The sequence below is a fragment of the Stenotrophomonas geniculata ATCC 19374 = JCM 13324 genome (genome assembly GCF_001431625.1).
GTDB lineage: Bacteria > Pseudomonadota > Gammaproteobacteria > Xanthomonadales > Xanthomonadaceae > Stenotrophomonas > Stenotrophomonas geniculata.
This window is the reverse complement of the sequence record NZ_LLXT01000117.1, coordinates 1-55140: the sequence shown is the minus strand read 5'-3', so window position 1 is coordinate 55140 and position 55140 is coordinate 1. Positions and strand designations below refer to the sequence as shown.

Genomic DNA, 55140 nt, shown 5'->3' with positions numbered 1-55140 from the left:
CCGCTTCCACAGTGCTTCCCGCCCCGGCTGCGTCAGCCGCAGTTCGCGTCGGCCCTCACTCCGCCGAAGCCAATCGTTCTTCACGAAGCTGTCCAGCATCGCCTCGCCGACCAGCCCGGCCAGATGCGGGCGCCGCTCGGTGCAATCCAGGCATCCTCGGCAATAGCGTGCAGGCTTGACCGTCACGGGAAGCCGCAACAGTTCAGTCAGCGGCTGGCCGAGCTCCCGCAGGAACGCTACGCCCTCCACACTCACCTGCCAATGCCCCTCGTGCGGGACCAGGTGTCCTGCCCCCAGCAAGCGGTCGGTGATCGCCACTGCGTGCACGCCAGCCAGATGCCGATAGCAGCTCCGCGCCTGACGCAACGCCGGCATGCTGCGTGATGCGGAAACCGTGCAGGACGGCGTGCGGTCGGCAACGCGCAGGATGCCCTCCAGCATGTCGGCAACCTCGTGCGAGGCCAGCCGGTGGTAGCGGTGTCGCCCCTGCGCGACGGCGACCAGCAGATCGCCCTCAATCAGCCTGCGCAGATGCGTGCTCGCCGTCTGCGGTGTCACTCCGGCCACACGAGCCAGCTCCGTCGCGGTATACGCACGCCCATCCATCAGCTGCAGCAGCATGGCCGCGCGCGCCTGGTCACCGACCAGGGCACCGACGCTGACAAGGGAACCGGAGGTGTGGACCATGCCCGCATTGTGGCACGCCGTTGCGCGCCGACAGTTCGATGCAGGCCGAAGCATCGGCACCCGCTGCCACGGCACAGTGGACACCCCGATAGCGCAAGGCCTGCCGTGAAAGCCGCTCCGATCCCCCGCCGCCGCATCACCCCTTCGGTCCTGTATCCCGGCACACCGGTGCTGCTGATGACCACGCTGAACGACGATGGCAGCAGCAACATCAGTCCGTTGTCTTCATTCTGGGCCTTGGGCAACCGGGTGGTGCTGGGCCTCGGCGTGCAGGGTCAGGGCTATCGCAACCTGCAGTTGCGCAACGAGTGCGTACTGAACTTCCCCTCATCCGCGCAGGCCGCACAGGTCGAGGCCATCGCGCGGGCGACAGGCTGCGATCCGGTGCCCGCTGCCAAACAGGCGATGGGCTACATGCACGTGCGCGACAAGTTCGCGCTGGGTGGATTCAGTGCAGTCGCCTCCACCCACGTCGCGCCAGAGGCGATTGCCGAGTGCCCGCTGCAGGTGGAAGTCAGCGTGATGGCGATGCACCCGCCCGGCGAGGATGACGGCCAGGGCTTCGTGATCGTTGAGGGACGGATCCGTTGCGTGCATGCGCACGAAGCGATCACCGTGGCGGGCACCCAGCACATCGACGTTGCGCACTGGAAACCGCTGATCTACCTGTTCCGCCACTACCTGGGCGTAAGCGAACCGGTCGGGCGCAACTTCCGCGCGGAGACGCCCGTGGGGGCTTCTGTCTAGCTCTCTAGACCGTTTCGCCCTGCAGATCGAGCAAGGCCGTGGTCCAGCGGCGCTCCCCCAGCGCGGCCACCATGCCGCCTCGATAGACGAAACGGCGCGCGTGACCGTCTTCGATGAAGCAGGTCTCGTTCTGCATTGGCACATAGCCCGCAGAGGCGTAGTGCCGATGATCCAGGGCGAACAGCACGGCGAAATCGATACCGCGTTGGCGCAACTCGGCGTGCGCAGCTTCGATCAAGCGTGACGCGATGCCCTTCCTGCGAACGTCAACGCGCACCACCACGCCGCCGATCAAGCCTATGCGTTCCGGCTCGCCGTCCAGCAATACGTTGCGTTCGTACAGTGCGAGGTGGGCGACCACCTGATCACCTTCCATCGCCAGGACCAGAGCGACCGGCCCTGGGATGGTATAGCCGTCGCCCTGCATGTCCGGGAACGCCTCGCGGAGCAGATCCTCCGCTTGGTGACGGTGATCCGTCGTCACGCGCTCCCTGCTGGATACCTGAACGTGCATTGCCCTGTCTTCCTGGAACATGTGCGCAGCCTCATCGTGCCACGGAAACATGACCGTACCCGCGGCAACATTTCACCGTCAGTGCAGCGAGATCCAGTACGAGACGATATCCGCGTAGCTGCCCGCGCGTTTGACTGCCCGCGGCTCTGTGCCAATTACGCTGAAGCCCAGCGATTCATACAGCGCGCGCGCGGCAGTATTGTCCGCCAGCACCGTGAGGGAGAGCGATTCAATGCCTTCCGCGCGCGCAGCCGCGAACGCTGCAAGAAGAAGCTGGCGGGCGACACGCTGGCCACGATGGTCGGTGCCCACGTGGACACTGTGCACTTCCGCCGTATGCCGTCGCGCCATTCGCATCGGGCGTACATAACGCAGGAAGCCCGCAAGCATGCCGTCGATGAAAGCGCCGAAGTAGCGCGTACCGGGATCAGCAAGCTGGGCGCGCATCACCTCCGCCGAGTCATTCTGCGCCTCGGCCAGCGTGGACAGGAACGCCGCAGGCGACTCGCAAAGCGCCTGCAACCGCGCTTGCCAGAGAATCTCGGCGTCTTCAGCGCTGAGTTGCCGGATGAGCATGCGACACCCTCGTGAAGCTGTTGATGCACAGGTGCCCAGCGTAGCGCGGGTCCACTGATGCGGCGTGCATGCAAGAATGTGGAACGTCCTTTTTCATTCTCCTTCTCCGCCATGACTGAACTGCAGATTCCCCGCGTTGGATGCGGCGCCGTCGTCCGTGATGCCGACGGCCGCATCCTGCTGATCCAGCGCGGACGCGATCCGGAGCGCGGGCATTGGGGCCTGCCCGGCGGCAAAGTCGACTGGATGGAAACGGTGGAGGCCGCTGTGGTCCGCGAAATCCGCGAGGAAACGGCGCTGGAAGTGACGCTGCTGCGCCTGCTGTGCGTGGCCGATCATTTCGAGCCTGCGCTCGCGCAGCACTGGGTCGCGCCGATCTTCGAGGCTCGGGCAGCTGCGGGTGCCGAGGCCTCCATCCAGGAGCCGGGGGTTCAGACCGGGCTGGGCTGGTTCGCGCTGGATGCTCTGCCCCAGCCGCTCACGCAGGCCACGGTGCAGGCGCTGGCCCGGCTGTAGCGGGTATCGATCCGGGCGCGTGCCGGTATCCAGGCAAACAAAAAGCCCTGACCGAGGTCAGGGCTTTTCAATTGGAGGCCTCAAGCGGAATCGAACCGCTGTAAACGGATTTGCAATCCGGTGCATAGCCACTCTGCCATGAGGCCAACGTACTGCGCGCCAGGAACGTAGCCCTGACAAGACAAAACCCCAAGATGGGGCCTGTCGGAACATGGAGCGGGAAACGAGACTCGAACTCGCGACCTCAACCTTGGCAAGGTTGCGCTCTACCAACTGAGCTATTCCCGCGTAAGCCGATATGTTACCGGAAATCCGGAAAACACACCAGCAATTTCACTTTTCTGACTGCGCGTAAAGCCTTGTGGCTCAACGTGCCCCGCCTTGCCGTGGCGAGAGAAAAACAAGGCCCCTACCGGGGCCCTGTAGAATCTGGAGCGGGAAACGAGACTCGAACTCGCGACCTCAACCTTGGCAAGGTTGCGCTCTACCAACTGAGCTATTCCCGCAGATTCCGTTCGACCTGCGTCGAAGGAGCGCTATTGTGTCCAAATTCCTTCACGCCGTCAACAGTCTTCACACCATGCGGTCACAGGCGTCCGCACTGAGGTACGCTGCCCCGCCCAGCCCCTTGCGCCCATGCTCCTTCGCGGCTCGCCCCTGTTGATCGCCCTGCTGCTGCATCTGCTGGTGGCCCTGCTGTACTGGGCACTGATACCACTGGGAATGAACGGGTATCGCGACCATTTCGGCTTCACTTCCCATCGGGACATCGGCCTGGGCATCGCCCAGTTTTATCTGTTCTGGATGTTCATTGGCGCGCAGCCGCTGATCGCAGTGCTGCGGCCGCTCTTCGCCAAGCTGCTGGTGCTGGCCATTTCCTTGGCATTCGCAACCTGGACACTGATGCACAACCACCCGCTGCGTCTGCTGTACTTCACGGTCGGGCCCGGCCTGCTGGCACTGGCCGCGATCGCCATATCCGTGCGCCATGCATCACGTAGCCACTTGCCCACCACCACGGGCACCGCCGATGCCTAGACGCTACGTCCGCCTGTTCTGGCTGCTGGTCGCGCTCACATGGCTGGCGCTGATCGCCGCGCTGGTCAATGCCGGCTTCACCCCGGACTACTGGCTGCTGCATCACCTGGAAGGCGCCGAGCTGCCCTACCCGACCAGCACCGTCATCGTGTTCGCGTTGCTGGGTACGGTTGAACTGGTGGTGGCCGCCTTGATCGTGCGGCCGTGGAGACTGAAACGACTGTGGCTGCGCCTGTTGATCGCCTTCGTTCTGCTGCTGGCGTGGTCGGTACCGTGGATGCTGTCGGCCATGCACCAGCCGCCGGTGCATGGCATGCACCTGCTGTGGTTGCTGCTGCTGGACGTGGGCCTGCTACTGGCGCTGTGCGCGGTGTCGGCGGTGAGCGCGTGGCGGGCACTCAGGCATCGAAAGGGCCCATAGACGGCCCCACCCAACGCCCGGCCTACTTCAGGAACTCCACCCGCACGTGCTGGCCGAAGCGCGCCTTGGCTTGCCCGTCGAACTCCAGCACGCACTCCACCACCTTGGCCGCGCCACGCCCTGCGTCTTCAGGCAGGCGCGCCTGCGCGAACACCGGGCTGATGCGCACCACGCGTGCCGGCGGCAGCGTGCCGGTGTTCTCGGCGCCATCACTGTCCGGCACGACGGTAGCCTTCATGCCCACCTGCACGGCATCGGCATAGGCGGCGCTCAGTTCGGCACGCACCTGCAGCGGACGCGCCGGCAACAGCGAGATCGCCGGCTTGCCGGCCTGCACGAATGCGCCAAGGCCCGGTACCTGGCCGACCACGGTGCCGGCTTCCGGTGCACTCAACGACATCTGCTGCAGTTTCAGCCTGGCGTGTTCCAGCTTGTGTTGGGCCATGTCGACCTGCGCACCGGCCACGTCGACGTCGGCGCGCACACCGGCCAACTGCTGCTTGGCCGCATCGGCCTGCTGGTTCGAGGACACACCTTCGCTGGCGCCCGTGGACAGGCGGGTGGCGTTGCGCTCCAGTTCGCGCAGCTGCGCTTGGCTGCCTTTCAGGCGGTCATTGGCCAACGCCAGATCGGCGCTGGCCATTGCCACTTCCTGCTGCAGCAGGGCGCCATCCAGCGACAGCAGCAGCTGCCCCTTCTTCACCGTGGCACCTTCCTTCACCGGTGCGGCAGTGATCGAGCCATCCACCGGCGGCGCCAGTGCGATCAGCCCGCCATCGACGTCAATGATGCCCCGCGCTACGGCGACCTTGCTGGCGACGGCAGTGTCCGCCTTGCCTGAGGGTGCAGATGCCGGGGTGGGCGCCTCCCTGGAGCAGGCACCGAGCAGCAGTGCCGCCGACAGGGCCAGGCTGAGGGGAAGCAGGTGCGACGTCTTGGTCATGGGGCGGACTCTACAGTTTCGTTCTGGCGGCGGTCGTCACGGACCATGCCGTCTTCCATGGCGATCACCCGATCGGCATGCCGGATCAGGCGCGGATCGTGGCTCACGCACAGCACGGTGGCGCCATGCGCACGTGCGTAGCGATGCAGGATGTCGATCACGCGCTGGCCGTTCTCGGCGTCCAGCGCGCTGGTGGGTTCGTCGGCGAAGATCAGCGTCGGCGACTTGGCGAAGGCGCGGGCAACGGCTACACGCTGCTTCTCACCGCCGGACAACTGCGCCGGTCGCATGTGGCTGCGATGGCTGAGGCCCACTTCTTCCAGCGCCTTGCGGGCCAGCGGCTCGCTTTCGCGATTGCTCATCCCGCGGTAGCCCAGCGGCAGCTGCACCTGCTCCAGCGCAGTCAGTGCCGGGAACAGATTGAAGCCCTGGAACACGAAGCCGACATGATGCAGGCGGAAGCGCTCCACCTCGCTGCGGGTCATGTGGCCCACATCCTGGCCGAGTGCGTGCACGCGGCCACCATCGGGCGCGGACAGGCCGGACAGCAACGACAACAGCGTGCTCTTGCCGCAACCCGACGGGCCCGATACCAGGGTCAGCTCGCCGGGGTAGATGTCCAGCGACAGCCCGCGCAGCACCGGCACCTGCACGTCGCCGGACATGAAGCCCTTTTCCAGTGCATCGGCCCGCAGAGTCGGGGCGACGGCGCGTATGGAAGTCATCGGCCGGTCCTCAACGCAGCAGCAACGATGGATCGGAGCGGACGACACTGCGTACCGCCATGATGCTGGAGAGCATGGCCATCACCGCAACCAGCGCCACGCAGCCGAGGATCACCATTGGTGTCAGCTGCACCGGAACGCGCTGGGTCTGCGCAATCAACAGCACCACGGTGCTGAAGGCCGCCGCCAGCAACATACCCACGCCGCCGATCAGCAATGCCTGCTCGAACACCACCCGCGCCAGCGCATAGCGGCCTGCACCGAGTGCATTGAGCGTGGCGTACTCACGCACCGAGCCAGCCACCACAGAGGCGAACGACTGGTTGGTGATCACCGCACCGACGAAGCAGACGATGACGGCCATGAACAACACCGCGATGCCGGCGCCGGTATCGAACAGCCAGTACTGCTGCGAGCGGCTGGCGAACTCCGGCGCGGTCCAGAACTCGACCGGCGTGGCCCGGCCCATCGACGCGGACAAGCGGTCACGCACGCGATCGGCCAGGTCCGGCGAGCGCAGGCCCGCCACGAAATAGGTGCTGCCCTCATGTGGGTCGGTACCGGCGATGGCGCGCGCGGTGTCGAGCGAGGCCAGCACGTTTACGCCACCCAGGCCACGCAGGCCCGGTTGCGCGGCAACCACGCGCACGGCCTTGCCATTGATCCAGGCACGGTTGTTCTGCAGGTCCACGCCGAGCGTATCCAGATCGGCGCTGTCGACGATCACCGCACCCGGCTCGCGCAGCTGCGCGCGCAGATCGGCCGGCAGGATGCGCGCGAACATCATCGCGTCGTCGCGGGTGGAAATGCCGGACAGGTACACCGACACATTGCCGGTGCCCTGCGCACTGGAACGCCACTCGCCATCCACCCACTCGTAGGGTTCGACGCGGGCGACATCCGGATCCATGCGCAGGTGGCTTTCCACATCCGCGCTGATCGCATGACCGTAGTTGACACTCTGGGTGCCGGGGAAACCGGCCCAGATGTCGGCCGACGATGCCTTCACATAGATCGCGGCGGTACCGAAGATGCCCAGCACCAGTGCGGCCTGCACGATCAGCAGCACACCGGCAAAGCACATCGCCAGCACCACCGGCAGGAACCGGCGCCACTCATAGGCCAGGGTCTTGCGGGCCAGCGCGATCATTGCAACTCGCCCTCAGCCTCGACCGGCAGCGGTGCGCCGCCAAGGGCACGGTACAGCGACGCAAAGGCCAGCACGCGTGCGCCCTGCGCGCCGATCAGGTCGGCCTGCGAGGCGAGTGCCGCACGCTGCGTGTCCAGCCCATCGAACTCGCTGGACAAACCCAGCTGCACCTGCCGCGCATGGCGCTTGACCTGCTGGTCGGCGGCATCATTGGCCACACGCAGCGACTGGATGCTGCTGCCCTGGCGCGCCAGGCTGCCGAGCGCACCTTCCACTTCGCTCACGCCTTCCAGCACGGCCTTGCGGTAGCCGAGCAGTGCGGCATCCAGCTGCTTTTCATCGGCATGGAAGCGCGCACGACGCTGCCCCCAGTCCCACAGCGGAATATCGACGTACGGGCCGATCGACGGACTGGAATCGGAATTGGAGCGGGCGTTCTGGGTAAGGTTGTAGGCATACAGGATGGAGCCGCCAAGGCTGACCCGCGGATACATCGCGGCGCGTGCCGAACCCTTGCTGGCCGCAGCCTGCATCACCTCCGACTCGGCCAACAGGATCTGCGGACGATGGCGCAACAGATCCGCAGGAACCTGCTGCAGCGAGAACGTGCCCAGCTTCGGCGGCGTGCGATACGCGCGCCAGGCCGGATCCGGGCCGTCACGGCCCAGCAGCAATGCCAGCGCGCGAGCCGCGTTGTCGGCGTTTTCCCGAGCCTGTGCGATGGCGGCACGGGTGGCGGCCTGGCGTGCGCGCAGGCGGTCCAGCTCGCCGGGCTCATCCAGGCGCAGGCGCTGGCGGACCAGGGCCAGTTGTTCACCGCGGTCGTCCACGGTCTGCTGCCGGGCCAGCAGGTCCTGCTGGGCCTGTGCCACGGTCAGGTCCAGATAGCTGCGCACCACGTCGGCAATCACCGCCACCTGTGCGGCATTGCGCAGCGCCTCGGCGTTGCCGGCCGAGGCCTGCGCGCTCAGCTGCGCGCTTTCGGCGGCGCCGAACAGGCCCAGGTCCCAGATCGCTTCGATGCCGGCATGGAAGTAGGTATCGACGGCGGCGGCGTCCTGCACCTGCTTGGCGCTGGCCGAGATTTCCGGCAGGAAACGCGAGTCGGAGGTGCCGGCGACGATCCGCACGGCCTGCAGCCGCAGCGTGGCCTGCTGCAGGTCGAGGTTGCCGGCGATGGCCTGGTCCACCAGGCCGTCCAGCGCCGGGTCGGCCAGCACCTTCCACCACTGCCTGGCGTCCACCGCCACACCCTGCCCCTGCGGCACCTGGGTCCAGGCGCTGGGTGTGCGATCCGGCAGGTCCGGGACGGACACCGACATGCAACCCGCCAGGGCCAGGGTTGCCAACAACGCGCCGGGGCGCAGCACTGCCTGCAGGGAGAGTCCACGCCCTGTCCTGGGCACTGCCACTGAAGTGATACGCCTGACCACCAGCCCGCCAACGTGTAGAAGGAGCATGAAGGCTACCGTGCGATTGTGGAGCGAACATGGAGAAATCGTCCGAAAAAGGTCACAGCACGCGTGCGGTTCAGGCAACGATGGCATTGGCCTTTCACTACGCTTTCAATACGTTCCCGGCACGGAACACTGGACGACTTTCACGGCGTATTGCACATTGCGGCAATTCCTTGCTTCGATGCTGCCCGACCGTGAAACACCCTCGCCGCTGGCTGCTGATTGGCTCGATCACGACAGCGACTGTCGGTGTGATCGTGCTCGTCCTGACCACCCCACTGGTCTCGAACGCCCTGCTGCTACTGATGGAGCGCAGCAACTTCATTCCCGCCGAATCCTCGATCCTCACCTTCGAGCCGTATGCGATCAACGACGGCTCGTCGAACTACTGGTTGTATGGGAAGGACCGCACCTACTACTACCACTTCACCTACGAGGATGACGTTCCCTACGTCTACATCCCGCAGGACAACCGCTGCCCCGGTTTCGACCGGCAGAATGCCCGGACCTGGTGCAGCGCCCTGCCCGGCAAGGCACGCCAGCGCGGTGGTGGTGCAACCGGTGTGACAAACGAAAAACGCTCCCTTTCGGGAGCGTTCTTCTTGAATCTGGAGCGGGAAACGAGACTCGAACTCGCGACCTCAACCTTGGCAAGGTTGCGCTCTACCAACTGAGCTATTCCCGCAGATTCCGTTCGACCTGCGTCGAAGGAGCGCTATTGTGTCGATATTGCTGCACGGCGTCAACAGGAATTTTCACGTGACGTGAAGGATGGCGTTCAGGCGCGCCTGCCTGTTCCCTTCACGTGCGCAGCCCGCGGCGATGGAAGTAGACCTGTTCGGCGATGCGGCGCATGGCCGCTGTTTGCAGCAGTGCATCGAGCGGCCAATCGGCCTGCAGATGATCCATCGCCCAGCGCAGCAGGCGCTTGCCATGGAACGCCGGAGCCACCTGCCGCGCCACCCGTTCCGCTTCCGGTCCTTGCCCACGCAGATTGCGGGCCATCGCCTCGCCGACCGCCCAGCCATGCCGCCACGAGGAGTGGATGCCCCCGGCGGACAGCGGCGAGACGATGCCTGCCGCGTCGCCGGTCAGGATCACGCGTTGGCCCGTGATCGGCCCATCCGGCCGGCCGCAGGGCACCAGGCCGGCGCGGGTGGCCGAGGGACGCGCCGAAGGCGGAATGCCGACCCCATCGCGCACGTGGCCGAGGAAACCTTCAATATCCGGCGGCCGCACCTGTTGCGGGTCATGACGCAACGCCAACCCGACCTGCAGGCCGCTCGGATTCTGCGCGACCCAGCCGATGTAACCCGGCGCGTAGCGCTTGCTGACGAAGCAATGCAGCGCGTCGCCCTGCGCGACATGCAGGCCGGCGAACTCACGTTCGACGCCGTAGAGGTTGTCACGCACCTGGCCGAGCCCGCTGCGCTGTGCCACACGTGAGCGTGCGCCATCAGCGCCAACCAGATAGGCACATCGCCCCGCCCCATCCACCAGCCAGCCGTCACCATTGCGACGTGCATCGGTGAAGGACTGCTGCAGGCGCAGGTCGACACCGTTCGCGCGCAGCTCGCTGGCCAGCCAGCGCATCAGGTTCGGCGTATCGGTGGTGAGGAAGTAATAGCCCGGCGCGGCCAGCAACACGCTGCGCAGATTCGGCGCATACAGGCGCACGTTTGCGACGCGTTGCACGAGATGTTCGGGCATGCGCCCCAGCCAGGTCTGCTCCATCGCCTCTTTCACCACGATGCCGGTGGTGTGCAGGCGCTCGCCGGGGTCGGCCTTGCGTTCCAGCACGCAGACGCGCAGGCCGTACTGGGCAGCAGCCAGTGCGCAGGCGGCACCGGCAAAACTGGCGCCGACGATGACCACGTCGTGATCGTAGGCGGAAGGAGTGTGGAGCATGGCTGCATCGTCCTGGAGGAACGGAGATGCAGCTTCGAACTGCCGCGTGGTGAGGCGAAGGAGTGACGGTGAAGTGGGGATGAAGCGGGTTCTACGCAAACGAAAAACGCCCCCTTGCGGGAGCGTCCTTCTTGAATCTGGAGCGGGAAACGAGACTCGAACTCGCGACCTCAACCTTGGCAAGGTTGCGCTCTACCAACTGAGCTATTCCCGCTTGGGAGCGCGAAATTTTACCTATTCCAAGGATGCCGTCAAGCGCTTTTTTCAGGATCTGCGAGGTGCCCGGCGTCGCGTATCCGCGCCATGCGTGGATACGCGCATCGATGGGGTCAGTTGCCCAGCTTCTTCTGCCGCGAGCGCTCGCGTGCGGCGCGCTCGTCTTCGCGCAGGCTCGGCCAGGCGGCGTGCAGGTACTGCAGGCCCGACCACAGGGTCAGCACTGCGGCAATCGCCAGGGTCCAGTCGCCGATGTGGAACACCGGCCAGCCCATCCAGATATCTTCCACCGGCACGTTGGGGGCCACCGAATACAGCAGGCACAGCAGCGCGACCATCTGCGCGGTGGTCTTGACCTTGCCGATCATCGCCACGCGTACCTTCGCGCGCTGGCCCAGTTCGGCCATCCATTCGCGCAGCGCCGACACCGCGATCTCGCGGCCGACGATGACCGCCGCCCAGAACGCCATCCACGGCGTCGGGTGGCCCTGCACGATCAGGAACAGTGCCACTGCCACCATCAGCTTGTCCGCGACCGGGTCGAGGAAGGCACCGAAGGCCGACTCCAACTGGTAGCGGCGGGCGATCCAGCCATCGAGCCAGTCGGTGATCGCGGCCAGGCCGAAGATCGCCGCCGAAGCGAAGTTGGTCCAGGTGTAGGGCAGGTAGAACACCAGCACCAGCACCGGGATCATCACGATCCGCAACAACGTCAGCCAGGTGGGCAGGGTCAACTTCATGCTTGCGTGCTTCTCTCTCTACTCGGCCGCATCAGGCGTGGCCAACCCGTGCAGGTTAGCGTAGATACGTGCCGCGAGGGCGTCATTGATGCCTTCCACCTTGGCGATTTCCGCTTCGCCAGCGGCTTTCAGGCCGACCAGGCCGCCGAAATGCTTGAGCAGGCTGGCGCGGCGGCGGGGGCCGATACCGGGGATGTCCTCCAGCTTGCTGGTCATCCGCGCCTTCTGGCGGCGGCCGCGGTGGCCGGTGATGGCGAAGCGGTGCGCCTCGTCGCGCACCTGCTGGATGAACTGCAGCGCCGGGTTGGCCGCGCCCGGGCGCAGCTCGCGGCCGTCGGGCATCACCAGCGCCTCGTGGCCGGCGCGGCGCTCCACGCCCTTGGCCACGCCCACCAGCAGTACTCCCTCCACGCCCAGGTCGGCCAGTGCGGCCTGCGCCTGTGCCAGCTGGCCGGCGCCGCCGTCGATCAGCAGCACATCCGGCAGCACGCCCTGCTCTTCCACCGCGCGGCGGAAACGGCGGTCGATGGCCTGGCGCATGGCGGCATAGTCGTCGCCCGGCTCGATGCCGCTGATGTTGAAACGGCGGTACTGCGCGCGCACCGGACCGGCGGCGTCGAACACCACGCATGAGGCCACGGTGGCCTCGCCCAGGGTGTGGCTGATATCGAAACACTCGACACGCTTGACCGGCTCGGCCAGGCCCAGCATGTCGCGCAGTGCATCGCTGCGCGCGTGCTGCGCGTTGCGGCTGTTGAGCTCGGTGGCCAGGGTCAGCTGCGCGTTGCGACTGGCCAGCTCCACGTAGCCGGCACGCTCGCCGCGCACGTTCCACTTCAACTGCACCTTGCGCTCGGCCGAGGCGGACAGCGCGGCGACCAGCAGATCGGCGTCGGGAATCTCGCGATCCAGCAGGATCTCGCGCGGTGGCTCGAATTCGATGTAGTACTGCGAGACGAAGGCGGCCAGCACTTCCTCCGGGCTCTCCTCACCGTTGGTGCGCGGGAAGAATGGGCGGGTGCCAAGATTGCGGCCATCGCGGAAGGCCAGCAGCAGCACGCAGGCCTGAGACCCTTGCATGGCCACCGCCAGCACGTCCAGATCTGCGGCGCGGCCGTCCACGTACTGGCGGGTCTGCATGCTGCGCAGCGAGGAGATCAGGTCGCGCAGGCGCGCGGCCTGCTCGAACTCCAGCGCCTCGCTGGCGGCCTGCATCTGCTCGCCCAGCTCGCGGGTCAGTTCGTCGCTCTTGCCTTCGAGGAAGAGCGCAGCGCGGCGCACCGACTCGGCGTAGTCCGGCGCCGGTACCAGCTCCACGCAGGGCGCGCTGCAGCGGCCGATCTGGTACTGCAGGCACGGCCGCGAGCGGTTGCGGAACACGCTGTCCTCGCAGCTGCGCAGCTTGAACAGCTTGTGCATCAGGTTCAGCGTTTCGCGCACCGCAGTGACGCCGGGATACGGCCCGAAATAGCGACCGGGAATGGCGCGCGGGCCGCGATGCAGGGCGATGCGCGGCCAGTCCTCGCGGGTCAGCAGCACATGCGGATAGGTCTTGTCGTCGCGCAGCGAGACGTTGTAACGCGGCGACAGCGACTTGATCAGCTGGTTTTCCAGCAGCAACGCCTCGGCTTCCGAGCGCGTCACGGTCACGTCCATGCGCGTGATCTGTGAGATCATCGACATGATCCGTGCGTTCTTCGGGCTGCCGTTGAAATAGCTGCCGACGCGGTTACGCAGCGCACGGGCCTTGCCGACGTACAGCAGGGTGTCGTCGGCCGCGTGCATGCGGTACACGCCGGGAGCGGTGCTGAGCTGGGCCGCGAAGGCCTTGCCGTCGAAGACCGGAGCGGGAACGTCGGTCATTCGCTGATCGGCACTTCGCTGAGCACGCCGCTGTCGGGATCGAAGCGCAGCACGGCATGGGCGTCGGTCTCGGCGATCCACACCGCACCTGCGCCCACCGCCAGTCCAGCCGGGCCATGCAGGCGGCGCGGCAGCGGCTGGGTGGTCAGTTCGCCACCGCCCAGGCGCAGCGTGCGCAGGCGACCGTTGCCGGTATCGGCAATCCACAACAGCGGCGCATCCGGGCTTAGCGCGATCGCCTGCGGGAACTGCAGGCTGGCGTCCGCGCGCGGGCCGTCTTCGCTGCCGAAGCGCCATGGCCCCTGCCCGACCAGCGTCTGCACCAGGTCGCCGCGCAGCTGCAGTGCACGGATCGAGGAACCCAGTGCATCGGCCACGTACAGCACCTGCTGCACTACGGCCAGCGCAGTCGGCTGGGCGAACGCGGCCAGATGGCCGCTGCCATCACGCTCGTCGATGGAACCACTGCCGGCGCGCCATTGCAGGCTGCGCTGGCCCAGGTGGTAGCTCCAGATGCGGTTGTCGCCGGCCATGGCGATGTGCAGCTGGTTGTCGGCGATGGCCAGGCCGACCGGATGGTCCAGCGAGACCTGCCGGGCCTGCGCGACCGGACCTTCCACCGGCGCACCGGGGCGGCCATTGCCGCACAGCGTGTCGACGATGCCGGTCAGCAGGTTGATGCGGCGCACGGCGTGGTTGCCGGTGTCGGCCACGTACAGCGCATCGCGCTCCAGCACCAGCGCCTGCGGGCGGTGGAACGCCGCTTCGGCGAGGTTGCCGTCCATGAAATCGGCGGTACCGAGGCCGAACTGGCGCAGGATGCGGCCGCCATGGCTGCATTCGAGGATGCGGTGATGGCCGCTGTCGGCGATGTAGAGGCGCTCGGTACTGACCGCCAGGCCGAGCGGGAAGCACAGTGCCTGGCGGGGCTCCGGATGCAGCTCGCTACCGCCACGCGGCGGCGCCGACGGCGCACCCTCGCACAGCGCATTCAAGGCACGCTCCAGTTCGCCGGGTGCGCCCTGCCCGACCAGCCGCTGCTGTTCGCGGCCCTGCGCATCCAGCAGCACCAGGGTTGGCCAGGCGGTGACGCCGAAGCGGCGCCAGCCATCCCAGTCCGCATCGAGCAGGACCGGCATCGTCAGGCCCTGGCGACGCAACAGCTTCAGTGCGGCACCGGCGTCGCGCTCGAAGTCGAAGCGCGGCACCTGCAGCACCAGCGGCTGCAGCTTGCCGGGGTGGCGCGACAGCCATTGGCCGAACTCGGCCAGGCGTTGCGCGCTCCAGGCGGAGGCGGCGTTGACGAACAACAGCGCCACCGGCCGACCGCGCAGTTCGGTCAGGGTGCAGGGGGTGGCATTGAGCCAGGTGGCGAACTCGGGCAGGTCCGGGACGGGCTGGACGTTCATGGCCCGATTATGCCGGAGTCGGCGTCATGCAACAGTCGTGCCACGGCACGTTTTGCAGCATTGTCCACCAATGTCCAGACCTGTTCGAAATGATCACTGCCGCCGGTGTAGGGATCCGGGATCGCCACCCGGCCCTCTCCGCCCGACCATGGCAGGTACAGTGCCAAGCGTTCGCGCTGGGCCGGCGTGGCGATACGGCCGGCATCACGCAGGTTGGCCTCGTCGGCGCACAGGATCCAGTCGAAACGTTCGAAATCCACAGCCTGCAGCTGGCGTGCACGCAGGCCACCGATGTCCACGCCGTGCCCGGCCGCGCAGGCGATCGCACGCCGGTCCGGCGGCTCGCCCACATGCCAGTCGCCGGTGCCGGCCGAATCCACCTGCACCCGTCCGGCCAGCGGCGAGGCCTCCAGGCGTGCGCGCAGCGCACCTTCGGCCATCGGCGAACGGCAGATGTTGCCGAGGCAGACGACCAGCAGCTTCATCGTGCCGCCAGCGTCTGCAGCAGTGCTTCGGCGCGCTCCAGGTCCTCGGGCGTGTCGATGCCCGGCGGGAACGGTTCGGGCGAGATCGCCACGCTGATCGGGAAGCCCGCTTCCAGCACGCGCAGCTGTTCCAGCGATTCGACCTGCTCCAGCTGGCCCGGCGGCATCGCCGCGAACTGCTGCAGGAAACCGGCGCGATAGCCGTAGATGCCGATGTGACGCAGCCAGTTGTGACCGGCCGGCAACGTGTCACGGCTGCGTGCGAAGCCATCGCGATGCCAGGCGATCGGCGCGCGGCTGAAGTACATCGCCTCGTTGCGCACGTTGCGCACCAGCTTCACCACGTTCGGATCGAACAGGGTTTCTGCATCCTCCACGGCGGTCGCCAGGGTCGACATCGGCGCATTGCCGTCAACCAGCGCCTGGGCCACCGCACGGATACCCGCAGCGGGTGCAAACGGCTCGTCGCCCTGCAGGTTGACCACCACGGTGTCATCGGCCCAGCCGGCGATGCGCGCGCACTCGGCCAGGCGATCGGTGCCGGAGGCATGCGAGGTGGCGGTCATTGCCACCTTCACTTCGGCCAGGCCGGACAGTGCGTCGGCAATGCGTTGATCGTCGGTAGCGACCCAGACCTCGCCGGCACCGGCCTGCAGCGCGCGGCGCGCCACATGCAGCACCAGCGGCTCACCGCCCAGCAGGCGCAGCGGCTTGCCCGGCAGCCGCGAGGCGGCATAGCGGGCCGGGATGGCGACGACGAATTCGGTCATGGGGCGGTACTCGGCAGGCTCGTTACAACGGGAATGCGGCCGGCGGCGCATGAATGCAAGCGCCGCCGTGCCACTCAGTTCGGTCGCAGCTTGTCCAGGCGGTCGGTCAGCGCCACCCAGAACGCGGCAGGCAGCTCGGCGCGCAGCGGGACCGCGTAGTGCCAGTCATTGCCGAACGCCCGGCATTTCACCGCGTCCTTTTCGGTCATCAGCACCGGCAGCTGGCTGCCAAAGGACAGGTCCTGCGGCTGATAGGCCTGATGGTCGGCGAAGGCGTGCGGCACCACGCCGATGCCTCGCGCGCGCAGCATGTCGAAAAAGCGCTGCGGGTGGGCGATGCCGGCCACGGCGTGCACACGCTGGCCCTTGAAGTACGACAGTGGACGAGCACGGCCACCGGCCAGCGGCTGCGCGCTGTCGATGTGCAGGGCCATCGGCCACTGGCCGAAACCACAGGCCTGGGCCGCAGATTCCTCATCGGCCTGGCCGAGATTCACCACGCGGAAATCGCACTCGCTGGCGCGGCTGACCGGCTCGCGCAGCGGTCCGGCCGGAATCATCCGGCCATTGCCGTAGCGGCGCTGCGCATCGACCACTTCGATCTCGATGTCGCGCGCCAGCCGGTAGTGCTGCAGGCCGTCGTCGCAGACGATCACATCGCAGCCGGCCTCGATCAGCGCCTTGCCGGCAGCAACGCGATCACTGTCCACGCGCACCGGCACGCCTGTCTTCCAGGCAATCAGCACCGGTTCGTCACCGCCCTTGGCAGTCGGCGTATCGGCCTTCACCCACAGCGGTTTGTCGGCATCTTCGCGGCCGTAGCCACGACTGGCCACGCCCGGCTTCCAGCCGGCGGCACGCAGGCGCTCCACCAGCGCGATGGTCAGCGGCGTCTTGCCAGTCCCACCGGCGGTGATGTTGCCAACCACGATGACCGGCACCGGCAGCGTGTAGCGCTTGCGCCAGCCACGCCGATAGGCACGCCGGCGCAGCGCGGTGACGCCGGCATACAGCGGCGCCAGCAGGCGCATCGCCCACGGAACCGGGCTGCCGTCGTACCAGTACGGCGGGGTCTGGGTGCCCTTGCCGGCCATCAGTCCTGCCTTTCGCGGAACTGCATGCTGTGCAGATGCTGGTAGAGGCCACCCATGGTGAGCAGCTCCTTGTGGGTACCGCGCTCGACGATGCGACCGTGGTCCATCACCAGCACCTGGTCTGCATGCTCGATGGTCGACAGGCGGTGAGCGATGACCAGCGTGGTGCGCTCGGGCATCAATCGCTGCAGCGCGTCCTGCACCAGGCGCTCCGATTCGTTGTCGAGCGCTGCGGTGGCTTCATCGAGGATCAGGATCGGCGCGTCGCGCAGGATCGCACGGGCGATCGCCAGGCGCTGGCGCTGGCCGCCGGACAGCAGCGCGCCGTTCTCGCCCACCGGGGTCTGCAGCTGCTGCGGCATGCGCGCGATGAACTCCCAGGCGTTTGCGGCTTCGGCCGCCGCTCGGATCTGTTCATCGGTCGCGTCCATGCCATAGGCGATGTTGGCGCCAATGGTGTCATCGAACAGCATGACCTTCTGCCCGACCATCGCCACCTGCCGACGCAGGTCGGCCAGCGGATAGTCATCCAGTGCCACGCCATCGAGAGTGATGCGCCCGCCGCTGGGTTCATAGAAGCGCGGCACCAGCCGGATCAGGCTGGTCTTGCCACTGCCGGACCGACCGACGATGGCAGTGACCGTACCCGGCTTGGCCACGAAGCTGATGTCGTCCAGGGCGATGCCACTGTCTTCGCGGTAACGCAGCATGACGTGCTCGAAGGCCAGCTCGCCGCGCACGCGCTGCACCGTGTTGCGGCCATCGTCGCGCTCGACCGGCATGTCGAGGATGTCGAACAGGCGCTCGGCGGCGGACACACCGCGGGAGATCGAGGACTGCACGCTGGTCAGGCGGCGCAGCGACGGAATGATCGCCGTCATCGAGATCATCAGGCCCATGAACTGGCCGGCATTGAGGCGGCCTGCCAGTGCTTCGCGGGTCGACACCCAGACGATCACCGCCAGCGCCAGCGCGGCCAGGAACTGGACCACGCTGGAGGCACCGGCACGGGTGATTTCCACCTTCATGTTCAGCGCCAGCATGCGGTTGGCCAGGCGCGAGTAGCGCGACATTTCGTGCTGCTGGGTACCGTGCACCTTCACTTCCTGCTGGGCCGCCAGCGACTGCTCGGCGGTCTGCGCCATCGTGCCCATGCCGTCCTGGATGCCACGGCTGATGCGCCGGTAGCGCTTGCCGACGTAGGACACGATCACGCCGATCATCGGCACCACCACCAGCATGGCCACGGTCACCTTGACGCTCATCTGCAGCATCACCGCCAGCATGGCGATGATGGTCAGGGTGTCGGCAACCACGGTCTTGAGCGCATCGGCACTGGCCTGGGTGACCTGCTCGGTATCGAAGTTCAGGCGGCTGACCATCACCGGCGTCGATTCGGTATCGAAATGCGAGGACGGCAGGTGCAGGTACTTGGCCAGCACCTGTTCACGCAGGTCACGCACCACGCTGCGACCGGTCTTGGCCAGCGCGTAGTCGCTCACCCAGGTGGCGGCGCTGCGCATCAGGAACAGACCAAGGATGGTCAGCGGCAGGATCACCGCCATTTTCGGTTCGGGATTGACGAAGCCGCGGTTGACCAGCGGCTCCATCAGCTTGGTGAAGTGGTAGCCGGCCACCGACTCCACCGCCATGGCGATGACGGCGGCGACCATCATGCCCCAGTAGGCACGGGTGTATCCCAGCAGACGTTTGTAGATCGGCCACACCGGCGCGTGTTTGGAACTCATGGACGCACCTCGGGTGCTGTTGCAATGGCAATACGGCGGAAGCCGAGCTGACCGAGCGCATCCTGCGCGGTCACCACGGCCTGATAGGGCGTGCGGGCATCGGCACGCAACAGCACCGGCTGGGTGCGGTCGCTGCCGGCAACGGCCGCGATGGTCTGCTTGACCGACTCGACGTCGTTGCGCAGCACTTCCTGGTCATTGATGAAGTAGCGGCCTTCGGCGTTGATCAGCACGCTCAACGAGCGCGGTGGCTCATTGCTGGGCTGCTGGCTGGCCGTGGGCAGCTCCACCTGGAGTGTCGAGCGCGCGTCGAAGGTGGTGGTGACCACGAAGAAGATGATCAACACCAGGATGACGTCGATCAGTGGCACCAGGTCGATATGCGGCTCATCCTGGGATCGGTCGTTGCCGATACGCATCGATCAGGCCTTCGCCGTCGCCGCGCCGGCCGGGCGCGTGGCAGCGGCAGGGTTCATCACCCCGGGTCGGCCATCCAGCGTATCCAGCAGCGCGCTGGCTTCCTGCTCCATCTCCACCACGTAACCGTGGATGCGGCCCTTGAAGTAGCGGTGGAACATCAGCGCCGGAATGGCGACGATCATGCCGGTGGCGGTGCACACCAGCGCCTTGCCGATACCACCGGCCAGCTGGTTCACATCACCCACGCCGTGGTCGAGGATGCCCAGGAACATCTGGATCATGCCGATCACCGTGCCCAGCAGCCCCAGCAGCGGCCCGGCCGAAGCGATGGTACCCAGCGCGTTGAGGAAACGCTCCATGCGGTGCACCAGGTGGCGGCCGGTGTCTTCGATGCGCTCGCGGATCTGGTCGCGCGGGCGGTTGCGGGCTTCCAGTGCGGCAGCCAGCAGCGCGCCCAGCGGCGAGTTCGCGCGCAGCGTCTGCAGGTGGGCCGGGTCGAGCTTGCCGCGTGCCGCCCAGTTGCGCACTTCCTGGCCGAGGCCGGGCGGCAGCACTTCAGTACGCCGCAGGGACCAGAAACGCTCCAGGATGATCGCCAAAGCCAGTACGCCCAACAGCAGCAGCGGCACCATCGGCCAGCCACCGGCCTTGACCAGTTCCCACACGTTTCAACCCTCCGGCCCAACGGCCGCTTGTTCGATCGGCGATAGGATAGCAGCCGACCGCGCCCGCCCAGCGGCATCCCACCAGCGGGATGCGTGGATGCGCTGTTCACGCAGCTGCAGCCCTTGTGCGCCAAGCCATATGCGGATCGCCCCGGAATCGGCCGTGGCCAGTACCTCGGCCCCTTGCGCCTGCCAGCGCTGGACCACGTCCTGGCGAGGATGCCCGAAGCGGTTGCGGTGCCCGGCCGAGACCACCGCCAGCCGTGGCGCCACGGCCTCGACCCACGGCGCGCTGGAGCTGCCGCCGCTGCCATGGTGCGGCACCAGCACCACATCCGCCTTCAGCGCTGCCGGAGACGCCTCCAGCAGCGTCCGCTCGGCCGGCCGGCCGATGTCACCCGGCAGCAGGACCACGCCGTGGCGGCTGGCGATGCGCAGCACGCAGCTGTCTTCGTTCTCGGCCTGACGGCTGCCCGGCGCCGGGTGCAGGACCTGGAAATCTACCCCGTCCCACTGCCAGCGCAGCCCCTGCTGGCAGGGCGTGGCGCCAGCGATGGTGCTGCCCGGTGGCGCCAGCAGCTGCAGTCCGGGCAGCTGCCGTCGCAGGCTGGACAGGCTGCCGGTGTGATCAAGATGGTCATGGCTGAGCATCACCTGCCGGGGCGGCCCCTGGCCGAGCGCGCGCAGCGCCGGGACCAGAATCCGCTCGTTGCCTTCGCCGCCGGTCGGCGGCCCCACGTCGTACCAGAGCGCGTGCCGCGCCGTACGCACCAGCACCGCAGCGCCCTGCCCTACGTCATGCACCAGCAGCTCCAGTTCTCCTTCGGCCGGTGCATGCCGGGCGGGCCACAGCAGCGGCAGGCACAGCAGCAGGCCCGCCAGGCCACCGCCGGCGCCGCGTGGCAGCAGCCACCAGAACACCCCGGCCAGTGCCGCCGGTACCGCCCAGCGCGGCGCCTCAGCCAACCACCACATGGCCTGCGGGTGCAGCGCCAGTGGCTGCAGCGCCTGCCAACTCAGCTCGAACAGCCAGGCCGCGGCACGCCAGGCCCAGCGCCCGGCACCGTCGTGCAGCACCTGCAGCGCGGTACCCAGCAACGACAACGGCACCACCAGCAGGGTCCACCACGGAATGATCGGCAGATTGACCAGCGGCCCCAAGCGCGCGGTGCAGCCGAACAGGGCCACGCACAGCGGCAACAGGCCGAGGCTGGCCACGCCCTGCGCGGCCAGGAAGCCACGCAGGCCCCCACCGGCGCCCTCCGGCCCGGTTCGCGGCAGGCACCACAGCAGCCACAGCACGCCGCCAAAGCTGAGCCAGAACCCGGCCGACAGCACCGACAGCGGCGCCGGCAACAGCATCACCATCGCGGCCAGGGCCAGCCCCTGCCCCGCACCCACCGGGCGACGTCCGGCACGGGCCAGTGCCACCAGCCCGATCATCAGCGCCGCACGCACCGTTGGCAGCGCGCCGCCGGCTGCCACGGCATAGGCGGCTGCGGCCAGCGCCGCGCCCCATGCCGCCGCCTGCGGCCGTGGCCAGTACCGTCCCAGCACTGGGCACAGCCACCACGACACGCGGCACAGCAGCACGCCGAAACCCGCCACCACGCCCACGTGAAACCCGGAAATGGCGACCAGATGGGTCAGGCCCAGCGCGCGCAGGTGTTCCCAGTCGGCATCGGACAGGCCGCGGGTGTCGCCCAGGGCCAAGGCCTGCACGAACCGCGCGGCAGGATGTGCCACCTGCGTGGCGATGGCATCACTGCTGCGCTCGCGCCAGGCCGGCAGGCCCTGCGCAGGCGCGTGCTCACGGGCAGCGCCCGGGTCGCGCACCGTGCCATTGCCGGAGATACCACGCAGCAATGCATGGCGTTCGCCATCGAAGCCGCCGGGATTGATCCGCGAGCGTGGCGCACGCACGCGCAACGACAACTGCCAATGCGCCCCGGCACGAACCGCATGTCGCCCGCCGGCCTCGTGCGCTGACGATCCGCGCCACGGGTCGTTCCAGGTGACCTGCAGGCGCTTGCCGCGCAGCACTGGCAGCGTATCGGCCTCCTCCACGTGCAGCACGAAACGCGTGTAACCGGGGCCTCTCTGCGGAAGATCGGCCACCCGCCCGCGCACCTGCACATCCTGCGGCGGCGCGTCGGGTGGAAGCTGGTCGTGCAGGGCCCACTGCCCGTGCACTGTTGCCCATGCCAGGCCGAGCATGACTGCAGCCCAGGTGCGGCCTCGCCAGCGCAGCAGCCAGCCCGCGCCGCCTGCAACCGCCATCGGCACGCTCAGCCACAGCGGCAGCAACGCCGGCATCTGCACGCAGGCCAGCGCGCCCAGCACCAGGCCGGCGGCGCAGCCGGGGCCGAACAGGGCCGGCGCGGAACGTTCGGAAACCATTCCAGCAGCCTGCCGCCGGGCGCGACAGTTGCCTATCGGGGTTTTCCCCGCGCGGCTGTCAGCGCCGGACGGTGCCGCGGTGGAAATTGACCCGGAAGCTGGCACCACCGCCAGCGGCCTCGCCGACACTGACCGAGCCGCCGTGGTGCTGCACGATTTCCTTCACCAGATGCAGGCCCAGGCCACTGCCACTGCCCGCCGCGCGCAGGCGATGGAACGGCTCGAAGATCGCTTCACGATCGCTCACCGGAATACCGGCACCCTGATCGCTGACTTCCAGCAGGCCACGTGCATCCAGGCGCACGCAGATGGTGCCGCGTCCGCCGCCGTGGACAATGGCGTTGTGCACCAGGTTGGCGATCACCCGTCCCAACGCCAGGCTGTCGCCGTGGATCCACACCGGCATCTCAGGTGCATCCACTTCGAAGCCGTAGCCGGCACCGACCACCAGCGGCGCCAGATCGGCGGCCGCTTCACGCACCAGCAGCGCCAGATCCAGCCGCTGCAGTGCGCCGACATTGCGATCAAGTCGCTGCAGGTCAAGCAGGTGCTCGGCGACGTTGCCGAGCCGCGCTACGTCGGTCAGCAGCTGCGACTTCAGCTCGCCCTGCGGCAGCTGCGACAGACGCGCCTGCACTACCGCGATCGGCACACGCAGCTCGTGCGCGGCATCGGCAAGGAACTTGTCACGCGCCGCATAGCCCTGCTGCACCTTGTCGATCGCGTCGTTGAAGGCTTCGACCAACGGCGCGACCTCGGTCGACACCAGCTGCGCATCCAGCCGCGCACCCGGCTGGCCGATATCCAGCTCCTTGGCCTGTTGCGCGGAGCGGCGCACGCCACGCATCGCGCGGTGGATCACGGTCGGCATCACCAGCAGCGTGACCACGATCAGCGGCAGGAAGAACCACAGGCCGATCAGGCGCAGCACCATCAGCGCGCCATCCAGCAGCCCGCCCTTCGGTGCCCCGCCCACCATCACCGTGATGCGCCGTCCATCCTCGTTGCGGATCATCACCCGCGCCACATCCAGGTAGGGCGGAACCAGCGAACCAAGTTCGGTCGCGCCCAGCGTCGGCAACCGCGCCAGCAGCGGCGCGTGGATCGCCGGAATCGTGCCGCGCTCCAACCAGACCCCCTTGTCGTCGACTGCCGCGAACCAGAGGTTGCCGCCGGCACTGGCATCGAGCTTTTCCCAGCGCGCCTGGTCCAGCACCAGCCGGCCACCATCGCTGTGCACCGCCTTGGCCACCGCCTCGGCCATGAACATGTCCATGCCCCAGGTGTCCTTGTCACCCCAGGTCAGGATCAACGCAACCACCGCGAACAGCACGGTGAAGGCCTGCGCCAGGAACAACCGCCAGGCCAGGCCCAGGGTGATGGAGCGGATCGGACGTGCCATCTCAGGCCTCCGCCAGCAGGTAGCCGACGCCGCGGATCACATGGATCTCCACGCCGGCCCCGGCCTGTTGCAGCGCCTTGCGCAGCTTGGAGATATGCGCGTCCAGTGCATTGGACTGGATCTCGTCATCGAAGCCGTACACTGCCGCCTCCAACGCGCTGCGGGTGACGGTGCGTCCCTGTCGCATCGCCAGCGCCTGCAGCACCAGCACCTGGCGCCGGGGCAGCGCCAACAGCTGGCCCTCCACCTGCGCCTGCAGCGATTCGAAGTCGAATTCCAGCCGGCCCAGATGCAGGCTTGGCGTCACCATCGCCGAGGGCCGGCGCGAGACCGCGCGGATCCGCGCCATCAGCTCCTCGATCGCCACCGGCTTCACCAGGTAGTCATCGGCACCGACGTCCAGCCCCTCGACCTTGTCCGACAGCGTGCCCTTGGCGGTCAGCATGATCACCGCCAGGTTCGGGCGCAGCGCGCGCGCGGTGGCGACGAACGCCACGCCATCGCCATCGGGCAGCTGGCGGTCGAGCAGCATCAGCTGGTGCACCGGCTCGCGCAGCGCGACCGCGGCTTCGGCCAGGCTGCCGACCACGTCGGCGACCACGCCCTGCCGCTCCAGGCCCGATTGCAGGGCACGGGACAGATCGGGATCGTCTTCGACCAGGAGGATGCGCATCAGGGGCTCGGCTACCGGAAACGGTGCCGATCATAGTGCCTGGCGCCGGCTTTGGGCGCCTTCGCGTGCCGAATGCCAAGGCGCAATGTTCTGACAATGTTGTGGCCGCACCATGCACAGCCATCCCCCGCAAAGTGGCTGATCGATGCCGTCGCTGTCCCCGACCCTGCTGCGCCCGTTGCTGTTCTCCGCTGCCATCGGCCTCCCGTTGATCACCCACGCCGCCGACCGGAACCCGGGGGTGCAGGCCGGTATCAGTGCCGGCGCGACCTCAGGGGCCTACGCCCACTACGACGTCAAGCCGCTGGTCGTACCGTCCATTGCCTGGCAGGGCGAGCGCTTCTTCGCCAGCCCGGGCTCACTGGGCATGTACCTGTACAAGCGCGAAGGCCTGCGCCTGTCGGCGGCGGTCACGCCCTACACGCTGCGCTTCAAGACCGACGACGTGAACGATCCTCAGCTGCGTCGCCTGCACAGCCGGCAGATGTCTGCCATGGCCGGCGTCAATGGTGAATACAGCGCCGACTGGGGCATCGTCGAGGCCAGCGTGATGCGCGAGGTCACCGGCCACGGAGGTGGCATGGAATCGCGTCTGCACTACAGCTATCCGATCCAGGCCGGTCGCTTCACCTGGGTGCCCAAGGTCGGCGTGGTGCACTCCAGTGCGCGCCTGCTCGACTACTACTACGGCATCACCGACGAAGAAGCGCTGCGCTCGGGACTTGCCGCGTACAACCCGGGCAGCGCGACATCACCGAACCTGCAGATCGCGGTCAGCACGCCCCTGGGCACGAAGTGGCGCGCGACCGGCGTCGTCGCCAACCAGTGGTTCGGCGATGCCGTAAAGGACAGCCCGATGGCCCGTCGCGGTACGCAGACGTCGGCCTTCGTTTCCCTGATGCGCTCGTTCTGATCGAGCGCCCGCAACGGACAAGGACCCCCCATGGCCTCCGTCTCCCCTGCTGCTGAAGCGCACGCGATCCTGCGTGCCCCGGACCTGGACAGCGCCGAGCGCGCCTACCTGGGGCTGCTGCCGGACCTGGAACACGTGAACGCGTTGACGCGCCGCGCACTTGGCCTTTCGCGTGCTGCCGATGCGGCACGCGGCTATGCGTTGTCGATGATGCTGGTGGGATTGCGCCTGCAGGAACTTGAGATGGGCGAAGCAACCGCAAAGGAACATCGCCAGGCCACCCTGCGCAGTCTGCGCCAGGCCTTCAGCGCCTGAGCGCAGGCCAGCAACGCTGCCGGTGCTGCAAGGCAGTGGGAAGACTCAGCGGAACGTGGTCCACGCCAGCACCGCCGCCAGCAGGGCCACCCAGATCACCGCCTTGAAGGTACCCTCCAGCATGTTGCCGCCGAACAGCAGCTCAAGGATGGGATTGGGCCGGGAAACCGGAACGTGATCGCTCATGCGGCAGCTCCTTGCAGTGACGGCGCGATTGCGCGGTAGACCGAAGTCTACGCCTGCACGGCCCGGATTCATCGCCCCCCCGGCCGTCTTTGGCGGCTCAATTCCAGCCTTCGTCGCAGACCGGCTGCAGCACCCCAGATGTCATGCCAGCCTGCGTGCACTTTCCCGCTGGAGCACCGTGCCATGCCGATGCTTGCCCTGATGCTGCTGCTCTCCAGCCTGTTCGGCGCTGGCAGCGAGCCCACTGAAGAGGCCCTTCGCAGCCAGATCCTGATTGCCGAAACCCAGCAGCCGGAAGCCGTACGACAGGATTGCGGTTCGCCCTCCCTGCTGCTTTACCGGCTGCGCCAGGACCGGGTCCTGAGGCTGGCCAACCAGCCCGTGCAACGCGAACCCGCCGATGCCCAGCCCACGCGTGGTGCGACGGTTCGCGTTGCCCAGCTCTGGGAGCGCGTGGACGGCCACTGGAAGTTGCAGCGGATGATCAGCGTCGAAGACCTGGCCGTGCAACGCTGACCATGTGGAACCGTGGTCGATGCCTAAAACGAAAAAAGCCGACCCAGGGCCGGCTTCCATCGTGATCCACCGCTGCACCGGCAATGCCGGGAGCCAGGTGGTGGGCGGTACAGGGTTCGAACCTGTGACCCCTACCATGTCAAGGTAGTGCTCTACCGCTGAGCTAACCGCCCATCTTGTTCTTGCCGCCCGAAAGCTGGCCTTGCTACGTAAAAACCCGGCGCCAGGGCCGGGCTTTGCTGTTCACGACAGCCCCCTTCCGGAGACTTCGTGGTGGGCGGTACAGGGTTCGAACCTGTGACCCCTACCATGTCAAGGTAGTGCTCTACCGCTGAGCTAACCGCCCGTTTTTGCTTCTGAACGTCCGCGATTGCGTCGGTGCAGGCCGCGTATATTACGGATGCCGGCCGTGAAGCGCAACACTTTTGTGAAGAAGATGCTGCACTGCCGCGTTCAGCCCAGACTCGCTTCCTTCAGCTGCCGGATCTGGTCACGCACGCGGGCGGCATCCTCGAACTCCAGGTTCTTGGCGTGCTGGTACATCTGCTGTTCCAGTGCCTTGAGACGGGACGCCAGCTGGGCCGGGCTGAGCGATCGATAGTCACTCCCCTCCTCGGCAACGCCGGGCCTGCCTTTGCCCTTGCCCTTCTTTGCTTCCTTCTCGGCGGCGTCCGAACGCGCCCCTTCCAGCACGTCGACGATCGGGCGCGCCACCGAGCGCGGCACGATGCCGTGCTCCTCGTTGTACTCGACCTGTTTGGCGCGACGACGGTCGGTCTCATCGATCGCGGCCTGCATCGAACGGGTGATCTTGTCCGCATACAGGATCGCCTTGCCGCGCACGTTGCGCGCGGCACGGCCGATGGTCTGGATCAGCGAGCCGGTCGAGCGCAGGAAGCCCTCCTTGTCGGCATCCAGGATCGCCACCAGCGACACTTCCGGCATGTCCAGGCCTTCGCGCAGTAGATTGATGCCCACCAGCACGTCGAACTTGCCCAGGCGCAGGTCGCGGATGATCTCCACGCGCTCGACCGTGTCCACGTCCGAGTGCAGGTAGCGCACGCGTATCCCGTGCTCGGTCAGGTACTCGGTGAGGTTCTCGGCCATGCGCTTGGTCAGCGTCGTGACCAGCACCCGGTCACCGGCCTTGATGCGCGCGTTGGCTTCGCTCATCAGGTCGTCGACCTGGGTCCCCACCGGGCGGATCTCCACCACCGGGTCGATCAGGCCGGTGGGACGTACGACCAGCTCGGTGATCTCGTCACCGGCCTCGCGGTACTCGTAGGGGCCCGGCGTGGCCGACACATAGATGCTGCGCGGGCAGCGCTCCTCCCACTCCTCGAAGCGCAGCGGCCGGTTGTCCAGCGCCGAGGGCAGCCGGAACCCGAATTCGACCAGCGTCTCCTTGCGCGAACGGTCGCCCTTGAACATGGCACCGATCTGCGGAATGGTCACGTGGGATTCGTCGATCACCAGCAGCGCGTCGGCCGGCAGGTAGTCGAACAGGGTCGGCGGCGGTTCGCCGGCATTCTTGCCGGTCAGGTGCCGGGAGTAGTTCTCGATGCCGTTGCAGAAGCCGACCTCGGCCATCATTTCCAGGTCGAACTGGGTGCGCTGCGCCAGGCGCTGTGCTTCGACCAGCTTGTTCTGTGCGTACAGCTGCTCCAGCCGCTCCTTCAACTCGACCTTGATCGTCTCGATCGCTGCCAGCACACGCTCGCGCGTGGTGGCGTAGTGGGTCTTCGGGTAGACCGTGAAGCGCTGCATGTTGCGCAGCGTCTCGCCGGTGAGCGGGTCGAACAGGGTGATCTTCTCGACCTCGCCATCGAACAGTTCCAGGCGCAGGGCTTCGCTGTCCGACTCGGCCGGAAACACGTCGATCACTTCGCCACGCACGCGGAACGTACCGCGCTGCAGCTCGTACTCGTTGCGCGTGTACTGCAGCTGGGTGAGGTGGTTGATCAGATCGCGCTGGTCGATGCGCTCGCCCTTGGACAGGATCAGGCGCAACGACAGGTAGTCTTCCGGCGCGCCCAGGCCGTAGATCGCAGATACCGTCGCCACCACGATCGCGTCCGGGCGCGACAGCAGGGTCTTGGTCGCCGCCAGTCGCATCTGCTCGATGTGCTCGTTGATCGAACTGTCCTTCTCGATGAAGGTGTCCGACGACGGCACGTAGGCTTCCGGCTGGTAGTAGTCGTAATAGCTGACGAAATACTCCACCGCGTTGTGCGGGAAGAACGCCTTGAACTCGCCATACAGCTGCGCCGCCAGCGTCTTGTTCGGCGCCATGATCAGCGTCGGCTTCTGCACGTTCTGGATGACGTTGGCGATGGTGTAGGTCTTGCCCGAGCCGGTGACGCCCAGCAGGGTCTGCTTGGCGATGCCCGCTTCAAAGTTGCTGGTCAGCTTTGCGATGGCATCAGGCTGGTCGCCCGCCGGCGAATACGGCGAGACGAGTTCAAAACGGTCGCTCATGGTGTTGCCAGTTCCCGGGAAGGGTGAGTATACGGGGCAAGCGGTGACGGCCGGCTGAGGGGTTTCCGGGCAGGCAGCCGCGGCGTTGGCCGATGGTGAATGCGCGAGCACGGAACGAGGCTGGAGGCATGTCCCTTCATCTTCGCCCTGCCCGGCTCCACCGCGGCCTCCATCTGATCGAGCTGCTGATCGCTGTCATGGTGCTGTCGGTCCTGCTGGCTTTGGCGTGGGGCCCCTGGCAACGCACGCTGCGGCACTTCCAGGCGGAAACGCTGCGCGCCGAACTGGTCGCCAGCCTGTCGATGGCACGCAACGCCGCCATCACCGAACGCCGCCGTGTGACGGTCTGCGGTTCGTCGGATGGCATGAGATGTGACCAGGCATGGAGCCAGGGCTGGCGGGTGCAGGTCGAACCGGCCAACAGCGCGACCGGCGCCGCAAGGGAACTCCGCGTGCACAGGGCACGCCGGCGTCATGTCGACCTGCGCACCAGCGATCATCGGCCCGACATCCGGTTCCGGCCCGACGGCCGCAATGCCGGCACCAACCAGTCCATCGTGCTGTGCATGAATGGACAGGAGCACAGCCGCGTCATCATCAGCGTCCCCGGGCGGGTCAGGAGCCAGCGCCCGCGCAGGCCGATCCCCTGCTGAAAACTGAAATGCCATCGCGGAAACGAAAAAAACCGCGATTTCTCGCGGCTTTTTCGAATCTGGCGCCCGAAGTTGGACTCGAACCAACGACCCCCTGATTAACAGTCAAGTGCTCTAACCGGCTGAGCTATTCGGGCGGGGTGCGCATTTTAGCCAGCGTTCGCCGGAGAGTGCAAGTCTTTTATGCGATGTGGCGAAACGGCCCGCCCTTCACCAGCATCCGGGCCCCTTGCTGGCATTCGGCGTCTTTCGTCCGGCCTGATCCAGGGTCAGTGTCCCGCATTTGTCATCTTCCTGACCATTCTCCGGTACCGCCTGCAACTCGAACGTGGCCGCAGTCGCATCACCGTTCAAGGACAGCGCATAGAACGAGGTGCCGTTACGCGGCGAGCTGGTGAACGGCAGAGTCAAACCGGCGTAGGTGTTCTGAGTGGTGTGATTGCGTTCCAGCACCTGCGCCAGTTCCACCAGATCGGCCTTGGCCTGGGCGCGCCGGGCCTTGCGCACGTGCTCGGTGTAAGCCGGCATGGCAACAGCGGCAAGAATCGCAACTACGGCAACGGTGATCATCAGCTCGATCAGAGTGAAACCACGGACGGTACGAAATGGTGATTTCATGCGCATAGGCTTCCCGGATTGCAAACAGTTCATCGAATCTGCCGCCATGACTGGCGCCCACAGGGCCGTGGCAGATACATGCCATCAGCCCCCTGGGTACCAAGCATATAGGTGCATGGTTCCAGCAACTCATCCACCTTGCACTTGGTCTTGCTGGGGTCGCAGGGTGTCAGTTTGGGGACAAACACACTGTTGTTGGTAATCGGTCCGCCCTGGCTGCCCTTGCCCCCCTTGGTCAGCTTGATTCCGCCACAATTGCCGGTGCAGATCGAATCACCGCCGGGCTTGTCGCTGAGGCCAGACATGCCTCCCCCGCCGGTCAGCAGGTACACACCGTAGCGCCAGTTGACCCCCCCGCTGCCACAGATGGCGCTCCCGGGAACATAGGTCAGGAAGAACACACGGCCACTCTGAATCGTCGGCGTTGCAATGAAACGCTCGCCATCAACGATTGAATCGACGGTCAGGTCTACGTACCAGCCACGCTTGTTCGTATAGCTGACCGGATTGGAGGTAATGTCGCGGGTCTCATAGCCATTGCTGTCGGTGCCAACCAAGACGCTCTGCTGGACCAGGCTGGTGCGGTCGGCGATCGGTGTTTTCAGATCGTCCCATACGCCATACAGCGTCTGCACGCCGGTATTCGCATTGACGGTGTTGTCGTCGGCCGCGAAGTACTGCCCGGTACCGAAGAACAAACTGATGCCGCCGGCCGGACCGCTGCTGACTTCGATGCTTCCGGTGATGGGCTGCGCCACGTTGTTGCGGGTCGCAGTGAACAGTGGTGCTCCGCTATAGGCCACGTTCCAGTTGGCCGAATCATTGCTGGACAGATCGAACTTCCACAGATTGCCCTTCATGTCGCCGCCATACACTGTATCGGTCACCCCATCCGCATTCTTCAGCGCCACCGGCACGATGTTCATAAGGCCATTGCGGCCCACGTACTTGGAATCAGCCGGACTCAAGCGCTTGAGCACCTTGCCGGTCTGGATATCGACCACGTACAGCACAGCCTTGCCACCTGACGAGTTCACACCGTTGCCGAACAGCGCGACAAAACGCGGTGCTCCACCACTGGTGGCGCTGGTCAACGGAACGATCGCTGGCTTGCCAAGCACGAAACCAAGATCTGATTCGTTCTTGCCGGATACTTCCCACAGCACCTTGCTGGCGTCGAACCCGCTCGGATCGCTGACATCCAGAGCGAATACCGAGCCATTGCCGACGCTTGCCGCATTCGGCGCCTTGCTCGCGCCACCGGCGCCGGTGGTCGCCGCCACCACGGTATGCCAGGAATCACCGTAATAGACATCCGAAGATGTCACCGGACCGTCCACATAGTAGCGGTGGCCATACTTCGGGTTCGCCAGTTCGGCAATGTGCTGCAGTGATGTGGACGGAATGAAAGCAAACTCCTCCCTGCCCGCCGCCGCTGTGGTGCTGGCATTGAAGCCGTGCAGCATGCCGTCGTTGGCACCGACATAAACCATGGTTGGTGGTCCATTGGCCGCACGCTTTGCATTCAGGAAGGTCTTGTAGGCACTGCCGAGCGTCTGCTTCCACGCAACGCTCTGCGCCGTCCAGCCCCCATAGCCAAAATCATCGCGGTTGGACACGATTTCAGTAGTGGAGTTGATGATGTCACCCAGAGGCGAGGTGCGGGTCCGAAGCCCAGGCACTGCGCTGCCGCTGAGATAGTTGACCAGTTGGTCGACAGTCGTGCTACCGAACCAGGCCGGGATCGGTGTCGGGGTGGTGCTGAAGCCCATCACCGCCAGCTTCTGCGCGCGGGTGCTGCCTGGAATGGCGGACGCCGTGAACGCAGCTGCAGCTACAGGCGTGACCACATCCTTGGTGTCCTGCATGTTGGCGGATGTCGCCATGAAGATCTTGCGGTTGGCGCCCGCCATCCTGCTCGATGCACGCCACAATTCATCACCATCGGCGCCGCTGGGCAACACCTGGGTTCCCACCACGTCACCCGTCCAGTCATTTGAGCCGGCAGTAACCTTGTAATGCGAGCCTACCGTGAACGAGCCGGTAGTGATGCGTGCACCCGAGCCACTGCCACCGACCGGCGCGTCGCCCTCGGCAGCACTGGCAAAGATGTCATCCAGCGCCTGGCGCAGCTTGGAAGGATTGCGAGCCAGGAAATAGTTGTCGGGTACTCCGGGCTTCTTGCTGTCCCACTTCTTGCCAGCCGGCACGCCGTATTTGGCGGCGTACCACAGCGGGCTTTCCAGCTGGCCGGCTGCCACACCACTTGAGGCCTTGTACTTGATCACCACCGGCCGATCCCACGTACTAGGGAAATCATCGGACTGGGTAATGACGGAACCATTGCGCGCAGGACCGCTGGTGCCCCGTTGGTAATCACCCTTGCGCAGGGTCAGACGCTGCACCGTATCGGCGGCGTTCGAGCCGGAAATGGTATAGCCGGTCAGCATTGCGTTGCCGGCGAAGGCGGACAGGTTCTCGATTCGGATCAACACTTCGTCGGCCGCCACGGTGCTGCGCAAGGTGGTACCACGGCTGGACTGATCGCGGTTGCACAGGGTGGTGGTGGTATTGGCAACCACGCTGCGGGTCGGATCAGCACGCCAGCACATGTCATTGGCACCCGGCGGCACAGTGTTGCAGGCTGCCCCTACGCAATAGCTCATCATCGCCACAACGTCATTGTCGTGGTCATTGCCCCACAATGAGTCCTCCCATACCAGCGAGAAGCTGCCCGAACTCGCGTCATTCGCGTACGGCCGACCGTACTTGTTGTTGTTGACACCGGATTTTACTCCAACACCAACCGAACCCAGGAAGCAGCTGCGCCAACCGGCGTCCTTGATTTCCAGCCAACCGTCGTTGTTGGCCTGGCACAACGGCGCCAGACTGATGGTCTTGCCGCCGACCTTGATCTCGAACTTCGGCAGGTTCTCGGCCATCGCCACGGTATAGGTGGTGGCGGAGATCTTGTAACTGGCTGGCTTGCTCTGTACGCCTGGGCGCAGATCGGTAGCCGCTGCAGCCTTGGCCATGCCTGCCACCAGATAGCTACCCTCCATCGAAGGAATGTCGGGACAGATGCCACGCGCCAGGCTGAGATTGTCGACGGTACGCCCCTGGCAGATATCTTCGTGGGTATTGAGCGGAGTGCCGCTCGGACTCGGGGTCGCACCCACGCGACCGATCATCCAGCTTTTACCGGCGATGCCCTCAGCGGTTCCGATATCGTTGGTCGCGGTAGTCGCGTTGATCGAAGCGGGCAACGTACCAATGTTGTCGCTGTCGAACGACGGCAGACCAGATGACATGACCAGAATGTTGCAGGTAGCGCAATAGGAGTTGCCGCCCTTGGCCGGGTCCCGATAGGGGTCGACCCAGGCAATGCCGGTTGGCAGCGTAGGGAGATCACCAGAATCACTGTAAACCTTGCTTCCACCCGTCACATAGCGCAGGGCTTCTGCATACATCTCCGCCAGCGGATTGCCCCAGGCGCTGCACTTCTGGCTGCCTGAGCCGGGGTTGTTGAGAATCTTGGATTTATCGGTGCCTACACGATTAAGAATGCCGTACTGGTTGCAGTCGGTCCAGTTATCCTTCCAGTTCCACTGGTCGATGCTGAAGTTGGAGATCGTGTTGATCACCCCTTCGCCATTGGCGGTCGCGCCGGACTTCATGTAGCAGAACTGTCCGGTGGAGAGATCGATCTCGTCACCCGCGCCGCAGAAGCTGTCACCATTGCCGGCCAGCTTGCCGATGTTCCGGCGCAATACGCCACCATCACGCGGATTGGCATATGTACCGGAAATCAGGCCAAAACGCAGGCGCCCGCTCTCACCATAGGTCTGCAGCAGGCCGGCCGGCTTGTAACGATCGGTATTGCCACTGGTGTACTTGCGGCAGTAGCTTTCGCGCAAGGCGTCAGTGCCTCCCGCGCAGACATCCAGGCGCACAGCATAGTCCGCTGCCGATCCGGGCACGTCCCGCTTGCCGTCGGTATCGGTACGGCCGACGCCGCACTGATAACTGGCCGTCGCTGCCCACTCGGACCAGTTGCCCGAGGCCACCCGCATCAGCGACCCGCTGGTGGCAGATGTGTTGCCATTGCAGAATGACCAGCCGGTGGAGTTCGCCGTCAGCGGTGCGAAGCTGCCGATGTCTGAACCGGTATACACCTTCACCCAAGCGTGCAGATCATTGGGAATCCGCGCGCGCTCGATGATGGTCTGGGTCAGGCTGTCTGTTGTGCGCAGTCCACCGTAAAGCACGCTACGCATGACGTCCAGCCTGCTCATGGTGACCCAGTTGAGGAAGTTGCCGGACCACTGGCCCGTGCAGCTGTGACCGTTATTGCCACCGCCCTTCGCGGCAGCCTTGAACAGTGCGTTGGCTCCAGTTCCTGTCACCGAGTAGCAGAGTTTGGAGTCGAAGTAGCCGCCGTACTCGAATGCATCCAGATAGGTCGTATCGAGGATGCCGTCCTCACTGCCATCAGGACCGCCACCGATGTCGGTGTAGTCGCTGTATGCCTTGTTGAACAGCTGTTCGTCACGCGACATCACCATCATCATCAGCGGTGGCTGGCTCTGCTTGCTGTACAGCGGCTCCTGGGCGATATCGAAGTCACCAATGGCCGCACGTAGCGGGATCACCAGCGCGGCGACAGCAGCGACGACAGCACCAGCGGTACCCCATCGCAACCACTGGGACGGAGTGAGGCGGAGGAAACGGCGCGGAGTGTTCATGGAATGAAAACCGTATCGATGACGGCGCTGGCCGAAGCGTTGGTGGTGGCATCACTGGACAGGGCAGTGACCTGATAGATGTTGCCGGTGTCTTCGTTCAACTTCGCACCCACGCGACGGCTGGAGGATGGGAAGCACTTGTCGATCCGACGGGTGTACTGCGCCGAATTGGCGGAAACTCCATTAGCCCAGGTCAGTGGGTCGTAGGTTGGGCTGCAGGCCTCCTGCGCCGCAGCGTACAACCCACCACCTTCGATGGTGGTGGCAATGGTGTCCTCAACCTGACGGGCATTCTGCTCAGCGTTCTGGAACGCCAGGTTGGTCCGTAGATAATTGGCCGCCATGCGCTCCTGCATGCCTGTTACCTGCATGCCTGCGATGCCGATCAGAGCCAGCAGGATGAGCATGATCAGGGCAACGTAGAGCACCGCACCCCGTTGAGTGCGAGGAGGTTGCCAGCGGGGCGCGCGTAGAGCCATGGGATGCCTCAGTTGCCAAACAGGCGGTTACGGATTGCGATGGTCGTCTGGTAGGTGGAGCGCATGCGCCCATCACTGGGCGCGGCAAAGGTCACCCCCAGCGCAGTGAGTGCCGCCCCGTCCTTGGCCTGGGTAGCTGCGGCCGGGTCGGGGCTGGACATGACCAGACCCAGTTGCACGGCACCCACACGCCGCCAGGCCTGCGCGGTATCGGTCAATGACTTCTCCACGTCATCAGCGGTGCCTTGGCGGTCGATGAAACCGGTTGGTGCGGTCCGCGTCAGGCCGCGATCCTGCCCGTACAGCAGCTGCATGTTGGCCACACCCTCGACCAGCGCTTCGGGCGCGCTGGCAGTGAATGCACCATTGGGAGCAGCACCGAAGCGGACGCGGTACAGCGAGGTCTGCTCCCTGTCGGCATCTTTACCGACGTAGAACACCACGCTTTCGGCGCGATGCAACATGGTCTGCCCTTCGGTATAGACGCTGCTGAAAGTGCCGGTGTTGTTCGGCGCGGTGTCAAAGGTCACGGTACCGGCAGCGGCATTCACTGCATTGGCCTGGAACGTGGTCGCGGAAATGCAATCTGCGACACCGAACAATCCCGGATTGCTGACACCACTGTTGAGCACCGCTACGCGCTTGGCGTCGAAACTGAAGATCGGCTTGGACGCGGTGCCGCCGATCAGGGTTACCGGAACACCGTCGGGCATCAGGTAGCGCATTGCCACGATATCGCTACCGTTGACCCGGTTCGGCAGGGCATCAGCGATCTCCTTCGGCAGCACGGGGAGGTAGTCCACGCCGCCCGTCGGCGGATCTGCGCTGATCGTGACATCTTTGCCGGGCGCGGTCCCGACAGCTTCATAGCCCTGGATGGAACGGCCGAAGTCCAGGGTTGGATGCGCGCTGGCAGTCAAAGTGCTGTGCAGCGATCCGGAAAGATCGTGCGACTGGTCGTTGACGCAACCGAAATGGCCGGCCATCCGCAGTTCGCGCTGCAGGGTATCCATCGCGAACCGGCTATTTTCCTGCACGCGCGCCATACCCTCTGACAACTGATAGGCCGCACGGGAGGCGGCGAACACCTGGATCACGGCGAGCATGATGATCAGGCCGATGGCGAGCGCAATCATGAGCTCGATCATCGACACACCAGCCAGATAACGACGGGAACGAAGCGTGCTCACAGGCGTGTACTCGCACTGAAGGTAGTGTCATCAGCATCTGCACTCCAGCGCTCATCTCCCCAACTGACGCGCACCGTGACCACGTTGTTGTTGCGGGTAACTGATGCACTGGCGTTGTCGCCGAGCGCTTTGCCCAGCCGGCAACGCCAATCTTTCATGAAGGCTGCCTGATCAATGTCCTTGCCGATCGGCGGATTGCACTCACTTGTAGTCGCTGAGTAGTCACCTACATACAACGCGGCAGCTACGCGATTGATACGGACCTGATCGAGCAGCTCATAACTGAGGTTGGTGGCTTGGGTGCGGTAGTTCGCACTCTGTACGTAGCGTACGTTCATGGTCTGAAGCAGTGCAAAGCCAAGCAGCCCGATGCCGAGCACAAGAATGGCGATCAGCACTTCAATCAGGCTGAACCCTTTCTGCGCGCCATGGCGCGCCACCTTCCACTGGATGCGACGACGATTCATTTGCAGGCCTCCTTGTGCAACCTGAGCTGGCCCGTCAGGGACACCGTTAGACGCCGTTGAAGTGGCTGGTCACCGCATTTGTCCGGGCGAAGAGTAATGTCGGTGGCCGTAGCGGCCCGACTGCGCCCACGAGGATCGAACGCCACCGACACCGCGTTCACATCAACTCCGGACATCGCTGCGCGTGGCTCGCTGTAACGCAGGACGGCCTCCCCGGCATCGAAGCCGCCGTTGCCGTTGGTGTCATCCCACACCATCCAGCCTTCGATCCATGACTTGCCATCGCAACTGGTACCGGTACTGGAAGCACATATGCCGGCGCCGTGCGCATTTTTGACCGCTTCCGAGCGCGCCAACGCCAGCGAGGCCATCAACTCGTTGCTGGTCGTGGCCATTCGATTGGAACGGATCGTACTTTGGAAGCTCGGATACGCGATGGTGCTCAGGATCGCCAGGACGGCAACCGTGACCATCAACTCAACCAGCGTAAAGCCGTTTTGCCGGCGCAAAGACATTGGACGCTCCCCAGCGTGTTGATGGCCACGATGGGCCATCGCCCTGCCACCGGCAAGCGGCGGCAGGATGAACGGTCATTCCGGGGCGACGGGCGTCAAGGCCTTTGACGACCCGCCCTCCCCTGCCTGTACCGGCGCGATCCCCATCGCGCCGGCGCAGACTCAGGCCAGCACCTGATAGCAGGGCTGGTATTCGCCGGAGATCTTCATCCGGCGCTGTTCGACGAAGGCACGCAGCAGCGCGTCCAGGGCCTGCATCATGTCCGGGTCGCCATGGATCTGGAACGGCCCGAACTGCTCGATGCGGCGCATGCCGTCTTCCTTCACGTTGCCGGCCACGATGCCTGAGAACGCCCGGCGCAGGTCGGCCGCCAGCGCGTGCGGGGCACGCCCGTGGTGCAGGTCCAGCGCGGCCATCGCCTCGTGGGTCGGCACGAACGGCTGCTGGTACTCCCACGGAATCTCGATCGACCAGTTGAAGAAGAACGAGTCCTTCTGCGCCAGGCGGTGCTCACGCACGCGCTTGATGCCGTTGGCCATCTTCTTGGCTACCGCCACCGGGTCACCGATGACGATCTCGTAGCGCTCGGCGACCGCATCGCCCAGGGTCAGGCGGATGAAGCGGTCGATCTGCTCGAAGTACGGCGCCGCCACGGTCGGGCCGGTCAGGATCAGCGGGAACGGCAGGTCCTTGTTTTCCTCGCGCAGCAGGATGCCGAGCAGGTACAGGATTTCCTCGGCCGTGCCGACACCACCGGCGAACACGATGATGCCGTGGCCGATGCGGACGAAGGCCTCCAGGCGCTTCTCGATGTCCGGCATGATCACCAGGTGGTTGACGATCGGATTCGGCGACTCGGCGGCAATGATGCCCGGCTCGGTCAGGCCGATGTAACGCGTCACGGTACGGCGCTGCTTGGCGTGGGCAATGGTCGCGCCCTTCATCGGGCCCTTCATCGCGCCCGGACCGCAGCCGGTGCAGATGTCCAGACCGCGCAGACCCAGCTCGTAGCCCACCTGCTTGGTGTACAGGTACTCGTCGCGCGAGATCGAGTGACCACCCCAGCAGACGACCAGATTCGGGTCGCCCGGATTGAGGATGCGCGCGTTGCGCAGCAAGCCGAACACCGCGTTGGTGATGCCCTCGGACGACTCCAGCTCGGCCGCGTAGGCCGGGCCCATCTCGATGGCCATGTAGGCCAGGTCACGCACCACCGCGAACAACAGTTCGGCGACGCCGCGGATGATCTCGCCATCAACGAAAGCCATCGCCGGTGCATTGACCAGGTCGATGCGCACGCCGCGATCCTGCTGCGCCACCTGGATGTCGAAATCGGGATACAGATCGCGCGCCGCGCGCGGATCGTCAGAAGCACTGCCGCTGGTCAGCACGGCCAGTGCGCAGCGGCGCAGCAGCTCGTGCATGCCGCCGGCAGACGCATCGCGCAGCCGGGCCACTTCGGCCCGCGACAGCACATCCAGCCCACCGCGCGGGTAGATCCGCGCGTCCTGCACCGGCAGTGCACGGGCTGATTTTTCGTTCGTGGTCATGTCCAATTTTTCGCTTCCTTCAAGGTTTCCGACTGTACTGCCGCCCCCTTAAAAAGCAAAACGGCCGGGAAGCCCGACCGTTGGATGTGTGCTTCCCGCGTTCGCCTTTCCGGGACCGCATCGGCGGTGTTGGCACCGCGCACATTTCTGGATGCTACGCCGATGCCAGGTGACCTGCAAGGACTTTCGCCTGAACGGAAAACGGCCGGGTTTCCCCGGCCGTTTCCACTTACTGCTTCAAGCTCTGATGGATCAGAACTCGTAACGCAGGGTAAGCATTGCAGACCAACGCGAAACGACGCGGGAAGGATAGCCCGAGCTGAAGTCATACTCACGCAGTTCCTGCGGCGAGTTGCGGCCCAGGTCGTACTCGTACGAACCATCGGCCTTGACCTTGCCAGTGGTCAGGTAGCGGGTGTCGAAGTCAGACGCATTGCGGGTCCGGCCCCAGCTCTTGTCCAACATATTCAGGAAGTTGTAGATATCCAGACGCAGGATCGACTTGTGCTCTTTGAAGAAGCCCGGCAGTTCCTGCTGGATGGCCACGTCCAGCTGGTTGACCCACGGGTTGCGGGCACCGTTACGCTCGGCGACCGAACCGCGACGAGCTGCCAGGTACGGATTTTCGTCGATGCGGCGCTGGAACTCGGCGATCTCGTCGGCGGTCGCAGCACGATTGCCCTTCACGTACGAAACCTTCGCGTCATTCAGCAACGGAATGTACGCCGGGTCCTGGAAGATGCCGTCACCGTTCATGTCACCATCAACCAGCCACGTGTAAGGCAGGCCGTTGCGACCGGTGTAGAAGCCGGTAATGCTGGTCTTGTAGTCACCGAAGAACGCGTGCTCCCAACCCAACGACAGCTTGATCTGATTGCGGATCTCGCGAGTGGCGGTGCCGGCATACTCCTCGTTCGGGTTCAGGCGCGAAACGAACTGGTAGCTCGACCAGGCCTGTGAACTGGTGTCCGAACCCACCTCCGTTGCCTTGGTGTAGGTGTAGGACAGGTTGCCGTACCAACCATTCGCCATCGGCTTGTCCAACGAGAAGGTGACTGCAGTGGAGCTACCCTTGTCGGAGTTGGTCAGGTAGGTCGAGTTGGTGGTGTAACCCGGCTTGCTACCATTGTTCTTCACGCCGCCCGGAGTGACCCAGTAGCTATCACGACCATCGAACAGCTGGCCATTCGGCGTACCAATGTTCAGGGCGTTGTAGAACACCGCATCCTTGTTCTTCAGGTACTGCACTTCGACGGTGCCCACCAGGCCCATCCACGGCAGCTCATGATCGTAGCCCAGGCTAGCCTTCCAGACGGTCGGCAGCTTGAAGTCCGGATCAATGGAATCCATCTGCGCGTTGGTCGGCGCGGCGGCACCGCTCGGGAACGGCTGATTGAATGCATCCGGACTGAACGCGTACTGGCCATTGTTCGGGACACAGCCGCGAACCACGGTGTTGCCGTAGGCGCAGAACGAGGCCGAGGTCATGCCGTTGTTCTGGTACGGATTGGCAAGCCAGACGAACGGCGGGACCGACTGGAACAAGCCCACGCCACCGCGCAGCTGCGAGTAGCGCTCGGTATCGAAGGTGTAGTTGAACGAGAAGCGCGGCATGATCACCTTATTGCTGCTGCCGAGCTTGTAGTCATTGCGGAAGCCGAAGGTTTCCTCGAAACCCGGCTTGCGCGGCGGCGCCTTGTCGGCCTTCGGGATATTGGCGCGCACACCATAGGTGATCGACAGGTTGTTATTTACCTGCCAAGTATCCTGCAGGTACGGACTGATCATGGTGAAACCAATCGCAGCCGCAGTGTCGGCTTCTGAGTACCCGCCGATCGGACGGCGCACATCGTAGCGGTAGTACTTGCCTGCTTCGAAGTCAGCGATGCTGTCAAAGGTATACACACCGTGCAGATCGCGACCATACAGATTCAGCGCGTCGGTATCTTCATAGTCGAAACCACCCTTGATGGTGTGATCACCGGCGTAGTAGGTACCGAAGATCGAGGCGGTCTTCTTCTTGGTGTTGATCGCATTCTCGTGTCGATTGCGGTCTTCACCCAGGCGCACACCGTTGCTCGAGCCAGACTGGGTGCTGGCCACACCCACATTGATGGTCGGCAGGTTCTGCGAAGCGCCCGAGACCTGCTCGAACTTCTGGTAGCTGAACTTGGCCTCGGTCGTGAAGTTGTCGGTCCAATCGCTGAACAGCTGCAGTGCAGTGTTCTTGGTCTCGCTGGTCTTGGTGAACCAACGGCTGGTAAGGATCACCGAGTTTGCGTTGCTGTCGTACGGCTGCGGCAGCGACTCCTCAGTCTGCTGGTAGGTCAGGCTGGCGCGATGTGAGTCGTTGATGTTCCAGTCGATTTTGCCCAGATAGCGCTTGTTGGTCAGATTCACGCCACCGGCTGCACCATAGGTACCCGGATCGATTCCGTACTTGTTCTTGGAAATATCGATGACCCGGTCGATCTCCGCGCGCGTCACCGCACCAGTGCTCAGACCGTCGGAAGACGCCGCACCACCGAAGTCGGTGATTTCCTGTTCTTCATACGACCCAAAGAAGAACAGGCGATCCTTCAGGATCGGACCGCCCAGAGTGAAGCCCTTGGTGGTGTCCTTGCCGAAAGCATCGTAGTCCTCGCCGTTGCGCTTGCCCACCATGCTATCGGCCTTCTTGTACACGTAGTACGCCGAACCGTGGAACTCATTGGTACCAGACTTGGTGACCGCATTGATCGCGGCGCCGACCACGTCCTGAGACACGTCATAGTCGCTGACCTTGATATCGTAGGCAGCAATCGTGTCCACCGAGATCGGCGAGCCGGTGTACGGCATGCCGTTGGCGTTGAGGCCGAACGGGTCACCCTGAGACAGGCCGTCGACCGAGATCTTGTTATAGCGGTTGTTGATACCCGCGACCGAGATTGCGCCGGTAGCCTGGTCAGTCACGCTGATGCGCGGATCCAGGCGAGCGACGTCATCCAACGAACGGTTGCCCTTGGGCGCCAGCTCCAGCTTGCGGCCGTCAACCGAGGTACCCACGCCCTTGTTTTCCGAGCTGAAGACGCTCGAGCCGGCAGTGGCAACAACGTTCACGGCATCCAGGTTCGTCGCCGCCAGATCACCGCCCAGGTTGGCGTTGACCGTGTTGACCTGGTTCAGATTCAGGAAGACACCTTCTTCGGTCTTGGTGCCTTCACCGGACTTGGTGATGGTGATGGTGTAAGGGCCACCCACGCGCAGGCCGCGCGCGGTGTAGCGACCCGACGCATCGGTGGTGGCACGCGAAACGGTGCCCGACTCGGTGTGGGTGATGGTGACTTCAGCACCAGCAACAGGCTGGCCTGCGGCGGACATCACCTGGCCGCCGACACCGGCAGAGGTGCTCTGGGCAAAGGCGGGAGCGGCGGCGAGCGCAGCCACGAGACCAAGGGTGAGCTTGGACATCCGGAGTGGGTGGGTCATTTTTCGGTAGCCTCGATGCGAGTTGGCGATGGCGGAAAAAAAAGCGCATCCAAACAGCCCTGCGGGTGGCTGGTCGGACATTTATCTGGGGTTCCCTACCGCTTGGCTGAAGGAAGCCACAACGGTTAACACTAGATTAACACGCTACGCCATCAATGTGACGGTTGTGCGACAAACGGCACCGGATCGCAACGCAATCGTGACGGGTTCTTCACTCCGCCTTTCCCCGGGATCTACTCGCCGGGGGGCGCCTCGCTGGCATCGAGAATCTGGCCGCGCCAGGTAGCGCCAGCACCGGACAACAGGGTCACGGCCGCGGCGGCGGCGGCCTCCGGGCCTTGCGCGGCCGGGTCCTGGTCTACGGAATAGGCCCGGGCCCGCAGGGCCGTGCGCAGCGGGCCGGGGTACAGGCCACTCACCCTTACCGGGCTGCGGCCGAGCTCGTCGTGCAGGCTGGCGATCAGGCCACGCAGGCCGTGCTGGGCCACACCGTAACCGCCCCAGTAGGCCTGACCGACCCGCTCGGGGGCATCGACCGCAAACACCAGCGCCGCATCTTCGCGCTGCCGCAGCAGCGGCAGGCAGGCCTGGGCCAGCCAGGCGGGCGCAGTCAGGGTGACGTGCACCGCGCGGGCGAAACTGGCTGGGTCTGCCAGCTCAAACGGGGTCAGGCCCGGGAAGTGAGCGGCACAGACCAGCAGGCCATCCAGGCGCCCCAGCTCGCGCTGCAGGGCCTGGGCCAGCTCGGCATAGTCGTCGGGGCCCGCGCCTTCCAGGTCCAGCGGATACAGCAGCGGCTCCGGGCCGACCGCCTGCACCTGGGCGTAGACACGGTCCAGGCGGCGAGGCTTGCGGCCCAGCAGAACCACGGTGGCCCCGGCGGCCGCAGCAGCCACTGCCGCCGCACAACCCAACCCGCCACCGGCACCGGCGACCAGCACCACGCGATCCTGCAACGGGCGGCCATCGAGCGCCCCGTCGGTCGGTGACGTCGATGGCCAGGCACTCATCCCTGGGTCGCCTCTTCGACGATGCGCTTGAGCTCGCCGGCTTCGAACAGCTCCAGCACGATGTCACAGCCGCCAATCAACTCACCGTTGATGAACAGCTGCGGGAAAGTCGGCAGGTTGGAAAAACGCGGCAGGTTGGCGCGGATCTCGGGCTCTTCCAGCACGTTGACGGTGCGCAGGGTGACTGCGCCGGCCGCCATCAACGCCTGTACGGCGCGGCTGGAGAAGCCGCACATCGGGTATTGCGGGGTGCCCTTCATGAACAGCACGAGCGGGTAACGATCGACCTCGGCCTGGATTTGCTGCATTACCGCCACAACCACACTCCTTGCTTCGCCGGACAAACCGACCCTGATGGTCGGCTAGACTGCCCACGGTAGCCGCCATTGTAAGCGGATGGAACCGGCTGCCGCCGCCCCCTGGCCACGAACCTGTCCATGCCTGTCGAATTGCCCGCCCTGCCCTATCTTCCCGGCTCCCTGCAGCCGCACCTGTCCGCACAGACCGTGGAACTGCATCACGGCCGCCACCATCGCGCCTATGTGGATGCCGTCAACGCCGGCATTCTCGGCACCGAGTGGGAGGAAGCGTCGCTGGAGGAGATCGTCCGCCACGCCCAGGGCACGCTGTTCGATGCCGCCGCCCAGGCCTGGAACCATGCCTTCTACTGGCAGTGCCTGCGCCCGCGCGGCGGCGGTGAGCCGCAGGGGCGACTGGGCGAACTGGTCAAGCGCCAGTTCGGCGACGTGCAGCGCCTGCGCGAGGAATTCAACCGCACCGCGCTGGGCCTGTTCGGCTCCGGCTGGGTCTGGCTGGTGCAGCATCCGGGCGGGCAGCTGGGCCTGCAGGCCACCCGCAATGCAGGCACGCCATTGACCGGTGAAAGCACCCCGCTGCTGTGCTGCGACGTCTGGGAGCACGCTTACTACACCGACTACCAGAACGATCGCGCGCGGTATCTGGACGCGTTCTGGCAGATGGTCAACTGGGAATTTGCCGAAAGCCAGCTGCGCTGAGCCCTGTAGAGCCGAGCCCATGCCCGGCTGCTGTCCGGCCAGCCGAGCATGGGCTCGGCTCTACAGATCAGGCATCACGCGCTCTCGTGCGCGGCCACGGCGTCCATCACCCGCGCCGAGTACACCAGCGCCGCACCGGCGTTCAGCGACACCGCCACACCGAGCGCCTCGGCGATCTCCTCGCGGCCGGCGCCGTGCTTCAGCGCGGCATCCACGTGCACGGTGATGCAGCCGTCGCAGCGGGTGGTCACGGCCACCGCCAGCGCGATCAGCTCGCGGGTCTTGGCATCGAGGTGGTTGGTCTGGGCACCGGCGTTGGCCAGCGTGGCATAGCCCTTGACCGTGTCCGGCGAGAGCTTGCCGATCTCGCCGATACGACCCTTAAGCTCCTTGCGGTAGGCATTCCAGTCGAGCATGGGGATGACTCCTGTGAAAGGAGCTCCACGCTAACACCGGGAATGTTGCGCCGATGCCTGCACCGGCGCGTCACAGCGTTGCACTGCCGGCCAGCGGCCGGCACTACCGGGCTCAGCGATTGCGCAGCGCGTGTACCGCCGGCGCCACCTGGGCCTGGCGGTCCAGCTCCAGGCCGACCTGGTCCAGCGCATCGGCCAATGCAGCGGCATCATCGTCGCGCAACGTGGCGTGGCCGACCTTGCGGCCTTCGCGCGGCTCCTTGCCGTAGTCGTGCCAATGACCGCTGGCCTGGGCCAGCACCGGCGACGGGTCCGGCATCGCGCCCAGCCAGTTCAGCATGCAGACGTGGCCGAGCATGCGGGTGCTGCCCAGCGGCAGGCCCAGCACCGCACGCAGATGGTTCTCGAACTGCGAGGTCTCGCTGCCTTCGATGGTCCAGTGGCCGGAGTTGTGCACGCGCGGTGCCATCTCGTTGGCCAGCAGTTCGCCGTCACGACAGAACAGCTCCAGTGCGAACACGCCCACATACTGCAGGTGCTCGGCGACGCGGCGGGCATAGCCGATCGCGGCCTGCTGCTCGGCATCGGACAGCACGGCCGGGGCCACGCTGGCCGACAGCACGCCGTCGACATGCCAGTTGCCGGTGACCGGCCAGGCCTCGAAGCCGCCATCGCGGCCACGCACAGCGACCACACTGACCTCGCGCTGGAAGGCAACGAAGCCTTCCAGGATCAGCCCGGTGCGCTCGACCTGTGCGCCAAGCGCGTCCCATGCAGCGTCGATGTCGGCTTCGCTGCGCAGGCGGAACTGGCCCTTGCCGTCGTAACCGAGGCGGCGGGTCTTGAGGATGCACGGGAGGCCGAACTCGGCGGCCTTCGCAACCAACTCGTCACGGCTGCGGATATCGGCAAAGGCGGGCAGCGGAATGCCCAACTGCTGGAACAGGGTCTTCTCGCTCAACCGGTCCTGGGCCACCGCCAGCGCAGCCGGCGGCGGGTAGACCGGCACGCGGTCGGCCAGGAACTGCGCGCTGTCGGCCGGCACGTTCTCGAAATCGAAGGTGACCACGTCCACCTTGGCGGCGAAATCCGCCAACGCCTGGCGGTCATCGAAGGCACCGACGGTGAGCGGCGCCAGCGGGCCGCTGCAGGCGTCGGCTGCCGGGTCGTACAGTTCGAAGCGCAATCCCAGCGGCGCACCGGCCAGGACCATCATGCGGGCGAGCTGACCGCCGCCCAGGATGCCGACGGTCAGGCTCATTGGCGCGGATCGTCGTGGGCCATCACCTCTTCGGTCTGGCGTGCACGGAAGGCGTCGAGCGCCTGGCCGATCGCCGGCTGGTCGCTGGCCAGCATCGCTGCGGCGAACAGCGCGGCGTTGGAGGCGCCGGCATTGCCGATGGCGAAGGTGGCGACCGGAATGCCGGCCGGCATCTGCACGATCGACAGCAGCGAATCCATGCCGTTGAGGGCCTTGGACTGCACCGGCACGCCCAGCACCGGCACGGCGGTCTTGGCGGCGATCATGCCCGGCAGGTGCGCGGCCCCGCCGGCTCCGGCGATGATCGCGCGCAGGCCACGCGGGCCCGCCTGCTCGGCGTAGCTGAACAACACATCCGGCGTCCGATGCGCGGACACCACCTTCACTTCGAACGGAACACCCAGGGCTTCAAGCTTCTGGGCGGCGTGCTGCATGGTTTCCCAGTCGGAACGGGAACCCATGACGATGCCGACAAGCGGCGCGATCGGGTTGGGGGTCATTGGCCGTCACCTGCCTTAAAGACGTATTCTAGCCATCTTCCACGCAAGACGAAGAACCATGGATCGCAAGCTGCTCGACCTGCTGGTGTCGCCGGACACCCGCCAGCCCCTGTCCCTGCTGGATGGCAAGGGCCTGGAAGCCCTCAACAAGGCCATTTCCGCCGGCGCGATGAACAAGGCCGATGGCAACCCGCTGGCGCAGCCGCTGCGCGAAGCGCTGGTCACCCGCGACCGCAAGCAGGTCTTCCGCGTTGACGACGGCATCCCGGTGCTGCTGGCCGAGGAAGCCATCCCCACCGCCCAGATCGCCGACTTCCCGGCCGCATGAGCGCGCTGCCGACGCCGGATGCGGCCGTTGTCGCCGCCGATGTCGCGCGTGCGCTGGCCGAGGACCTGGGCAGCGGCGACGTCACCGCTGCGCTGTTGCCCGACCAGGCTGACAGCGCGTACCTGCTGTGCAAGCAGGACGGGGTGATCGCCGGTCGCCCCTGGTTCGACGCCACCCACCGCGCGCTCGACCCGGAGGTGCGCATTGAATGGCGTGTCTCCGAAGGTGACGCGGTCACTGCCGGCACCGTGCTGGCCCTGCTGCATGGGCGCAGCCGCAGCCTGGTGAGCGCCGAGCGCACCTCGCTGAACTTCCTGCAGACGCTGTCCGGCACCGCCACGACCACCGCGCGTTACGTGGCCGCGGTGGCCGGCACCGGCACGCGCATTCTCGATACCCGCAAGACCCTGCCCGGCCTGCGCCTGGCGCAGAAGTACGCAGTGCGCTGTGGCGGCGGCGAGAACCACCGCTTCGGTCTGTACGACACAGTGATGCTGAAGGAAAACCACATCCGTGCTGCCGGTTCGCTGCCCGCAGCCGTGGCTGCCGCGCGCCGGCAATGGCCCGCGCTGCCGCTGGTGGTCGAGGTGGAGGATCTGGCGCAGCTGCGCCAGGCGCTGGAAACCGGTTGCGAACGCATCCTGCTGGATGACTTCAGCCCGGACCTGCGCCGCGAGGCCGTGCGCATCACGGCGGGCCGCATTCCGCTGGAAGTATCCGGCAGCGTGGGCCTGGGTGGCCTGCGTTCGATCGCGGAGGACGGCGTGGACTGCATCTCCATTGGTGGCCTGACCAAGCACGTGCAGGCGATTGACCTGTCGTTGAAGCTGGGCCCGCCGCCGGGTTGAGGCCTACGGGACCTTGTAGCGCCGAGCCCACGCTCGGCTGCTTCTCGATCTGCGGCGCGCCCTGCACGCGCTTCGCGCGATAAGCCGATCTACCGCTTCGCTCGCCGGGCATGGCCCGGCGCTACCGGCTTGGCGGCCTTCACGGCTCGGCTACGCCTGCCTCTGCGACGCTGCCGGCATCCCCCACAGGAGCCGCGCATGCGCCGGATGCTCTTGCCTGCCTGTCTGCTGCTCGCGGCAGCCCCCTTGTCCGCAACGGCCGCCGAAGCCTGTGATGTGCCACCGCGCTTCGGCCTGAGTCCGCTGGCGGTGGCCATCCGCAACACTGCCTGCAACGAGCACCGGCTCTGGTACCGGCCCTTCATCGACCGCGATGGCCGCGCCGCCAGCCTCAGCGTCACCGAAGCCGAACGTGATCACCTGGCCGACAACGGCCTGATCGCCTGGCAGCGCGTAGCCGGTTACTGGCGCGACAGCGGCACGCTCAACGCAATGGGCAGCATCACCGGCGCCAGCAGCTGCCTGGCGCCGCTGGGCACGCGCTACACCGACAGCGACTGCCGAGCGTTCCTGATCGACAACCCATGGTCAGCCGCCTTCATTTCGTGGGTGATGGTGCGTGCCGGCGTGCCCGGCTTCAACACCTCGCCGCGCCATATCGACTACATCCGCGCCGCGTACCAGGGTGGGCCTTCGGGCGTGCCCTACCGGCTGGTCGACCCGGCCACCGCCAAGCCCGCGCCCGGCGACCTGCTGTGCTTCCTGCGCGACCGCAGCACCACGCTCAGCTACAGCGGGCTGGTGCAGGCGCTGGGCAACGGTTCGGTGGGCCACTGGAAATCGCATTGCGAAGTGGTGGTGGCTGCCAACCTGGGGGGCGACCAGACCCTGTACCTGGTCGGTGGCAACGTCATGAACACCGTGGCGATGCGGTTGCTGCAGCTGGACCGCACCGGGCTGATCAAGTTGCCTCCGGCACGCGAACGCAACAGTACCGGCATCGACCCCAGCTGCACGCCCGGCCGCGAGGACGAATGCAGCTTCAACCGCCAGGACTGGGCAGCGCTGCTGCAGTTGACCGCCACATCACCGCTGGTGATGCCGTCGCCAACTGCGAGGCCAATGCAGCCCGCGCCACCGCAGCCGGTCGTCATACCGCCTCAACCAGTCTCTGCTGGTCCACAACCGACGCGGTGATGCGAGGCGCTTGATCCAGCGCGCGTTCGCCGCCATCTTTGCGGGATCGACCTCTGACGGCTGACGCCATGCCCACCCTGCTGCTGTTGCTGATTGCCGGCGGAATCATCTATTTCTTCTGGAATGCCGCACGTTCGGCCGCCGAGCGCGCGGTCGAACTGGGGCGCAATGCCTGCCGCGCCGCCGATGTGCAATGGTTGGACCAGGCGGTGCACGCCACCGGCCTGCGCCTGTCGCGCGGCGAGGATGGCCGACTCGGCTTCGAGCGCACCTTCAAGTTCGAGTATTCCTACGATGGCATCGATCGCCATGTAGGCCGCATGGTGCTGCGCGGCGATCAGCTGATCTCATTCACTGGTCCGGGCGCGGCGCGGATCAGCCAGATCCGCGCAGATGTGGACGATGCCGAGGATGTGTAGGACCTGAAGGTGTGCCGACCAACGGTCGGCACCCACACAATTCCGGCACCCGCCGATAAATCCTGCAAAGGAAAACGCCGCCCATCGGGGCGGCGTCGGAAACATTACTTGACCACGCGCAGGTTCGGGCGCCCCTTCGGCGGCGGACTGGCCGGCGGCGTATCGTCCGGCGGCGTGCCTTCCTCGTGCAGCAGCTCGTCGCTGGTCGGCGCGGTTTCGTTGCCCGGAATGTCATCCGGCAATGCCATGCCCTGCCCGGTCTCGCGGGCGTAGACGGCCAGCACGGCGCTGATCGGTACCTGCACCGGGTAGCTGGTGCCGGAGAAGCGCGCCGAGAAGCTCACCATCTCGTTGTCGATCATCAGCCGCACGACGGCACGTTCGGCGATGTTGAGCACGACCCGGCCATCCTTGACCGCCGAAGGCGGGACCTGCACGCCGGGAACGCCGGCGTCGACCAGGATGTGCGGGGTCAGCTGGTTGTCGTTGATCCATTCCACCAGCGCCCGCAGCAGGTACGGGCGGTGGCTGGTCATGTGGAAGAAGTCTTCGGTCATGCGTGAAGTGTACGCGCCCGGCGCCCTGCCGGGGCGGATCGCCTGCACGCCGGTCGGCGTGCAGACGGGTAACGCATGCCCGGATCAGACCGGCAGATCGCGCAGCTTCTTTTCCTGGTCGGTCAGGCTGCGGACGAAACCGGGATGGCGGAAGATGCGGTTGCCGTAGTCTTCGATCGCCTTGCCGTCCTTCGGCAGCGGTACGTCCAGCGACTGCAGGCGCCAGATGATCGGCGCCATCGCGCAGTCGGCCAGGCTCATTTCCGGGTTGAGGAAGAACTTGCTGGCCTTGAACAGCGGCAGCGAGGCGGTCAGCAACTCCTTCAGGCGCTTGCGGCCGGCCTCCGCCTGGGTCTTGTTGCCCAGCTGGATGGCCTGCACCTGCGGCACCCAGTCGTGCTCGATGCGCAGCATGGCCAGGCGGATGCGCGCACGCGACAGCGGGTCGACCGGCATCAGCGGCGGATGCGGGTAGCGCTCGTCCAGGTACTCGCTGACCACCGACGCGGCGTAAAGCACCAGTTCGCGTTCGACCAGCGTCGGCACCGAGTGGTACGGATTGAGGTCGATCAGGTCTTCAGGCGGGTTCTGTGGATCGACCGGAACGAAGTCGAAGGTCACACCCTTGGCCGCCAGGACCAGGCGTACACGGTGGCACAGTACATCGTCGTTCGAGGAAAACAGCGTCAGTGTATTGCGCATGCGTACGCTCGCCGCCATCAAAGGCTCTCCCACGACAGGAGACCGCCTGCCGCATCGGCGCCGCCGGCACCGTGCCAGCGATCGACTCCTCCCCGAGTGTGCAACCGACCATCACAAAAGCCAATAGGCCCGTGCGATGGCCGGCGGCAGATTCAGTGAACGTCCTTCCAGTATTCCTTCTTCAACAGATACAGCAGGAAGGTCAGCAGGGCCAGGAACAGGATCACCCACACGCCCAGCTGCTGGCGCTTGAGCGCGGCCGGTTCGCCGGCATATTCGAGGAAGTTGGTGATGTCCCGCACGGCCTGGTCGTACTGCCCGGCATCGACCGAACCCGGCGTTTCAATCTTCAGGCCGGTCACCGGCGGGTCCATGCCCGGCGCTTCGGGCTTGCCATGCACGGCATGCTGCAGGCCCTGCATTTCCCACAGCGGGTTGGGCATGGACGCGTTGGCGAACAGCGCGTTGTTCCAGCCCAGCGGCCGGCTGCTGTCCAGGTAGAACGACTTGAGATAGGTGTAGACCCAGTCACTGCCCCGCACGCGCGAGATCAGGCTGAGGTCCGGCGGCATCTTGCCGAACCACTTCTCGGCATTCTCCTTGGGCATCGCCACCGGGATCGGATCGCCGATCGCCGAGCCGGTGAAGTTGAGGTTGTTCATCACCTCCTCTTCGGTCAGGCCCAGGTCCTGCGCCATCCGCGAATAGCGCAGGTACTTCAGCGCGTGGCAGCCGGAGCAGTAGTTCATGTACAGCTGCGCGCCGCGCTGCAGCGAAGCGCGGTCACCCAGGTCGTTGCCAGCCTGCAGCAGCTTGGTGCCGCCTTCGGCGGCGGAGGCCAGGAAACTGCCCAGCATCAGGGTGGCCGTCAGGGCCAGCCGGACCATCCAGCGATCAGTCATGGGTGGTCACCCTCTCCGGTACCGGCTTGGTCTTGTCCAACCGTGTCCATAGCGGCATGGTGATGAAGAACGCGAAGTACAGGAAGGTCAGCACCCGCCCGATGTAGGTCTCGTGCACGTCGGTGCCCGGGCCGGAACCAATCACGCCCAGCCAGACGAAGCACACCGCCAGCACGCCCAGCATCACCTTCGAGATCCAGCCGCGGTAGCGCACCGACTTCACCCTGGCCTTGTCCAGCCACGGCACCAGGAACAGGATCGCAATGGCCGAGAACATCACCAGCACGCCGCCCAGCTTGTTCGGCACCACGCGCAACATCGCGTAGTAGGGCGTGTAGTACCAGACCGGCTTGATGTGCTCCGGGGTGACCAGGCGGTTGGCCTCGGTGAAGTTGTCGTGCTCCAGGAACAGGCCGCCGAAACCAGGCGCGAAGAAGATGATGAAGGCGGCGATGATCAGCAGGAAGCCGGCGCCGACACCATCCTTGAGCGTGTAGTACGGGTGGAACGGAATACCGTCGGCCGGAGCGTTCGGCGACCAGCGGTTGCCCTTCGGCCCCTTCTTGATCTCCACGCCATCGGGGTTGTTCGACCCCACTTCGTGCAGCGCGCCCAGGTGCAGCACCACCAGCAGCAACAGCACCAGCGGCAGGGCGATGACGTGCAGTGCGAAGAAGCGGTTGAGCGTGGCGTCACTGGGCAGGTAGTCGCCCATGATCCACTCGGTCAGGCCGTTGCCGATCACCGGTATCGCGCCGAACAGCGAGATGATCACCTTGGCGCCCCAGAACGACATCTGGCCCCACGGCAGCACGTAGCCCATGAAGGCTTCGGCCATCAGCACCAGGTAGATCAGCATGCCCAGGATCCACACCAGCTCGCGCGGCTTCTGGTAACTGCCGTACAGCAGGCCGCGGAACATGTGCAGGTAGACCACGATGAAGAACAGCGAGGCCCCGGTGGAGTGCATGTAGCGGATCAGCCAGCCCCACTCCACATCACGCATGATGTATTCAATGGAGCCGAACGCCTCGGCGGCGTTGGTCTTGTAGTGCATCGTCAGGAAGATGCCGGTGACGATCTGGTTGACCAGCACCAGCAGCGCCAGCGAACCGAAGTAGTACCAGATGTTGAAGTTCTTCGGCGCGTAGTACTCGCTGACGTGCTTGCGGTACACCGGCATCAGGCCCGGTGCGCGGGCATTGACCCAGTCGGCCACGCCGCTGGCGGTACGGCTGAGGATATTGGCCATCAGGCAGCCCCCTGCGGATCGACACCGATGATGATGGTGTTGTCGTCCTGGTAGTGGTGCGCGGGCACCTTCAGGTTGATCGGCGCCGGCACGTCCTTGAAGACACGACCGGACATGTCGAAGCGCGACTTGTGGCAGGGGCAGAAGTAGCCGCCCTTCCACTGCGGGTCGTAGGGCTCAGGCCGGATCTCGGCGACCATTTCCGGCGAGCAGCCCAGGTGCGTGCACAGGCCGACCAGCACGGAAATATCCGGCTTGATCGAGCGCAGCTCGGGGTTCTGCTTCAGCACGTATTCCGGCTGCTGGTCCTTCTCGCCGGACTCGGGGTCCTTGAGACGGCCGTCCAGCCCGTGCAGCGCATCGAGGATCGCCTTGGACCGCTTGACGATCCAGATCGGCTGGCCACGCCATTCCACGATCAGGCGTTGGCCTTCCTGCAGGGCGCTGATGTCGGCCACCACCGGTGCGCCGGCAAGCTTGGCGCGGGCACTGGGGTTCCAGGATTTGATGAAAGGAACTGCGGTGAATCCGACGCCGACGGCGCCCACCACGGCTGTGGTGGCAGAAAGAAAACGCCGACGTCCGGTGTTGACTGGATCGTGTACCCCATCGTTGGCCATCCGGCACTCCGATATTGATTAGGTAGCTTTAAGGCTGCCAGCGGATCCGGTGGGGGCCAGAGCCGCATTGAATCACGGTTGAGTGTAGCGGAACCGTCGCGCGCCACACAACGCATTGCAACAACATTGATTTTTGGGTTGCCGGCCAGCGACCGGCACTACCGGCTGCTTGCCGCTTCGCTCGCCAGGCATGGCCTGGCGCTACTGCTTGCTCAATGCGGTGCGGTAACGCTCGGCCAGCTGCCCGACCCGGCGCACGTAGTACTGGGTTTCGCTGTAGGGCGGTACGCCGCCATGGCGGTCGACCGCGCCTTCGCCAGCGTTGTAGCCGGCTGCGGCAAGGGTCAGGTCGCCATTGAAGCGCTTCAGCAACCACGCAAGATACTGCACGCCGCCGCGGATGTTCTGCCCGGCATCGTAGGAGTCACTGACCCCGAAGCGCGCGGCGGTTGGCGGCATCAGCTGCATCAGGCCCTGCGCACCGGCACGGCTGAGCGCGGTCGGGTTGTAGGCCGACTCGGCATGGATGATGGCCCGCACCACCGCCTCTTCCACGCCGAACTCGCGCGCGGCCGAGGTGATCTCGGTCTGGAAGGCCGAGGTGTTCAGGCGCACGCTGCCGAAGTCCACGCGTGGATTGACCCCGCACGCGTAGCAGCGCTCCATGAAGCTGTAGCGGATGGTCCGCACCGGGCCGAGGTTGGCGACCTGGGTCGGGCGCGCACTGGTGTAGTGGCGCACGCCGTCCTTCATGAAGGAATAGACCTGACCGCTGACCATGCGCCCGGCACGCGAGGCGGCCGGCTGTGCCGGAGCAGCTGCGGGCGCGGATGCAGGTGCCGGCGCAACCGTTGCCGGCGCTGCGGCGCTGGCGGCAACGGCAACCGGGTTGCGTTCGATGCTGGCCACCGTGGTCGGCGCCGGCCTGGATGCGGCCACCACCGGGCGCGGCGCAGGACGGGTGTCGCGGCTGTAGCTGATGGTGCTGCAGCGCGCACCTGCCACCCGCTTGCTTACATAACTGGTGACGCCGTCAGGGCCCTGGCACTTGTACAGGGTGCCAGCGCTGGCCGGCGCAGCGGTCAGCGCAGCGATGATGATCGCCGTTGTCCCCAGTATCCCCTTCATGGCGGCGAGTGTCCCAGCTTCGCCGGAGCTTGCCAAGCGATGTGGCTCAGCCTGTGACCGGCGGCACGGCCAGCACCTGGCCCAGCCCGGCCAGGCGCTGTACAACGTGGCCGGGCTGGGCCATGATCCGCTCGACTTCGGCGTTGGCGTCGTCACTGCTCATGTCCACGGTCTTCTGCAGGTAGGCCACGGCCTGCTGCTTGCTCCAGCCCTGGGCGTTCACGCCGGTGTCGGCCACCACGCGGGCAGGACGCAGCAGGCGAGAATACAGGTAGCCGATGCGGTCGTAGGGATCGGAGTAGATGCAGAGGTTCTCACCCAGG

General features: G+C 65.7%; 55 protein-coding genes and 8 tRNA genes (1 of these 63 only partly in view). 13 read left to right on the top strand and 50 right to left on the bottom strand.

Annotated elements, in window-relative coordinates:
- Positions 1 to 687, bottom strand: partial view of an ArsR/SmtB family transcription factor gene (locus ARC63_RS14120; protein ID WP_057503609.1) — the 5' portion only. It extends 18 nt beyond the left edge of the window; the window shows 687 of its 705 coding nt (coding positions 1-687); the start codon lies at positions 685 to 687; its stop codon lies beyond the left edge, outside the window.
- Positions 688 to 792: 105 nt separating this feature from the next.
- Between ARC63_RS14120 and ARC63_RS14115 the strand changes: the two genes are divergently transcribed.
- Positions 793 to 1434 (top strand): flavin reductase family protein, encoded by a 642-nt coding sequence (locus ARC63_RS14115; protein WP_057503608.1) that lies wholly within the window; start codon positions 793 to 795, stop codon positions 1432 to 1434.
- Between the two features lie 4 nt (positions 1435 to 1438).
- On the opposite strand, the gene ARC63_RS14110 is transcribed toward ARC63_RS14115, so the two are convergent.
- On the bottom strand, positions 1439 to 1969 hold the full coding sequence (locus tag ARC63_RS14110; protein WP_228355212.1) for a GNAT family N-acetyltransferase: 531 nt from the start codon (positions 1967 to 1969) through the stop codon (positions 1439 to 1441).
- A gap of 57 nt (positions 1970 to 2026) precedes the next feature.
- Positions 2027 to 2524 (bottom strand): GNAT family N-acetyltransferase, encoded by a 498-nt coding sequence (locus tag ARC63_RS14105; protein ID WP_057503606.1) that lies wholly within the window; start codon positions 2522 to 2524, stop codon positions 2027 to 2029.
- 57 nt (positions 2525 to 2581) lie between these two features.
- Here ARC63_RS14105 and ARC63_RS14100 point away from each other — a divergent pair, with 57 nt between their 5' ends.
- Entirely contained in the window at positions 2582 to 3040 is a 459-nt protein-coding gene (locus tag ARC63_RS14100) for an NUDIX hydrolase (protein ID WP_029380061.1), read from the top strand.
- 72 nt (positions 3041 to 3112) lie between these two features.
- On the opposite strand, the gene ARC63_RS14095 is transcribed toward ARC63_RS14100, so the two are convergent.
- The 3 genes from ARC63_RS14095 to ARC63_RS14085 all read right to left on the bottom strand — a co-directional run bounded on the left by ARC63_RS14095 (position 3113) and on the right by ARC63_RS14085 (position 3546).
- Positions 3113 to 3186: transfer RNA gene (locus ARC63_RS14095), tRNA-Cys, on the bottom strand.
- 66 nt (positions 3187 to 3252) lie between these two features.
- Positions 3253 to 3328, bottom strand: a tRNA-Gly gene (locus ARC63_RS14090).
- Between the two features lie 142 nt (positions 3329 to 3470).
- Positions 3471 to 3546: transfer RNA gene (locus ARC63_RS14085), tRNA-Gly, on the bottom strand.
- Positions 3547 to 3676: 130 nt separating this feature from the next.
- Between ARC63_RS14085 and ARC63_RS14080 the strand changes: the two genes are divergently transcribed.
- Positions 3677 to 4078, top strand: coding sequence for a hypothetical protein (locus tag ARC63_RS14080; protein ID WP_057503605.1), 402 nt, complete (start codon positions 3677 to 3679; stop codon positions 4076 to 4078).
- The gene (locus ARC63_RS14075) at positions 4071 to 4499 is read left to right on the top strand and encodes a hypothetical protein (protein ID WP_010486062.1); all 429 of its coding nucleotides are present in this window, start codon (positions 4071 to 4073) and stop codon (positions 4497 to 4499) included. The genes ARC63_RS14080 and ARC63_RS14075 overlap by 8 nt, the downstream gene beginning before the upstream one ends.
- Positions 4500 to 4521: 22 nt before the next feature.
- On the opposite strand, the gene ARC63_RS14070 is transcribed toward ARC63_RS14075, so the two are convergent.
- From ARC63_RS14070 to ARC63_RS13975, 19 genes are all read right to left on the bottom strand, one after another.
- The gene (locus ARC63_RS14070) at positions 4522 to 5442 is read right to left on the bottom strand and encodes an efflux RND transporter periplasmic adaptor subunit (RefSeq protein ID WP_057503604.1); all 921 of its coding nucleotides are present in this window, start codon (positions 5440 to 5442) and stop codon (positions 4522 to 4524) included.
- Positions 5439 to 6167 carry an ABC transporter ATP-binding protein gene (locus ARC63_RS14065; protein WP_049455305.1) on the bottom strand — a complete coding sequence of 243 codons (729 nt, stop codon included), beginning with the start codon at positions 6165 to 6167 and terminating at the stop codon, positions 5439 to 5441. Before ARC63_RS14065 ends, ARC63_RS14070 begins: the two co-directional genes overlap by 4 nt.
- Before the next feature lie 10 nt (positions 6168 to 6177).
- Entirely contained in the window at positions 6178 to 7317 is a 1140-nt protein-coding gene (locus ARC63_RS14060; protein ID WP_049455304.1) for an ABC transporter permease, read from the bottom strand.
- Positions 7314 to 8777, bottom strand: a complete 1464-nt coding sequence (locus tag ARC63_RS14055; protein WP_057503603.1) for an efflux transporter outer membrane subunit — start codon at positions 8775 to 8777, stop codon at positions 7314 to 7316. Before ARC63_RS14055 ends, ARC63_RS14060 begins: the two co-directional genes overlap by 4 nt.
- A 606-nt stretch (positions 8778 to 9383) precedes the next feature.
- Positions 9384 to 9459, bottom strand: a tRNA-Gly gene (locus ARC63_RS14045).
- 116 nt (positions 9460 to 9575) lie between these two features.
- A complete protein-coding gene (locus tag ARC63_RS14040) occupies positions 9576 to 10682 on the bottom strand; it encodes an NAD(P)/FAD-dependent oxidoreductase (RefSeq protein WP_057503602.1) in 1107 nt (368 codons plus the stop codon).
- A 138-nt stretch (positions 10683 to 10820) separates the two neighbouring features.
- A tRNA-Gly gene (locus ARC63_RS14035) sits at positions 10821 to 10896 on the bottom strand.
- A 115-nt stretch (positions 10897 to 11011) separates the two neighbouring features.
- Positions 11012 to 11638: a CDP-diacylglycerol--glycerol-3-phosphate 3-phosphatidyltransferase gene (gene pgsA, locus ARC63_RS14030; protein ID WP_010486073.1), complete on the bottom strand. Its 627-nt coding sequence runs from the start codon at positions 11636 to 11638 to the stop codon at positions 11012 to 11014.
- Positions 11639 to 11656: 18 nt separating this feature from the next.
- The gene (uvrC, locus tag ARC63_RS14025; RefSeq protein WP_057503601.1) at positions 11657 to 13501 is read right to left on the bottom strand and encodes an excinuclease ABC subunit UvrC; all 1845 of its coding nucleotides are present in this window, start codon (positions 13499 to 13501) and stop codon (positions 11657 to 11659) included.
- Positions 13498 to 14910: a hypothetical protein gene (locus ARC63_RS14020; protein ID WP_057503600.1), complete on the bottom strand. Its 1413-nt coding sequence runs from the start codon at positions 14908 to 14910 to the stop codon at positions 13498 to 13500. Before ARC63_RS14020 ends, uvrC begins: the two co-directional genes overlap by 4 nt.
- Positions 14907 to 15395, bottom strand: coding sequence for a low molecular weight protein-tyrosine-phosphatase (locus tag ARC63_RS14015; protein WP_019337178.1), 489 nt, complete (start codon positions 15393 to 15395; stop codon positions 14907 to 14909). The genes ARC63_RS14020 and ARC63_RS14015 overlap by 4 nt, the downstream gene beginning before the upstream one ends.
- Positions 15392 to 16165 (bottom strand): 3-deoxy-manno-octulosonate cytidylyltransferase, encoded by a 774-nt coding sequence (kdsB, locus tag ARC63_RS14010; protein ID WP_019337177.1) that lies wholly within the window; start codon positions 16163 to 16165, stop codon positions 15392 to 15394. Before kdsB ends, ARC63_RS14015 begins: the two co-directional genes overlap by 4 nt.
- Before the next feature lie 74 nt (positions 16166 to 16239).
- The gene (gene lpxK / locus ARC63_RS14005; protein WP_049436561.1) at positions 16240 to 17259 is read right to left on the bottom strand and encodes a tetraacyldisaccharide 4'-kinase; all 1020 of its coding nucleotides are present in this window, start codon (positions 17257 to 17259) and stop codon (positions 16240 to 16242) included.
- A complete protein-coding gene (gene msbA / locus ARC63_RS14000; protein ID WP_010486079.1) occupies positions 17259 to 19007 on the bottom strand; it encodes a lipid A export permease/ATP-binding protein MsbA in 1749 nt (582 codons plus the stop codon). Before msbA ends, lpxK begins: the two co-directional genes overlap by 1 nt.
- Entirely contained in the window at positions 19004 to 19426 is a 423-nt protein-coding gene (locus tag ARC63_RS13995) for an ExbD/TolR family protein (protein WP_010486080.1), read from the bottom strand. Before ARC63_RS13995 ends, msbA begins: the two co-directional genes overlap by 4 nt.
- Before the next feature lie 3 nt (positions 19427 to 19429).
- Complete coding sequence (locus tag ARC63_RS13990; RefSeq protein ID WP_019337175.1) at positions 19430 to 20092, bottom strand: MotA/TolQ/ExbB proton channel family protein; 663 nt, start codon at positions 20090 to 20092, stop codon at positions 19430 to 19432.
- Positions 20093 to 20095: 3 nt separating this feature from the next.
- Positions 20096 to 22492: a DNA internalization-related competence protein ComEC/Rec2 gene (locus ARC63_RS13985; RefSeq protein WP_057503599.1), complete on the bottom strand. Its 2397-nt coding sequence runs from the start codon at positions 22490 to 22492 to the stop codon at positions 20096 to 20098.
- Between the two features lie 58 nt (positions 22493 to 22550).
- Positions 22551 to 23894 (bottom strand): sensor histidine kinase, encoded by a 1344-nt coding sequence (locus ARC63_RS13980; protein ID WP_010486083.1) that lies wholly within the window; start codon positions 23892 to 23894, stop codon positions 22551 to 22553.
- Between the two features lies 1 nt (position 23895).
- Positions 23896 to 24567: a response regulator transcription factor gene (locus ARC63_RS13975; protein ID WP_057503598.1), complete on the bottom strand. Its 672-nt coding sequence runs from the start codon at positions 24565 to 24567 to the stop codon at positions 23896 to 23898.
- Positions 24568 to 24712: 145 nt separating this feature from the next.
- Between ARC63_RS13975 and ARC63_RS13970 the strand changes: the two genes are divergently transcribed.
- Both ARC63_RS13970 and ARC63_RS13965 read left to right on the top strand, forming a co-directional pair.
- Positions 24713 to 25480 (top strand): MipA/OmpV family protein, encoded by a 768-nt coding sequence (locus ARC63_RS13970; RefSeq protein WP_057503597.1) that lies wholly within the window; start codon positions 24713 to 24715, stop codon positions 25478 to 25480.
- A 30-nt stretch (positions 25481 to 25510) separates the two neighbouring features.
- The gene (locus tag ARC63_RS13965; RefSeq protein ID WP_010486086.1) at positions 25511 to 25795 is read left to right on the top strand and encodes a hypothetical protein; all 285 of its coding nucleotides are present in this window, start codon (positions 25511 to 25513) and stop codon (positions 25793 to 25795) included.
- Positions 25796 to 25840: 45 nt separating this feature from the next.
- On the opposite strand, the gene ARC63_RS23520 is transcribed toward ARC63_RS13965, so the two are convergent.
- The gene (locus ARC63_RS23520; RefSeq protein WP_010486087.1) at positions 25841 to 25981 is read right to left on the bottom strand and encodes a hypothetical protein; all 141 of its coding nucleotides are present in this window, start codon (positions 25979 to 25981) and stop codon (positions 25841 to 25843) included.
- 183 nt (positions 25982 to 26164) lie between these two features.
- On the opposite strand from ARC63_RS23520, the gene ARC63_RS13960 reads away from it, so the two are divergent.
- Positions 26165 to 26497, top strand: a complete 333-nt coding sequence (locus ARC63_RS13960; RefSeq protein ID WP_057503596.1) for a hypothetical protein — start codon at positions 26165 to 26167, stop codon at positions 26495 to 26497.
- 98 nt (positions 26498 to 26595) lie between these two features.
- On the opposite strand, the gene ARC63_RS13955 is transcribed toward ARC63_RS13960, so the two are convergent.
- From ARC63_RS13955 to uvrB, 3 genes are all read right to left on the bottom strand, one after another.
- Positions 26596 to 26670 (bottom strand) — tRNA-Val (locus ARC63_RS13955).
- A 98-nt stretch (positions 26671 to 26768) separates the two neighbouring features.
- A tRNA-Val gene (locus tag ARC63_RS13950) sits at positions 26769 to 26843 on the bottom strand.
- A 107-nt stretch (positions 26844 to 26950) separates the two neighbouring features.
- Positions 26951 to 28975 carry an excinuclease ABC subunit UvrB gene (uvrB, locus tag ARC63_RS13945; protein WP_057503595.1) on the bottom strand — a complete coding sequence of 675 codons (2025 nt, stop codon included), beginning with the start codon at positions 28973 to 28975 and terminating at the stop codon, positions 26951 to 26953.
- A gap of 128 nt (positions 28976 to 29103) precedes the next feature.
- Here uvrB and ARC63_RS13940 point away from each other — a divergent pair, with 128 nt between their 5' ends.
- Positions 29104 to 29628, top strand: a complete 525-nt coding sequence (locus ARC63_RS13940; protein ID WP_043400494.1) for a GspH/FimT family pseudopilin — start codon at positions 29104 to 29106, stop codon at positions 29626 to 29628.
- A 60-nt stretch (positions 29629 to 29688) separates the two neighbouring features.
- Here ARC63_RS13940 and ARC63_RS13935 read toward each other — a convergent pair.
- The 11 genes from ARC63_RS13935 to grxD form a co-directional block, all read right to left on the bottom strand.
- Positions 29689 to 29765, bottom strand: a tRNA-Asn gene (locus ARC63_RS13935).
- Positions 29766 to 29838: 73 nt separating this feature from the next.
- Positions 29839 to 30252, bottom strand: a complete 414-nt coding sequence (locus ARC63_RS13930) for a type IV pilin protein (RefSeq protein ID WP_082587875.1) — start codon at positions 30250 to 30252, stop codon at positions 29839 to 29841.
- 23 nt (positions 30253 to 30275) lie between these two features.
- Positions 30276 to 34991 (bottom strand): pilus assembly protein, encoded by a 4716-nt coding sequence (locus tag ARC63_RS13925; RefSeq protein WP_231298642.1) that lies wholly within the window; start codon positions 34989 to 34991, stop codon positions 30276 to 30278.
- Positions 34988 to 35398: a pilus assembly PilX family protein gene (locus ARC63_RS13920; RefSeq protein ID WP_343144385.1), complete on the bottom strand. Its 411-nt coding sequence runs from the start codon at positions 35396 to 35398 to the stop codon at positions 34988 to 34990. The genes ARC63_RS13925 and ARC63_RS13920 overlap by 4 nt, the downstream gene beginning before the upstream one ends.
- Before the next feature lie 80 nt (positions 35399 to 35478).
- Positions 35479 to 36624, bottom strand: coding sequence for a PilW family protein (locus tag ARC63_RS13915; protein WP_269213948.1), 1146 nt, complete (start codon positions 36622 to 36624; stop codon positions 35479 to 35481).
- Positions 36625 to 36656: 32 nt separating this feature from the next.
- Positions 36657 to 37127: a type IV pilus modification protein PilV gene (pilV, locus tag ARC63_RS13910; protein ID WP_057503594.1), complete on the bottom strand. Its 471-nt coding sequence runs from the start codon at positions 37125 to 37127 to the stop codon at positions 36657 to 36659.
- Positions 37124 to 37642, bottom strand: coding sequence for a GspH/FimT family pseudopilin (locus ARC63_RS13905; RefSeq protein WP_057503593.1), 519 nt, complete (start codon positions 37640 to 37642; stop codon positions 37124 to 37126). The genes pilV and ARC63_RS13905 overlap by 4 nt, the downstream gene beginning before the upstream one ends.
- A gap of 162 nt (positions 37643 to 37804) precedes the next feature.
- The gene (gene ppnN / locus ARC63_RS13900) at positions 37805 to 39193 is read right to left on the bottom strand and encodes a nucleotide 5'-monophosphate nucleosidase PpnN (RefSeq protein ID WP_057503592.1); all 1389 of its coding nucleotides are present in this window, start codon (positions 39191 to 39193) and stop codon (positions 37805 to 37807) included.
- A 252-nt stretch (positions 39194 to 39445) separates the two neighbouring features.
- A complete protein-coding gene (locus ARC63_RS13895; protein ID WP_057503591.1) occupies positions 39446 to 42661 on the bottom strand; it encodes a TonB-dependent receptor in 3216 nt (1071 codons plus the stop codon).
- A gap of 233 nt (positions 42662 to 42894) precedes the next feature.
- Positions 42895 to 43671: an SDR family NAD(P)-dependent oxidoreductase gene (locus ARC63_RS13890; protein ID WP_010486100.1), complete on the bottom strand. Its 777-nt coding sequence runs from the start codon at positions 43669 to 43671 to the stop codon at positions 42895 to 42897.
- Positions 43668 to 43988, bottom strand: a complete 321-nt coding sequence (gene grxD, locus ARC63_RS13885) for a Grx4 family monothiol glutaredoxin (RefSeq protein WP_005408852.1) — start codon at positions 43986 to 43988, stop codon at positions 43668 to 43670. The genes ARC63_RS13890 and grxD overlap by 4 nt, the downstream gene beginning before the upstream one ends.
- A 120-nt stretch (positions 43989 to 44108) precedes the next feature.
- Here grxD and ARC63_RS13880 point away from each other — a divergent pair, with 120 nt between their 5' ends.
- The gene (locus ARC63_RS13880; protein ID WP_019337156.1) at positions 44109 to 44687 is read left to right on the top strand and encodes a superoxide dismutase; all 579 of its coding nucleotides are present in this window, start codon (positions 44109 to 44111) and stop codon (positions 44685 to 44687) included.
- 74 nt (positions 44688 to 44761) lie between these two features.
- Here the strand turns inward: ARC63_RS13880 and ARC63_RS13875 are convergent, their stop codons facing one another.
- The 3 genes from ARC63_RS13875 to purE all read right to left on the bottom strand — a co-directional run bounded on the left by ARC63_RS13875 (position 44762) and on the right by purE (position 46864).
- Complete coding sequence (locus ARC63_RS13875; RefSeq protein ID WP_057503590.1) at positions 44762 to 45103, bottom strand: carboxymuconolactone decarboxylase family protein; 342 nt, start codon at positions 45101 to 45103, stop codon at positions 44762 to 44764.
- Positions 45104 to 45215: 112 nt separating this feature from the next.
- On the bottom strand, positions 45216 to 46364 hold the full coding sequence (locus ARC63_RS13870; RefSeq protein WP_057503589.1) for a 5-(carboxyamino)imidazole ribonucleotide synthase: 1149 nt from the start codon (positions 46362 to 46364) through the stop codon (positions 45216 to 45218).
- Positions 46361 to 46864, bottom strand: a complete 504-nt coding sequence (gene purE, locus ARC63_RS13865) for a 5-(carboxyamino)imidazole ribonucleotide mutase (protein ID WP_057503588.1) — start codon at positions 46862 to 46864, stop codon at positions 46361 to 46363. Before purE ends, ARC63_RS13870 begins: the two co-directional genes overlap by 4 nt.
- Positions 46865 to 46922: 58 nt before the next feature.
- Between purE and ARC63_RS13860 the strand changes: the two genes are divergently transcribed.
- The 4 genes from ARC63_RS13860 (at position 46923) to ARC63_RS13845 (ending at position 49656) form a co-directional block, all read left to right on the top strand.
- Positions 46923 to 47192: a Trm112 family protein gene (locus ARC63_RS13860; RefSeq protein WP_057503587.1), complete on the top strand. Its 270-nt coding sequence runs from the start codon at positions 46923 to 46925 to the stop codon at positions 47190 to 47192.
- Positions 47189 to 48040, top strand: a complete 852-nt coding sequence (gene nadC, locus ARC63_RS13855; RefSeq protein ID WP_010486110.1) for a carboxylating nicotinate-nucleotide diphosphorylase — start codon at positions 47189 to 47191, stop codon at positions 48038 to 48040. The genes ARC63_RS13860 and nadC overlap by 4 nt, the downstream gene beginning before the upstream one ends.
- A gap of 198 nt (positions 48041 to 48238) precedes the next feature.
- Positions 48239 to 49237, top strand: a complete 999-nt coding sequence (locus ARC63_RS13850; protein WP_057503586.1) for a DUF2272 domain-containing protein — start codon at positions 48239 to 48241, stop codon at positions 49235 to 49237.
- Positions 49238 to 49305: 68 nt separating this feature from the next.
- Entirely contained in the window at positions 49306 to 49656 is a 351-nt protein-coding gene (locus ARC63_RS13845; RefSeq protein WP_005408844.1) for a DUF3301 domain-containing protein, read from the top strand.
- Between the two features lie 104 nt (positions 49657 to 49760).
- Here ARC63_RS13845 and ARC63_RS13840 read toward each other — a convergent pair whose 3' ends face one another.
- The 7 genes from ARC63_RS13840 to ARC63_RS13810 form a co-directional block, all read right to left on the bottom strand.
- On the bottom strand, positions 49761 to 50213 hold the full coding sequence (locus ARC63_RS13840) for a ClpXP protease specificity-enhancing factor (protein WP_005412806.1): 453 nt from the start codon (positions 50211 to 50213) through the stop codon (positions 49761 to 49763).
- 84 nt (positions 50214 to 50297) lie between these two features.
- A complete protein-coding gene (locus ARC63_RS13835) occupies positions 50298 to 50933 on the bottom strand; it encodes a glutathione S-transferase N-terminal domain-containing protein (protein WP_005408842.1) in 636 nt (211 codons plus the stop codon).
- 134 nt (positions 50934 to 51067) lie between these two features.
- Entirely contained in the window at positions 51068 to 51817 is a 750-nt protein-coding gene (locus ARC63_RS13830) for a cytochrome c1 (RefSeq protein ID WP_057503585.1), read from the bottom strand.
- A complete protein-coding gene (locus tag ARC63_RS13825; protein ID WP_006429450.1) occupies positions 51810 to 53069 on the bottom strand; it encodes a cytochrome b in 1260 nt (419 codons plus the stop codon). Before ARC63_RS13825 ends, ARC63_RS13830 begins: the two co-directional genes overlap by 8 nt.
- Positions 53069 to 53689 (bottom strand): ubiquinol-cytochrome c reductase iron-sulfur subunit, encoded by a 621-nt coding sequence (gene petA / locus ARC63_RS13820; RefSeq protein ID WP_010486121.1) that lies wholly within the window; start codon positions 53687 to 53689, stop codon positions 53069 to 53071. The genes ARC63_RS13825 and petA overlap by 1 nt, the downstream gene beginning before the upstream one ends.
- Positions 53690 to 53890: 201 nt before the next feature.
- On the bottom strand, positions 53891 to 54817 hold the full coding sequence (locus ARC63_RS13815) for a lytic transglycosylase domain-containing protein (RefSeq protein ID WP_057503584.1): 927 nt from the start codon (positions 54815 to 54817) through the stop codon (positions 53891 to 53893).
- Positions 54818 to 54863: 46 nt separating this feature from the next.
- On the bottom strand, positions 54864 to 55140 hold a 277-nt coding region (locus tag ARC63_RS13810), incomplete at its 5' end, for a DUF885 family protein (RefSeq protein ID WP_057503583.1).

Bases quoted from the DNA above. Each gene is read 5' to 3' on its own strand.
- ARC63_RS14110 (WP_228355212.1), bottom strand. From the start codon at position 1,969: ATGTTCCAGGAAGACAGGGCAATGCACGTTCAGGTATCCAGCAGGGAG.
- ARC63_RS14105 (WP_057503606.1), bottom strand. From the start codon at position 2,524: ATGCTCATCCGGCAACTCAGCGCTGAAGACGCCGAGATTCTCTGGCAA.
- ARC63_RS14100 (WP_029380061.1), top strand. From the start codon at position 2,582: ATGCGGCGTGCATGCAAGAATGTGGAACGTCCTTTTTCATTCTCCTTC.
- ARC63_RS14080 (WP_057503605.1), top strand. From the start codon at position 3,677: ATGCTCCTTCGCGGCTCGCCCCTGTTGATCGCCCTGCTGCTGCATCTG.
- ARC63_RS14075 (WP_010486062.1), top strand. From the start codon at position 4,071: ATGCCTAGACGCTACGTCCGCCTGTTCTGGCTGCTGGTCGCGCTCACA.
- ARC63_RS14070 (WP_057503604.1), bottom strand. From the start codon at position 5,442: ATGACCAAGACGTCGCACCTGCTTCCCCTCAGCCTGGCCCTGTCGGCG.
- ARC63_RS14065 (WP_049455305.1), bottom strand. From the start codon at position 6,167: ATGACTTCCATACGCGCCGTCGCCCCGACTCTGCGGGCCGATGCACTG.
- ARC63_RS14060 (WP_049455304.1), bottom strand. From the start codon at position 7,317: ATGATCGCGCTGGCCCGCAAGACCCTGGCCTATGAGTGGCGCCGGTTC.
- ARC63_RS14055 (WP_057503603.1), bottom strand. From the start codon at position 8,777: ATGCTCCTTCTACACGTTGGCGGGCTGGTGGTCAGGCGTATCACTTCA.
- ARC63_RS14040 (WP_057503602.1), bottom strand. From the start codon at position 10,682: ATGCTCCACACTCCTTCCGCCTACGATCACGACGTGGTCATCGTCGGC.
- pgsA (WP_010486073.1), bottom strand. From the start codon at position 11,638: ATGAAGTTGACCCTGCCCACCTGGCTGACGTTGTTGCGGATCGTGATG.
- uvrC (WP_057503601.1), bottom strand. From the start codon at position 13,501: ATGACCGACGTTCCCGCTCCGGTCTTCGACGGCAAGGCCTTCGCGGCC.
- ARC63_RS14020 (WP_057503600.1), bottom strand. From the start codon at position 14,910: ATGAACGTCCAGCCCGTCCCGGACCTGCCCGAGTTCGCCACCTGGCTC.
- ARC63_RS14015 (WP_019337178.1), bottom strand. From the start codon at position 15,395: ATGAAGCTGCTGGTCGTCTGCCTCGGCAACATCTGCCGTTCGCCGATG.
- kdsB (WP_019337177.1), bottom strand. From the start codon at position 16,165: ATGACCGAATTCGTCGTCGCCATCCCGGCCCGCTATGCCGCCTCGCGG.
- lpxK (WP_049436561.1), bottom strand. From the start codon at position 17,259: ATGGCCGGCAAGGGCACCCAGACCCCGCCGTACTGGTACGACGGCAGC.
- msbA (WP_010486079.1), bottom strand. From the start codon at position 19,007: ATGAGTTCCAAACACGCGCCGGTGTGGCCGATCTACAAACGTCTGCTG.
- ARC63_RS13995 (WP_010486080.1), bottom strand. From the start codon at position 19,426: ATGCGTATCGGCAACGACCGATCCCAGGATGAGCCGCATATCGACCTG.
- ARC63_RS13985 (WP_057503599.1), bottom strand. From the start codon at position 22,492: ATGGTTTCCGAACGTTCCGCGCCGGCCCTGTTCGGCCCCGGCTGCGCC.
- ARC63_RS13980 (WP_010486083.1), bottom strand. From the start codon at position 23,894: ATGGCACGTCCGATCCGCTCCATCACCCTGGGCCTGGCCTGGCGGTTG.
- ARC63_RS13975 (WP_057503598.1), bottom strand. From the start codon at position 24,567: ATGCGCATCCTCCTGGTCGAAGACGATCCCGATCTGTCCCGTGCCCTG.
- ARC63_RS13970 (WP_057503597.1), top strand. From the start codon at position 24,713: ATGCCGTCGCTGTCCCCGACCCTGCTGCGCCCGTTGCTGTTCTCCGCT.
- ARC63_RS13965 (WP_010486086.1), top strand. From the start codon at position 25,511: ATGGCCTCCGTCTCCCCTGCTGCTGAAGCGCACGCGATCCTGCGTGCC.
- ARC63_RS23520 (WP_010486087.1), bottom strand. From the start codon at position 25,981: ATGAGCGATCACGTTCCGGTTTCCCGGCCCAATCCCATCCTTGAGCTG.
- ARC63_RS13960 (WP_057503596.1), top strand. From the start codon at position 26,165: ATGCCGATGCTTGCCCTGATGCTGCTGCTCTCCAGCCTGTTCGGCGCT.
- uvrB (WP_057503595.1), bottom strand. From the start codon at position 28,975: ATGAGCGACCGTTTTGAACTCGTCTCGCCGTATTCGCCGGCGGGCGAC.
- ARC63_RS13940 (WP_043400494.1), top strand. From the start codon at position 29,104: ATGTCCCTTCATCTTCGCCCTGCCCGGCTCCACCGCGGCCTCCATCTG.
- ARC63_RS13930 (WP_082587875.1), bottom strand. From the start codon at position 30,252: ATGCGCATGAAATCACCATTTCGTACCGTCCGTGGTTTCACTCTGATC.
- ARC63_RS13925 (WP_231298642.1), bottom strand. From the start codon at position 34,991: ATGAACACTCCGCGCCGTTTCCTCCGCCTCACTCCGTCCCAGTGGTTG.
- ARC63_RS13920 (WP_343144385.1), bottom strand. From the start codon at position 35,398: ATGCTCATCCTGCTGGCTCTGATCGGCATCGCAGGCATGCAGGTAACA.
- pilV (WP_057503594.1), bottom strand. From the start codon at position 37,127: ATGAATCGTCGTCGCATCCAGTGGAAGGTGGCGCGCCATGGCGCGCAG.
- ARC63_RS13905 (WP_057503593.1), bottom strand. From the start codon at position 37,642: ATGTCTTTGCGCCGGCAAAACGGCTTTACGCTGGTTGAGTTGATGGTC.
- ppnN (WP_057503592.1), bottom strand. From the start codon at position 39,193: ATGACCACGAACGAAAAATCAGCCCGTGCACTGCCGGTGCAGGACGCG.
- ARC63_RS13895 (WP_057503591.1), bottom strand. From the start codon at position 42,661: ATGACCCACCCACTCCGGATGTCCAAGCTCACCCTTGGTCTCGTGGCT.
- ARC63_RS13890 (WP_010486100.1), bottom strand. From the start codon at position 43,671: ATGAGTGCCTGGCCATCGACGTCACCGACCGACGGGGCGCTCGATGGC.
- ARC63_RS13880 (WP_019337156.1), top strand. From the start codon at position 44,109: ATGCCTGTCGAATTGCCCGCCCTGCCCTATCTTCCCGGCTCCCTGCAG.
- ARC63_RS13875 (WP_057503590.1), bottom strand. From the start codon at position 45,103: ATGCTCGACTGGAATGCCTACCGCAAGGAGCTTAAGGGTCGTATCGGC.
- ARC63_RS13870 (WP_057503589.1), bottom strand. From the start codon at position 46,364: ATGAGCCTGACCGTCGGCATCCTGGGCGGCGGTCAGCTCGCCCGCATG.
- purE (WP_057503588.1), bottom strand. From the start codon at position 46,864: ATGACCCCCAACCCGATCGCGCCGCTTGTCGGCATCGTCATGGGTTCC.
- ARC63_RS13860 (WP_057503587.1), top strand. From the start codon at position 46,923: ATGGATCGCAAGCTGCTCGACCTGCTGGTGTCGCCGGACACCCGCCAG.
- nadC (WP_010486110.1), top strand. From the start codon at position 47,189: ATGAGCGCGCTGCCGACGCCGGATGCGGCCGTTGTCGCCGCCGATGTC.
- ARC63_RS13850 (WP_057503586.1), top strand. From the start codon at position 48,239: ATGCGCCGGATGCTCTTGCCTGCCTGTCTGCTGCTCGCGGCAGCCCCC.
- ARC63_RS13845 (WP_005408844.1), top strand. From the start codon at position 49,306: ATGCCCACCCTGCTGCTGTTGCTGATTGCCGGCGGAATCATCTATTTC.
- ARC63_RS13840 (WP_005412806.1), bottom strand. From the start codon at position 50,213: ATGACCGAAGACTTCTTCCACATGACCAGCCACCGCCCGTACCTGCTG.
- ARC63_RS13835 (WP_005408842.1), bottom strand. From the start codon at position 50,933: ATGGCGGCGAGCGTACGCATGCGCAATACACTGACGCTGTTTTCCTCG.
- ARC63_RS13830 (WP_057503585.1), bottom strand. From the start codon at position 51,817: ATGACTGATCGCTGGATGGTCCGGCTGGCCCTGACGGCCACCCTGATG.
- ARC63_RS13825 (WP_006429450.1), bottom strand. From the start codon at position 53,069: ATGGCCAATATCCTCAGCCGTACCGCCAGCGGCGTGGCCGACTGGGTC.
- petA (WP_010486121.1), bottom strand. From the start codon at position 53,689: ATGGCCAACGATGGGGTACACGATCCAGTCAACACCGGACGTCGGCGT.
- ARC63_RS13815 (WP_057503584.1), bottom strand. From the start codon at position 54,817: ATGAAGGGGATACTGGGGACAACGGCGATCATCATCGCTGCGCTGACC.